The sequence below is a fragment of the Nostoc sp. JL33 genome, assembly GCF_017114985.1.
In the GTDB taxonomy this organism is placed as follows: Bacteria; Cyanobacteriota; Cyanobacteriia; order Cyanobacteriales; family Nostocaceae; genus Nostoc.
The window spans coordinates 57,672-115,342 of the sequence record NZ_JABXKP010000026.1; the positions used below are offsets into that span (position 1 = coordinate 57,672).

A 57,671-nucleotide genomic window follows, 5' to 3' on the forward strand; every position below is an offset into this window, starting at 1 on the left:
CCCTGCCATATTGAGATATTAGAACAGTTTGAAGTCAAAGCTTATGTAGTTGTTCCTGTATTTGCTGGGGAACAATTGTGGGGTTTGCTGGCAGCTTATCAAAATTCGGGAACTCGTGATTGGGACGAATCGCAAGTCAGTTTGTTAGCACGCATTGGCAGTCAGTTAGGGCTGACATTACAACAGACGGAATATTTGCAACAAGTACAAGCGCAGTCAGCAAAATTAGCAGACGCAGCAGCACGGGAAAAGGCAGCCAAGGAATTATTACAACAACGGTCTATTCAACTCCTAATAGCCCTTAGACCCGCTCTCAATGGCGACTTAACGGTACGCGCACCAATTACAGAAGACGAGCTAGGCACGATCGCCGATGCTTACAATAATACCCTGCAAGCACTGCGGCAAATCGTTATTCAGGTACAGGGGGCTGCTCAACAAGTTGCCCAAACTTCTAGCAATAGTGACGCTTCACTAGCGGGATTGACTAATCTGGCGCAACAACAGTCTGAGGAAATTACCGCAGCTTTAGGCGAAATTCAACAGATGGTGGACTCTACTCAAGCTGTAGTGGCAAATGCAGAGTTAGTGCAACTAGCAGTGCAACAAGCCAATCAAACTGTAGAGTCTGGCGATACCGCCATGAACCTGACTGTCAAAGCAATCCAAGGAATTCGTGAAACTGTTGCTCAAACTAGCAAAAAGATTAAACGTCTCAGCGAATCCTCACAAAAAATCTCCAAAGTGGTGAATTTGATTGGTAATTTTGCCACACAGACAAACGTACTGGCTTTGAATGCAGCGATTGAAGCCACTCGTGCAGGTGAATATGGCAAAGGCTTTGCAGTTGTAGCTGATGAAGTCCGTTCTTTATCTCGCCAGTCAGCAGCAGCCAGCATCGAAATTGAAAAATTAGTCCAGGAGATTCAAGCAGAAACCGGAGAAGTTGCAGTAGCGATGGAAACTGGCATTCAACAGGTGGTAGAAGGCACAAATCTTGTCAATGACACTCGCCAAAACTTAAATGCGATCGTTTCTGCAACTGCCGAAATTAGTCAGCTAATCGAGCGAATTACCGCAGCAACTCAAAAACAAATGACGCAATCTGTGACAGTAACTAAATCAATGCAAGATGTAGCAGAAATTGCCAATAAAACTTTTGCTGAATCTCAAGAAATTGCTACTGTGTTCCAAGATTTATCAGGGATGGCGCAAGAGTTATTAACAACTGCTGGTAAGTTTAAAGTGAACTAAGTAGGGAATAGGGAGTGGGGAGTGGGGAGTGGGAAATGACAGCTTCTGAAATTCGATCTTATCAAGATTTAAAAGTTTGGCAAGAAGGCATGAATTTAGCTGAAGCTTGCTATCAGCTAACGATTGCATTTCCGAAAGAGGAACTTTACGGAATGACTTCACAGATTCGTCGGGCAGCTGCATCAGTTCCAGCAAATATAGCTGAAGGCTATGCACGAGAGTATCGCCCGGAATACATAAGATTTCTCCGAATAGCGCAAGGCTCTCTTAAAGAGCTAGAAACTCACTTGTTACTATCAGCTAGAGCCAAAGTTGGACTTACAGATACTCAACTAGTCACTCCAATTTTGAGGCAATGTGAATCTGTAGGAAGACTACTGCGTGCTTTGATTCGTTCTTTAGAGAATAAGGGGAGTAGGGAGTAGGGAGTAGGGAGTAGGGAATTACGCCTGATGTGACATTAAAAAATCCTATTTTTCCATAAGGGTTTCCAGGCTTGGACAAAACCATCATTTTGGAATCATCAAGGAAACTGAAAGGTTTTCAACTCTCAATTTACATCTAATGTGAATTTCAATCTTCCCCACTCCCCATTCCCCATTCCCCACTCCCCACTCCCCGCTCCCCACTCCCCACTCCCCACTCCCCATTCCCCACTCCTAACTTATGATCACCGATAACGAAATTCGCGAACAAGGATACATCTACTTTCTGGCGGAAGCTCCAGAATTACTCCAAATTATTGAACAAGAACTATTTAGCTTATCGGAAGGTTATAGCATTGCCAAAGTTCACAACTTAATGCGGGCTACTCATACACTTAAAGGTGGAGCCGCTAATGTTGGGCTAGAAGTAATTAAGATGATAGCCCATTTTTTAGAAGATGTATTTAAGGCTCTATATAATCCAAAAGTGGTAATTGATGTCGAGTTACAAACACTTTTATTACAAGGTTATGAATGTCTGAGCATAGCATTAAATACTGAGCTAATAGGCAGTACTATTAATGATGACGAACTGCTCCATCGAGCAACTTCAGTGTTTGCACAGTTGCAAGAAAAACTGGGTGATGCCTTTGGTGCTGAGTCTCATATTCCTAGTTCTGAAGAATTGGGATTTGATATTGTGCAGTCTGTTTTTGAAGTGGGAGTAGAACAACGTCTAAACAGTATTGCTGACGCTGTTAACAATCCACCAAATAGTGACGACTTTATCGAGTTCTTACAGTCCCAAGCTGAAGTGTTTTTCGGCTTGGCAGAATCTCTAAATTTACCTGGATTGGGAGAAATTGCCCAAACAATTCTGTCAGCACTACAAGCAAATCCTACCCAGGTGCAGCAAATTGCAGAAATTGCCCTTGCAGATTTGCAACAAGCACAACAATTAGTATTAGCAGGCGATCGCACATCTGGTGGAAAAACTTCTCCCGCTTTGCGAAAACTCACGATAGTGGCAAATAACCAGTTATCTGGAGAATCGGAAAATGATTCATCTACTGACCAATTTCTCATCAATGAAAAACAATTTTACCAGTTTATCACTACATCGGATAACAATAAAAACCAAGCCGTCAACGCAACAACTGCCAAGTTTTATTTAAAAGTAATTCGCTACATTTTTGGCTGGTTTAATCATCAGATGGAAGTACCAGAGCCAGAACTCAGCTTGACTTTACTAGTTCCCACATTAGAAAGAATAAGTCTACTTAATTATATCGAAAACTGGCTGAAAAAGTTTATTGATTTTGTTCAAGATGAAGACGATAGTCAAAGTCTTTGTATTTATCGACGTGGGATCATCTTAATTATTCTATTTGCAGTTGCAAAATTTGAATATTCTATTAACGCATCTGACAGCTACCTCTTAGTAATTAAAATATTAGAAAAGCAAATTCATACATTAGCACAAAAATATAAAAATTATCCTCCTGTTACTGGCAAAGAGAAAAATTGGCTTGATAGTCCTAAGTTACAAACATTATTAGTTTTTAAAGAAATATCTAAATCCGTATCTCCTGAAGCAACTGATAACTTCCTAGAAGCAATATGGGGAGAAGAAGCTAGCCAAAACCTTACTGCTGAAGTCGTGACGATCCAGAGTGATGATTCTCCAGAAAACCTTGATTCATTAACTGTCAGTGAGCCGGTAGTTTCTGAAACAGCTATTGAAGTCATGCCTGATTTAGCTACACAAATAAACCAAGAAATAGAAGATAAATCACAGTATGTTCAAACTAAAAATTTGCGCCAACCTTCATTTATTCGGGTAGATACAGAGAGACTGCAACACCTCAATTATCTAGCAGGAGAATTACTGATTTACCAAAAACGGCGTAGTTTGCAAGATGAACAAGTCAAAGAAATAATTGAGCAATTAGTACAGCAACTCACTAGACACCAAACAAGTTTAAATGAATTACGTGATTTACCATTACAAATACAAAACATTACTTCACAACAAACGCAAGATTTTGCAGTTAATTTTGACTCTTTAGAAATGGATGTATATACAGAATTCCATATGACATTGCATGAAGCAATAGAAGAGACACTGCAACTACAAGAAACCACAGAGTCTCTTGACTTACTCGTGATGCAAGCTGCTCAAATTAGTGACAAACAAGAGAATTTAACTCTTAATATTATAGATAGCTTAGTAGAAGCACGGATGTCGCCTTTGGGCAATATCTTGAATCGCTTCCCTCACATGGTAAATAAGTTAGGGAATGTTTATGCCAAACTTGTAGAATTGAAACTTACTGGTACTGCGGTGCTAGTGGATAAAGCGATCGCAGAAAAGCTCTACGATCCCTTATTACACTTAGTGCGTAATGCTTTTGACCACGGGATTGAAACTCCGCAAGTTCGCCGAGAGCTTGGTAAACCAGAACAAGGTTTAATCGAAATCTGCGCCTATCATCAGGGTAGCCAAACTGTTATCGAAGTTCGGGATGATGGCCAGGGATTGAATTTAGACAGAATTCGCAGAAAAGCTGTTGAATTCCATCCCATACAAACTGAAGAAAAAACTACAAGCAGAGCTTCTAATCTGGCTGAACCTGAACTCTTAGATTTGATATTTTCGCCTGGATTTTCCACCGCTAATAAAGTAAGCGAAATTTCTGGACGCGGTATGGGTTTAGATATTGTGCGTACTCAGATGCAGGCGCTCAATGGCTCAATTTCAGTTGAATCCTTACCCAACCAAGGAACAATATTCATACTCAAAATCCCTTTTTCTATGACTACAGAAAAATTAATGCTAGTTCAAGCCAAAGGTGTTGTTTATGCCCTTCTTTTGGATAGTATCGAAAAAATATTGATTCCCTCTGAACAACAGATTAAAGAAATTGAAGGCAAAAAAGTCTTGCATTGGAACACAGACGATAATGATACTATGGTCAGCCTACGTCAACTTTCAAAGTTGATTGGTTATAATGGTTCATTCTTTAATAGTGCTACTGCATACAACACATCAAATACTCACGAGCCAAGCATAACGAAAAATCCGGTGCTTTTGCTCCGACGAAATCAGGGAATGGTTGCTTTAGAAGTTGACCAAATAATTGGTGAACAAGAACTAGTAATTAGACCTTTAGGAAATGCGATCGCATCACCTAAATATATTTATGGTTGTAGTAGTTTAGCCAATGGTAATCTCATCTTAGTCATTGATGCTTCATTGCTGGTAAAATCTGGCGAGATCCAACAAACAACACTTGATATCAGGGCGCTACCAATAGCTTCTTCGTCAAATAAAAAAGCCTTGCCGATATCAGGACATACTTTTTTATCTACACCATTACTTGCTGCATCTACTTCCACAACAACTATAGAAACCCAACCTATTTATTTGGAAGAACCAGATAATAAATCAACAAAAACTGCTTCTACTTCCATAGCAAATATAGAAACCCAACCCAGTTATTCTCAAGAGCCAGATAATAAATCAACAAATGCTTCTACTTCCACAGCAAATATAGAAACCCAACCCAGTTATTCTCAAGAGCCAGATAATAAATTACCAAAAGTTATTTTAGTAGTAGATGACGCAATTAGTCTGAGGCAAACTCTCTCTCTGACTCTCCAAAAATCTGGCTATCAAGTAATACAAGCTCAAAATGGTATTGAAGCTCTAGAAAAGTTGCACTTACATCCAGAAATACAAGTTGTCGTCTCCGATTTAGAGATGCCACGAATGAATGGTTTTGAGTTGTTGAGCAATTTTCGTCAATACCCCAATTTAGCAAAAATACCTGTAGTAATTCTCACTTCTCGCAGCGCTGAAAAACATCGTCAGCTTGCCCACGAATTGGGTGCAAAGGCTTACTTGACCAAGCCTTATTTAGAGCATGAGTTTCTCTCTACAATTAAGGGTTTAATGAACAGTAATACAGATGATGTAAACCATTTACTCCTGGTGGCAAATCATTAATAATTTGGGAAATCCCATCGCCTTAATTACCAGGTAGATTATTTGGATCTACACCTAGAGAACGTAAATACTGCGCTAATTGTTCAGCCCTTTGACGTTCTTGTTCAGCCCTTTGACGTTCTTGTTCAGCCCTTTGACGCTCCTGTTGTGCCTGTTCTCCATCTGTTAAATAGCGGTTTCCTTGCTGATCATACCAACATAAAAACTCCTGTTGTATCCCAGCAATTACAGCTTGGTGTCGCCCAATACCTAACCCCACCTCTGGCATCAAATAGGGTTCACCAATTTGTAGTTGGTAGTTTCCATCTATCAACTTATACACTTCAAAGGGTTGATGTTGGTCGCGTCGCCAAAACTCAGGGTTATAAATTACGTAGTACAATACACCGAGTTTTCTGTATATATCTAGCTTCTCGTCGTATTCACCTCCTGGGGTGTGGGATACCATTTCTAATGTGAATATTGGAACTATCCCATTTTCTTCCCAAACTGCGTAACTTTTGCGTGATTTGCCACCCTTTTTCCGTTCTACTCCCACACTTAAAAAAGCATCTGGCACTACAGGTACTCTGGGATTTACTCCTGTGGTGTGATAGACTCCCATATCTACTCCGAAGTACCAGTCCAGGCGATTTGCCCAAATGGAGTTGAGTAAGAAAAGTAAAATGTTGGGCAAAAAGTTTTGGTCTTCGTTATCCACTGGCGTATCGTCTGAACAGGGAAGTTCATCAGTAGTTGGTAACGCATTTTTGAGATCAGGTGAGAGCATAACCGTTGTCTCGCTGGCGTTTGATGCTTTTATTATAAATGAGTGACGAAAAGTTTAGCGTTTGGGTGGAGCTTCACCAAACTTAATCAAAAGCGCGATCGCAATACTAACAAGCAAAATTAACGTCATACTCAAAGCTGAACCAAATCCCCAATTTTGGGTTGCTCCCAGAAACTGGTTATAAACTAACCGCGCCGCCGTCATACTAGAAGCACCACCAAGTAATTCTGGATCGACAAAATCCCCCAAGCCTGTGATGAATACAAGCATAGAAGCAGCCGCAATTCCAGGAAAAATTTGCGGTACAGTTACTTGGAAAAAAGTTTCCACCGGATTTGCACCTAAATCAGCAGCTGCTTCTAACAAGCGCTTATCTAGCTTTTCGAGAGAAGCATATAAAATCAAAACCATATAGGGTAACAAGCTGTAACTCATGCCAATAAATACAGCTTGACTCTGGTTAAGTAATTCCAAAGCAGGCAAGCCTAAATTGCTGAGTAAACTGTTCAATAAACCAGTAGGACGAAGAATTGTAATCCAAGCATAGGAGCGAAGTAACGAGGAAGTCCACAAAGGTAATATAAAGGCTAATAGCAGCAAATTCCGCCAACGTTGCGGCGCTATCTGAGCAATCCAATAGGCGACGGGGAAGCCCAAAATTAAACAAATTATTGTAGTGCCAAACGCAAAAAATAGCGATCGCACGATTACTTGCAAGTAAAGGGGGTCAAATATGCGGATGTAGTTTTTGAATCCGTTGGGATTAACCAAATCTCCAGGTCGGATGTCTGCAACTAAACTTAACTCGAAAATTATCAAACTTGGTAGCACCAACAAAAGTAATAACCAAATCCCAGATGGTGCAAGTAATACCAAAGGTTGAAGCCAATTGACTCGCAGGCGATGGGATTCTTCTATTTTAGAAATATCATTTTTTTCCAAATTCATCATTTATCACTCTGCCAATTTTATATTTTTAATTTTGCGGAAAGTCTGATCGGAGGAAACCTCCGCTCAGAACTTTCCAAGACGGATTTTGGATTGAATTAAGACTCTAAAATCCAAAATCCAAAATTTATTTAGCTGCTAGTTAATTGAGTCCAATAGCGATCGTAAACCTCTTCAAATTCTCCTACAGGACTAACACGTTCACAATTTGCTAAAACCGACTCTGAGGGAAACAAATTAGCGTTGTTCTGTATTGTTTTTGACAATTGCTCGAATCCAGCCCTATTAGGTGTAGAAATACTCAGGCGTTGACTGATTTGGGCTGCTAATTCTGGTTGCAGAATCATGTTAATCCAAGCATAGGCTCCAGCCTGGTTGGGGGCTGTTTTGGGAATAACAATAGTGTCTGTCCATAATGAAGAACCACTGCGAGGAATCACATATTTTAGATTAGGGTTTTCTTGAGAGATTTTCACCGCATCTGCTGAATAGCACATTGCTAATAGTAAATCTCCTGCCAGAATTTGATTTTGCCAAGCATCGGTGTCAAAACGTGCGATCGCAGGTTTTAGCACCTTCAACTTTTCATAAGCTTGTTTGATTTGTTGTTCATTTTTTGAGTTGTAAGAATAACCTAGCATCCGTAACGTCGCACCCATCACTTCTCGAACATCATTGAGCAATGTCATCTGCTGACTAAGTTGCTTTTGGTTTTGCCAAAGGTAATCCCAGTCTTGTGGTGCATTTTTGATTTTTTCAGAATTGTAAAGTAAACCAGTTGTCCCCCAGTTAAAAGGGATACTATATCGATTATTCAGGTCATAACTAGGATTCTGAAACCGGGGGAATAAATTCTCTAACCCGATTAAGCGATCGTGATCTATTTCTGTTAACAAACCTTTGTTTACCATCTTTTGCACCATGTAATCCGATGGGTAGATGATGCTGTAAGTGCCACCGCCTCCAGCTTGCAACTTAGCCAGCATGACATCATTGGAATCATACACATCCGCTAGCACTTTCATGCCGGTCTGGGTGCTAAAAGTTTTCAGTAATTGGTTGTCAGTATATTGCGTCCAGGTAAAAATATAAAGTTGGTCACGTTGACCATTCGTATTAGAATTAGCACGTACTTCACCCAGCCTCCAGCCACAACCAGCTAAAGATAAGCTAGAAAGTGCTGCCACCCCTTTTAAAATTTGGCGTCTGCTAATCATTAAGTTAGAAGTTGTTCATCGACAACTTCTAGATTACGGCATACCTCCTAGCCCCTGGTGTGATTTTTTAGGTTAAATGTATCATTCTTCACACTTACCATCAAAATGTTACATCATACACAACATTTTTCCTGGCACAAAGTTGCTGAAAACGATCACCTACGGTGGGCGGAACGCCATCGCCTGCTTGGACACTATCCCTTATTTGATCAAACTCTCTCAACGAGAACCCTGCATAGAAGGGGTTTGTGATCATCTGGGTATCAGTGGGACAATAAACCAAAAGTTTTTGCAGATGAAATTATGTAGATTTTGACTATATGGCTTAAACTAGTATGTTTGTGATCATATTTGATATAGCATCAATCAATAGGCTGTTATGCTCTTCCCACGAACGCCAAACAAGTTTGTAGAGAATTGCGGTACAAAGTAGTTAAATATGTTGTTAAACATTTGTAAACTGTTAGCAGCCGAGTAGCCGCGTGTCACATCTTGTTAAGGAATATATTATGAGACAACTTGTTATTGCTGAACGCGTATGCCTCATTGGTCATATCGTGTCAAAAGCCTTTGGACTGGTAGGGATGCTATTGGTCATACCTAATGCCGAAATACTTTTCAACTTATCGCAGGTTGGAGAAACTGCCATGCAGTTAAGTATGGCAGGTGGCGGTGTAGTTGATATCATCTTGGGGACAATAGCTGTCTCTATTTATGCCTACCGGACGTTGGGATTAGGATCTTGGTTAGCATTTATGCTGCCGGCTGTGTTTATCTCTTTGGGGAGTGAACTACTGGGAACCAGCACAGGTTTTCCATTTGGTGATTATAGTTACTTGAGTGGCTTGGGTTATAAGATTGCGGGGCTAGTTCCTTTCACAATTCCTTTATCTTGGTTTTATGTTGGGCTGTCGTCTTACTTAATTGCAAGAACTGGTTTGAAAGTGGCTCAAAAACCCAGTTGGGGACGCCATATTGCGGCTATAGCCGTTGGTGCTTTGCTCTTCACTTGCTGGGATTTTGCCCTTGAACCAGCTATGAGTCAATCTGCTCTGCCTTTCTGGTATTGGGAACAACCAGGAGCTTTCTTTGGGACACCTTACCAGAACTATGCAGGTTGGTTTGGCACTAGCGCCCTGTTTATGAGTGTGGCAGGATTATTGTGGAGAAATTCCTCAATTAAATTAGAGCGATCGCAACTCAATTTACCCTTAGTCGTTTATTTAACTAACTTTGCCTTCGCCGCCGGACTAAGCTTGGCCTCTGGGTTCTCCATCCCTGTATTGCTCGGCTTATTGCTTGGTGTAACTCCTGCTGTAGCCCTGTGGTTAAGCAGTTCAACGACACCCACTCAAGTTACTGTTGAACCAGCAAGCAAGGAAGTCTCGGTGGCAAGAAGCGTTAAAGTTGCCTTGAAATAAGCTTATTGGGGGAGTGGGGACAAGGGAGATAAGCCAGACAAGGAGAATAACCCATACTCAATGCCCAATGCCCCATGCCCAATGCCCAATGCCCAACGCCCATTTGTTTTGTATAGGGGCGATTTTAATTGTTAAGTATTTTGACAGTAGACAATGCTTTGATAGTAGAAAGTGCCAGCTCCCTCTTATTGCTACTTATCCAAGTACCAGCAACGGCGATTCTGTTTTCGCGCCTGCTAAAGGGCCCTAGACGCCTTCCCCCAGTAGAACCGCAACAACCGACGCCGGAGCTTTTGGGTAGGGTTAGTGTCGTCGTTCCCACATTGAACGAGGCGCTTCGCATTAGCCCTCTGTTAGCTGGTTTAAGTCAGCAAAGCTACGAAGTTCGGGAAATAATTGTTGTAGACAGCAAGTCTGGTGATGGCACCCCCGACTTGGTAAAAGGGACACAGCAGAAAGATCCGCGCTTTCGCCTGATGACAGATGACCCCTTACCCTCTGGTTGGGTGGGGCGTCCTTGGGCGTTGCATAACGGTTTTCTATATAGCTCTGAAGCGAGTCAGTGGTTTCTGGGGCTGGATGCTGATATCCAACCGCATCCTGGTTTGGTTGCTGGTTTGGTGAAGACGGCCGAAGCACAAGGTTATGATCTCGTTTCCCTTTCACCCCAGTTCATCCTCAAATATCCTGGGGAGTGCTGGCTACAACCAGCTTTGTTGATGACTCTGCTTTACCGATTTGACCCCGCCGGGATCAATACAGAGCAGCCAGAACGGGTGATGGCAAATGGGCAGTGTTTTTTGTGTCGTCGCTCCGTTTTAGCTGCTGTGGGTGGCTATAGGAGTGCGAGTAGTTCTTTTTGTGATGATGTCACTTTGGCGCGGAATATTGCTATTCAAGGGTATAAGGTGGGCTTTTTAGATGGCGCAAAGGTACTGAAGGTACGGATGTATGAAGGGGCGATGGAAACGTGGAAGGAATGGGGGCGGAGTCTCGACCTCAAAGATGCAACTTCTCGTTCTCAGTTGTGGGGAGATTTATGGCTACTCACATCTGTTCAGGGTCTACCCCTTTTAATTGTCCTGGCTTTTTTGTTGATTTCTCCCCCACTCTCGTACTCGCTACAGACGCGATTAATCGCGTCTCTACCCACTCCCGCACTTCTTCTGCTGGGACTGAATTTATTTCTCCTAGTGATTCGTTTTGCTATGCTGATAGCGATCGCACCTTCCTACGATCGCACAACCGCTAAAGGCGGCTGGTTGTTCTGGCTTTCCCCTTTGGCTGATCCCTTAGCTGTGCTACGAATCTTCTTATCTGCGTTCCACACGCCACGCGAGTGGCGCGGACGTAAGTATAGTGTAAAAGAGGGGGAGTAGGGAGTAGTGAGTGGTGAGTGGTGAGTGAGCGAAATTCCCTATTCTCTACTCCCTACTCCCTACTCCCTACTCCCTCACTCCCTCACTCCTCTTCACCTCCTATTTGATCCCCGCGTTCCAGTTCCCAAAGAATTTGATTTCCTTCACGGCGTACCCGTGACACTATCCAGTTTCGCCAGCGCCATTGATCTCCCCGACTGGTGACAGCGCTGGCGTGGACATCCATCAAGTCTGCTAACTCAGAACTGGTGATTAAGTAGCCTTTTTCAGAAATTTCGTCAGCGATACGCAGAGTTTCGACCAAGCTGCGAAGTTGCGAAACCCTCATTTCTGAGGGTTTTTCATCGGTTGCGGCCGCACTTGTCCCAGTTGATGGTTCCATAACAGTTATTTCTGGTGCAGAAGTACTGACTTCTGGTGTACTTTGGTTAATTATTCTAGGGTTTTTGTGATCATCAGCAACTTTTGCTACATTTAGTTCGCCAGAATCAGGTAAAGAGTTGTAAAAAGCTGTAGGAGATAATTGTTGTAGCGAAGGGATTTTGCCACTGGCATATGTGCGAGCGATCGCATCACAACGTTCGTTACCTATGTTACCAGAATGTCCCCTGACGTGTTGCCATTTTACCTGTTGGGTATTGAGTTCATCAAGAGTTTCCAAAAGTTCTTGATTTTGGACGGGTTTACCATCTGACTTTTTCCAGCCTTTCTTTTTCCAGCCTTTCACCCACTTGGTAACGCAGTTAATCAGGTATTCGCTATCGGTATGAAGCGTGATTGGTTGGGGTTGTTGAGATGTTTGCAGGAATTGTAAGGCGGCGATCGCAGCTTGCATTTCCATTTTATTATTAGTGGTATGAGGAGATGCATCGCCCATTTCGTGGATTGAGCCATCGCTGAAGTAGACGACAACACCCCAACCGCCAGGGCCAGGGTTCCCGGTGCAAGCACCATCGGTGTATATGCTTTCAATTGTGGGTTGGGTGGACATGGTTAGGGTATGGAACCGCAAAGGACGCTAAGGAGAGGCAGCGCGGTGCGGGGGTTCCCCCCCGTTGTAGCGACTGCCGTCGCAAAGGGAAGAGTTATTAGCGGCGAATTTTTTTAAACAATATCCAGGCTATTATACTGGTAAGCACTCCAGCAACAACGCTCCAAATGAAGGCTGTTGTGAGGAAAAATGGTATTTTGCTATTCGGCGGATATTGAGCAACCAACACTGAAGATGCGATTTGGCTGGTTGCTAATCCGATACCTGCGCTACCGATGAAGTTTTCTAAGTTGCGATCGCTTTTGGCTTGGTAGATGTCAATAGTACCTTGAATTGTACTAATTAAATTTTGCAGCAGAGTCAAGCCTGGGCTGAGATTGATGTAATCTGTCTCTACTTGCAGGAGATATTTATCAGCACTAAATTCGCTAAATTGTCGCATAAATTCTAGCTGGCTGTTGCTATTTTCTCGTGAAATCTTCTCTAGCCGCTTTTTATAATTATTCAGATTAACTTTGATTGTGCGTCCTTGGTCATCTAGGTAGCTTAAATTAATCGCATATTCCGATAAGATTGTCAGCGTATCAGTTAGGGTTTTTTGTAATTCCTCAAGATTAGGTCTACCGTTGTTTAGTTGTTGTCCTAAATCTCTAATTTTTTTGACAGTTTCTTGCACTTCGTTAAAATCTTTCTTGATTCGGCTTTTCAATTTGCGACTTTGGTGATAAGCCCAAAGGATTTTATGACGATAGCAAAACAGACGGATTAAATCAAAATATATATTAGCGATACTTTCTGTAATATTTTTGAGGGATTGTTGTGGCGGAAACAAACATATTAATATATGCAAGCTATCTTTAAAGTTCTGTTCATTTGCCCAATCGCTGGGCTGTTCCCAGACTTCAAATGCAGATGCACCTAAAAAAAGGCTCTGGCTTTGCAAAGCAATTTTACCCTGAAAGTTGGGATTTATTTGTGTGTAGCATTGTTCAGCGATCGCTTTAATTTCTTCAGCGTTATAAATCTTTTCCAACTGTCCCCAAACAAACCAAGTTTGACCAATTTTACCTTGTTGGTGATGGGTACGAGATTCTATATTTTGTTTAATATCTTGAAATTTACTCATAGGTTTGCCCAGATAATCAGTAACACCGCTATCTACTTGCAGGGCATAGGTATCACCTAGTTGCAATGCGTAATAATAACCTGCTATATCTGGCTGAAAATTTTCTTGTTTTTCGGGTACGAGCAACTCGACGTAATCTGCTTCTGTTTTTTCTAAGGTAGCGAGTTGTTTAAGCAAATCATCATCTTTAACTTTATCGTAATCTTTATTTAAATCTGGTTGAATTTTACGCCAAAAATAATGACGATTTTGGTTAACTTGCTCGTCTGTTTGTCCTAAACCTTGTTGTAGGTCATAGACAAATAAATCAATAGTTGGATAGATGAGATTATACTGTTGATTCATAGCATAGGCTTTTGTAGAGAGAGAATAATTCTTGCCCATGTGTCTTTAGCGACAGTTACAGAATCAGAAGCATTGAGAATAGGTTGAGCAATTTCAGTTAAATTTTGATCATCTAGTTCATCAATGGCAACAAGAATATTATTGATTTCTGTGCTTTGCTGTTCGGCAGCCTGATTAATTTTAGCGGGTAAAGGCCCTTTGCTGCGGATTTCAGCTTCCTGTTTTAAATTTTGGCGAGCAATTTGATAATGTTCCGCTAACGGCGGATAATTGCGGGCGATCGCATCCAGTTTACCAATGTCATCAGGAATTTTTAGTTGATTAACCTGGGTTTGCACATCATCTGCTAATGGTGCATCAAGGTAAGATAATGCAAAGACAAAAGCTTTGAGATTAAAGGCTTCTAAAGGTTGCATGATCAAAAAGCTCCAATAATTGTAAAAGCTGCCCAGTGGTAATGATCATTATAAGGTTGATCAGTTGTTTGTCTGATAGTAATATCATTTAACTGATCTTGTAAAAAAGGACGAATAATACCTTCATTTTGGGGTAATTTAGCGATTTGCACTGCATACCATTCTGCAAGTTCTGCATTTGTGACATTTCGTAGCCATTGGGTAGCTTTAGCCAAAGCCACTGCTTCTGATTGTTTTTGTTGCAGCAATTGGTAAAACTGAATCATTATCAAAGCGCTAGCGGCTGATTCTACAGTCCATAGCGTACTAACAACATGAGCCACACCGCAACCCATAAAGCCACTGACAAGCCCGACATATTCTGTGGTGATGGTGTGATTACCTGTAATCGCGGTTTCGCAAGCTGCGAGAGTGACAAGTTGGTAGCTTTGCAAATTAAAATTGCGGATATCCGCGAGAGTTAGCTTATCTTCACCCGCTAACGCCAAGTGAGATAACGCAGGATTTTGGAAATTATATTCGCCATGCCCTGTAAAGTGCAAAATACTGTAGTCTTGGGGCAAAGCGTTGATTATTGCTGCTTTTGTCGCTTTCTCAGAACGCTTGCGGCTGTGGTTGGGGAACATCCGGCTGATGGCTTCCGATTCAATTTGGGCAAACTCCAGATGGGGATAACCTTTGCTGTTGGGATGTTCGATGCTGAGTAAATTGTGCTGTTCATCGCCTCTCTTTTGCAGGTAAGTTTGGGGAATCAAGCCTATTTTGGCGCTGGGTAGATAGGTGATGGTGAATTCAGGTGGAAATAGTGCATGAAGAGGGAAGCGGTGCAAATCGCGGTGAGGAATGAGGATTAGCTGAGTAATTTCTGGTATTTCTGAAACAACAGCGTTGATATTAAGGATATTACTCAAGTTGCGAAGCATTTCGGGCAGGTTGTCGCGCCAAGTGATTGCTTTTTTCCCTTGCTTATTTTTACCTTTGCGATAATCGGCGTATTGTTGATTCCAACTTTTCACCCAGTCTTCAAAATCTTGTAAACGTTGCGCCTGAGTCACAAACTCGGTTTCTTCCAAGACAATCGGTGATGGCGCGTTGTGTTTGAGGATGAAGGTGTGTAGGGCGTAAGAACTGAGATGCCAATAAACAACAGCAGTTGAGGGATTAAGCAGTTGTTGCATTTCTGAATAACTGGGAGAGGAAATTTCATCATTCCATCCATCCAAAAGCCAACGCAAACAGGTATTTTTGCCTTCTTCTGCTAATTCAATCGCTTGTGGCAAATCTCCAGACTGCACAGCTAAATCAACAGTTAACTGTTGAATCCAGGCAAATTTTAGAGCTAGTTGTTTTTTACTTTTATCAGAGCGATTTGGTTCATTTAATAAGCGCCGCAATAAATCAGTACCCTGTCGCTGGAGTTCTGTGGCTTCGGCTGTTTCCTTCAAATCTAACTGCACGCGAATTAAATCTCGCAAAACCTCTAGATGTAACTCAGGAAAATCTGTTGCTGTGAGAGTTTGCAGTGCCGTTTTGTAACTGTTGACAGCTTTGTTCCAAAAATAGCGAGCGTTGTAATTACCTCGCCCTCGGAAGTAATGAGCATCACCTATCCTTTGATGCAATTGCCCCCAACCTTCTGGGTGCGTGTCTTGGGGGCAATGCTTCAACCCTTCCTCGTAGCTTGCCAATGTACCATCATACCCACGCTTATTTAAATCAGGATTGTTAAATTTTAAAGCGAGGTTGGGTGATGCTGCATTAAGTAAAGTAGATGTTAAAGAGAAATCTGTCCTCTCTCCAGTTACGTTTCCCGCCGCAATTCCCCGGTTAATCCAAGCTAAGTGTAAGTCGGGTTTGAATTTGATGGCACTGTCGTAGGATGCGATCGCTTGTTCATGTTTCCCTAAAAAATCCAGCGCATTACCCCGGTCATACCACGATAAGTGGTGGTTGGGTTTGGTTTTGAGGGCACTGTCAAAAGATGCGATCGCTTCTTCAAATTGCCCTAATTTACCCAGCGCATTACCCCGGTTGTACCAAGCTTGGTACAAGTCGAGTTTGATTTTTAGTGCGTTATCGTAGAATGCAATCGCTTGTTCAAATTGCCCTAATTTACTTAGTGGCACGCCCCTGTTGTACCAGGCTTCGTGGTCGTCGGGTTTGATTTTGAGGGCAGTGTCAAAAGATGCGATCGCTTCTTCAAATCGCCCTAAATTATCCAGTGCTACACCCCGGCCAATCCAAGCTATGTGGAAGTCGGGTTTGATTTTGATGGCATTGTCGTAAGATGCGATCGCTTCTTCAAATCGCCCTAAATTATCCAGCGTCGCACCCCGGTAGTTCCAAGCGTCGTGTAAGTCGGGTTTGATTTGTATGGCTCTGTCATAAGAAGCGATCGCTTGTTCAAATCGCCCTAAATTAGTCAGCGCTACACCCCGGTTGTACCAAGCTGAGTCGTAGTCGGGTTTGATTTCTATGGCTCTGTCGTAAGATGCGATCGCACTAGCAAAATTACCACTATTGTATTGATCAACGCCTTGGTTAAACCAAAATTTTGCTTCATTAGTCGTTGAATCATCAGCAGCATTAAATTGATTAATCAGTGCTTTAATAATTACTTGTGGATCAGTTGCCTCAATTCCTAGTTGCTGGCCAACTTGCTGAACTAAATCTGCATCCTGTTCCAACATTACCAACAACTCATCAAGTGTAATTGTTTCTGCTTCCGTTTCTTCCTCCGCTTCCTCTGCGCCTCTGCGGTTCGTTTCTCCTCCCTCCAACCGCCGCCCAATATCATAAGCAACAACACTAACTTCCCCAATACTCAACTCACCCAGCCGCACCATTCGCGTTGCTAACTCATCATTCGGTGTAGGTAAAGCTAACAATCTTTCGCCAAAACCCCGCAACCACTCCACCAAATGAGCCTCATTGATGCGGTTTGCAGCCAAAAAACCTTTTGCTCCTCCTCTACTCAAGCCATCATTGACTTCTGCCAACAACTCAAGAAACAACGATTCATACTCCGCATCTGTTAGCTGTTTTGGTGATTCTACTTTCCTCGGTTTTTCTAGCGGAGGAGTTTGCCTGTTGCCAAATAAGCACTGAAAAGACCTTTTGAGCCACCGCCAAAGCCGCTTGAGCATTTGCTGCAACCATGTATTGCTTTTGTAGTGTATTTTAGCAATTTTATGGTAAGCAAAGTGGTGCGCGAAAATATAGTTTTTTTTAATTGGGGGCTAGTACTTTGTCAAGTTGGTTTTGAGGGTTTGTAGTAAGCACTTTAGTGCTTAGAAAATAAGGACTAAAGTCCTTACTACGAACTTGCTTACCCATCAATTTAAACTTGACAGACTACTAGAGACTGGAAAGATAAGTTAAAACTAGGATGAGTTAATTTTTGCAAGTCGATGCAATGGCAATACAAGTCGATGCAATGGCAATGCAAGTCGATGCAATGGCAATGCAAGTCGATGCAATGGCAATGCAAGTCAATGCAATGGCAATGCAAGTGGATGCAATAACAATGCAAGTGGATGCAATAACAATGCAGAAGGTTGCGTTTAAATAGCACCAGGCGACTGGAAGTCGCGGCTACACAGACAAAACCCGCCTTTCCTGCGGAACGCTACGCGAACGCGGGTTGGAAAGCATTAATTGTCCATTAGTGCAAGCAGTCCGACTACCTTTGTATCGCCGCGATTTCTAATCACCAAGGCTACATCCGTTTCAAATCTTGTAAAACTGCGGTGGCTGATTGATAGCGATCGCTAAAATGATAGCAAACCATCTTATCTAAAATTGCCGCTAATTCTTGGCTGACTGGCGCTACTTGCCGCCACATCACATTCCCCGTTTCTGGATCTGGATGAAGTTCTTGCGGTGGTATCCCAGTTATAGCTTGAATGCCAATCATTCCTAAAGCATAAATATCACTGCACAAGCGGGGATGACCGGCAAATTGTTCTGGAGGTGCATAACCCCGCGTCCCGATGGCTACTGTAGCTAATTCTGTTTGCTCACTACTCGGCGGTTGCATCAATTTGACAGCACCAAAGTCAATCAATACCAGCCGATTATCTTGAGTGCATCTAATAATATTAGTCGGTTTGATATCACGATGAATCACTCGATGCTGGTGAACAAATTCTAGAACTTCTAAAACTTGTTTGAGCATTTCCATCACAAATGATTCATTTTGCACCTTCTGCACAGGTGGTAATTCTTCACTTAGGGTATGTCCCTCGATATATTGTTGAATTAAATAGAATTCTTGGTCATCTTCAAAATAAGCAAGTAGTTCGGGAATCTGATGATGTTTCCCCAAAGATTCTAATATTTCAGCTTCACTATTAAACAACCTGCGAGCAACTTGCAAAAATCGTGTATCTTGACGGGCTGGCATTAACTTTTTCACTACACAAATAGGATTACCCGGTCGTTGAGTATCCTCTGCTAAATAAGTGCGACCAAATCCACCTGCACCGAGAGTTCTGTAAATTTTGTAGCGTCCGCTCAAAAGCAAATCACCAGATTTTATTTCTGGTGAATCAACTGGGGGAGGAAAGTCAACAGACAAATCGGGAGCTACTGTTTTATCTTCTAAGAGTACATTTAATTGGGCGATCGCTTCTTGTTGTTTTTCAACTTGCAGAATAATCACCTGAGTTTGCCACTGATTTTGGTAGCTAGTATAAGCAATCACACAGACACTACTAATCACTAAAGCAAGAGCAGAAGGAACTAACGGCACCCACCCGGCTTGAAAAAACAAAGCAACGCAGATTAATACTAAGCCAAGTAGAGTTGTCGCTCCCACCACTAACAAAATCAACGGATTTTGCCACCGCCATGCTAAAATACTACCTAAGAGCGACCAGCCCCCCACCCAAATAAGTTCCGCCCAGTCTGGCCAATACCAAATTAGCGATCGCCCATCCAACACTGTACTGATGATTTGACTTGCTATCTGTGCATGAATAAACAGAGCAGGCATTTTGGCTGGTTGATCTGGCAAAGTGCTGTAGGGTGTATAAAAGCCACCTGGAGGGAGATTAGCTGCTGTGGTGCCAATAATTACAAGACGGTCTTTGACTAAATTGGGGTTGACTTGACCACTGAGGACTTGTGAGAGGGTTACTTGATCGGCGAGGCTGTTGGGGTGACGGTAATTTAATAATATTTGATAGCCGTTTGCATCCAGATGTTGATAACTACCAGAATTAGCTTGTAAACGCGGGAAGATGATTTTACCTAACTGAAACTCTCCTTTCTTAGTGAACTGGTATTCAATGCCTTGTTTTTCCAGATAATCAATTGCAATTAGGGCACCAAATGCAAATGATGTTGTACATTTCTTGTCTGTAGAGTTAGCAAATAACAAACTGCGGCGGAGAATTTGGTCGTTTTCATTGTCAGCAGCCACATCGCTAAAGCCAACATTATCTATAGGAAAATTAGGTGGCGGTGGAATTTCATCTCTACCCAAGCTGCTGAACAAACAGGTGCTGATAATGTTATCTTGATTTTGGAGATTAGCTGCCAAATTGTTGTCTTCTGGTTGGAAAAGATATAAACCAACAATTCGCGGTTGATAAGACTCTATTTTCTTTAACAGCTGATTGATTCTACGAGCTGATAAAGTCCATTTCTCTCGTTTGAGATCGTCCTCAGTGATTTTTACCAGCAAAATCCGCCGATCAGGTGCTTGTGCTGGACGCGATCGCAACATCTGGTCATAAACTCTTAACTCCCAAGGCTGCAACCACTTCAGTTCCCGAACTCCCCAAATGAAGGCGGTGACTCCTACACTAGTAACCAAAATAATTTGTAGCCAGCTTTTGCTCTTGGAAGTTTTACCGGAATCCTGAAGTTTTACAAAGGGGACACGAAGTTTTTCTAATAGTCCACTAATCACGGCGTTGCGACGGTAGCCTGAATTGGGTAGATGTTGCAGGCGCAGAAGTTAATTTTCTAACTCTAGGTTAAAAGCTAATTAGCCTGAGCTTCTATTAATGTAGCAATTTACTTGCTCCCTTAGATTTTGGTGTATTCCTACCCTGAAAGCAAGCTGAGGCGCAGCATCAACCAGAGAATAAGACAAGCGATGTCTACGACGGGCTATACGCCGGGAGCATCTGTTTGAGATGTTTGAGCATCTTCAACAGTACTGGCAATTGGGAAAGAAATAGGATTAGTAGATGGGGTTAGTGAATCTAACTGAGGTTGTTCGACTGATGCTTCGATGCTTGAATCAGCAAAATAGGAGTCAAATATTTTATCATAGTTAGAAGCAACAGCTAAGAAAGCCCCACCCAAAATATAGATAGGTAATGGCAGATTAAATTCTTGCAACCAGTCAAACAGTTCCGCCAAGGCAAACAGCACGAAAAAGCAGGCAAGCCAAACCTTCATATTTTTATTCCCTGGATTGAAACAACTCTATTACTAGCTTAAATAGCTTGCATAATAGTTGATGTAGTATATAATCACCAACTTACAACTTTTATAACCCTAAATAGATGTAGTCAGAGTTATAGCATCTGGTATATTCCAATATCTAGTAAAAAAATAAAAATATATTTATCTTATATCAAGTTCGGGCGATCGCACTTACCCGCCTATGCTGAAGAAATTAAGTGCAAGCAAGTACTAAGAGCCGGATTTCACTCTTCATCTTGCCAGTAGAAGCGATCGCCAACTTAATAGCTGATTAAAGCCAACGACTCCCTCACGAGAGCCGTTGCTCGATCATGATAAACCTACATCTACCTGTTTACGGTTACTTGATATTAGCAGGTGTGATGGCTTGATATTGTAGAGTAGGAAGAATTGCTTGTTTGATATCTATCTTACGCGGGATGACTTTTTGTGCAAAATAAAAATCAGCAACGCTCTGCTGTTGGGCAATGATCGCAGGTGTCAGTCTTCTCAATCTATAAGCACTACGGCGTACCACCTTTTCTACAATTGATACATCTAATTTCAGTTCAGGAGCTAAATCGTTGGCAATTATGGTTGGGTTTTTTTCAGCAAATTCTCCTGCCTTCTGTGCTTCCTCTAAAAACACTTGCACCAATGCCGGATTTTGGGTGACAAATGAACGCCTGCCAAGATAAAATCCGCCTAGAGTGTTAATTCCGGCTGCATTTCTCAAAATCCGAATCGGAGTAGTATTAGTACTTTGCACAACAGCTAACAACGGATCGCCACCCACCCAAGCGTCAGCCTTGCCTTGAAGAAAGGCGTCGCGGGCTTGAGGTGGAGTCAAAGCAACGATTTGAATATCGCTAATTTTTAACCCTACCTCTTGCAAAGCTTTTGCTAGTAAATACTGTGCATTCGACCCTACCTGAAAAGCAATTTTCTTACCTTTAAGATCCGCTACTGTCTTAATGGGAGAATTAGCTTTCACCACAATACCTTGGTTTGTACCATTGGTGGGTGTGCGTCCAGCAATATAGACAAATTGAGGGATGCCTGCGGTTGTGGCTTGGGAAAATATTGGAGGTGTCTCTCCGACATTACCGATATCCACCTTACCTGCATTCAGGGCTTCTATCAATTGCGGCCCTGCTGCAAATGGCCCAACCCAATTCACAGTTACACCCAAGGCTTTGAAACGTGGCTCAACAACTTTTCTGACTTTGACAATATCACCAGAACTTTGATAGGCCAAGTTAATTACTTTGGCGTTTGTTTGCGCTTGGGTACTTTGCACAAGGCTACCCACAAACGGAGATAATAAAGCAAATAGTCCCAGTGCTGAATATTGGACAATACGCTTTAAAACTGTGCGGCGTTGTGGTTGAAATGGCTTATTCATCAGTTATGATTTTCCTCGTAAGTTTTAGCTTTTAAGTTGTAACCCATATTCTGTAATTCAAAATGTATTACATAAATTCAAAAATCATTACCAATAATGGTCATGTTATTAAATATTAATACTGGCGATTATTGGTAGTTTAGTTAGATTGACTAGGCGCAGCCCAACCTAGACATCGCTAGATTTCGTAATCTTTGTTTATTACAAAATGAATTGTAGAATGTGGATTGTAAGTCTTACTTTCAAAAGCAAGTAAGATAATTGGAAGTTGTTCTGTCAACCTCCTAGAATACCAATTTAGTATTAAAGCCTGAGATTGCACTAAGTCAACAAATCTCTTTTTGGTTTTAGTAAATTGGGATTCTAGTTAGTTTGAAAAAACTTAGCGATGCTTTTAGCTATTTCTAAAATGATTCGCATTGATTTAAAAATCAAGTCTGGAGATTTGCAAAAACTGGCTTTTCCTCAATTAGGCTTGTTTAGCATGAAGCATTTAAAGGGATTCGAGATTGGGTATTGGAAAACTCTTTCCTAGTACAGCACGGCGTAAATAAACCACCCATTCCAAATCAACGAAACTCTTACGCTGTATACCTGTTTGACTTTTGACTTCCTCCTTGGGGTATCAGTCCCTAGCCTTCTATATGTAATTAGTTTCTACTTTTCACTTATAAGTGTTGGTGGAGTAATAGCTGCATATTCTTTGGGTGTAAGCAAAGCTTCTTGAACATCAATCTTTTTGGGTAATATTTTTTCCTTATAAAATAAATCTGCCACACTTTGTTGAGCTTTCATCAATTCTGGAGTAATTCCTTTAATTCGATAATTAGCGCGTCCAGAAATTATTTCTTGAATAGGGAGATCAATTTTAAGTACCGGTGCTATTAGTTTGGCGACCTCTTGACGATTTGCTTCTGCCCATTGACCGTTTTTATCAATCTCTTCCAAGATAATCCGAAGTAATTCGGGATTGTCCTTAGCAAACTCGCGTGTTCCTACATAATATCCGCCTGGAGTACCAATATTTGTAGCATCTCTCAGCACACGCGCACCGTAGAGTTTTTCCACTAAAGCTAAGTGAGGATCACCAGTTACCCAAACTGGAATAGTCCCCTGAATAAATGCACCACGGGCTTCGACATTGGGCATACTCAAGACTTTAATATCGCTGTATTTCAAGCCGACTTCTTCTAAAGCTTTGATGATAAAATAGTGAGAAGCAGAACCTTTTTGAAAGACGACTTTTTGTCCTTTGATATCAGCTAAGGTCTTAATTGGAGAACCTTTAGGAACTGCGATCGCACTACCTTTACCTGAAGTAGCGGTAATCCGTCTACCAGCAAGATAGACGATTCTCGCACCAGCAGCTTGAGCAAAAATGGGAGGAGTTTCTCCAACTGATCCAACATCAATTTTGCCGACATTCATCGCTTCCATTAGTTGCGGCCCTTGGGCAAATTGCGCCCACTCAACTTTTACACCCAAGGGTGACAAACGTTTTTCTAAAACTCTCCTCACCCTAACTAAATCACCAGAACTTTGATACCCCATTCGCAGCAGTTTTGTTTTAAAAGTAATGGTTTTTGTCGCTGCTGGGTCTGCTGTTGGTTTGATTGCATTATTTGTATTATTGCTAGGTGACGTACAACTGATTAAAGTGGTAGATAAAGTCAAAAAACCCGGCATTACAAATAATGCTATTTTACTGATTATTGTTGACCTTTCTTTTATGGTATTGCTAAACATTTTACACCTGTAGGTTCAATGCAAATATTTAAAGAAGGATATACTAATCTTGCCTCATTACATGGGGAAGATTTGGTTTTAGTATTTTTAGTGAACAGAATTAACTGTTAACTACAGTTAATATTTTATGGGATTTTGTATTTAAATAAAGTATTCATCAACACTAGTTTTAAAAAAAATAATACTTGGAGTTGCTTATATTTTTATAAGCATATAAGGTGAAAAATAGACAAGTTTTATTAGGTTTTTATTTGTTTATATAAAGATAACTATAGCAATCCTATTTGATTTGTGAGAATTGCAGATCCCATATCCCCGACTTCTCAAAGAAGTCGGGGATATTGTTTTTCACGAATGATTAACTATTGCTATATAGATTTCTCTTGATGAATCAAGTCTAAAAGGGACGACTACCTGCAAGGCTAACCCGCTTCAATACTCGTCGCTCATTTGGATCGAATGCTTGACGGTAATGCAAGGTAGCTTGATTATCCCAGTAGACAATATCACCTACAGACCATTTATGTTGGTAGTAGAATCGGGGCTGATTCAAATGTTGACGCAACTGTTCAATCAGTTTAGATCCTTCTTCCGGCTCTAGCCCGACAATTTCCACTTCCGTAGCAATATCTAAATAAAGATGCTTTTTACCACTCTCTGGATGTGTCCTAACTAAAGGATGGGGAAAGATTGGACTTATTAAAGGAATACTCTTGTCTAAACGATACAAAGAGCGGGGTGCATTCCGGTCTTGCAAAAATGGGTTATAGGTAATTAACTGTAAATCTGCAATTCGTTCTTTGGTGGTTTCATCTAATGCCTCATAGGCCAAATTGGTATTTAACCAATAAGTATTTCCACCTTGAGACGGTATTTCCAATGCATAAAGAAGCGAACCACTAGATGGAGTAGGAGTCCATTTGTGGTCAGAATGAAAAGTGAGTTCTCCAGTACCAGTATAGCCACCATTGACGTTGGAAATTGAAATCACCACCGGAGTTTCTCCTGGTTTAGAAGCCAATACTGGAGTTTCATCAGATGGTACAAAGAGTGCGCCAAAGTATAGAGCAAAGTTCAAAAGTTCTTGATCAGAAAGCTTTTGGTCTTTGAAGATTAAGATATGGCGATCGCGCAGAGCTTCTTTAAGTTGTAAGATAACTTCAGGTGCAATCGGTTGACTGGCATCAAGATCGGTAACTATGGCTCCTAAAGGGGCATCAATAGACCTAATTTTAACTTCTGTCAAAGTCGATGTAGGCATAATATTCTCCTGTGTTTTAGTTTCTTCATGGGCATAACTACTTATTCGCCAACACATCTGAAGGAGTAATTTTGGCGTACTCTTCAGGTGTCAAAAACCCGTCTCTAACATTCACCTTTTTGGGGATAAGTCCTAAGCTGTACCACTTGTCTGCAACTTCCTGTTGCTTGATGATGACTTTTTCGGTAATTGGTACTAGCCCATAGTCATATTTATCATGCATTATTTCTAGAGTCGGTGGATCTAGCTGAGTTACAGGAGCAAGCAGTTGTGCTACTTCTTTGGGATGATCCTTAGTCCAGATTTCTGCCTTTTCTAGCTCCTCTAGAAACACTTTGATAACGTCAGGATGAGCCTGATAAAACTGGCGTGAGGTTGAGTAAAAGTTGCCAGTATCCCGCAACTTACCACCATCTGCTAAAACACGAGCTACTTTCTTTTGTACATTCCTAGTAGCGAATGGCTCCCAAATATACCAAGCATCCACCTTGTTCTGGCTGAAGGCCGCATTTGCGTCTGCCGGTGCTAAAAAAACTGATTGGACATCACTCAGTTTCAGCCCCGCGTCTTCTAATGCCTTAACTAATAAGTAGTGACCGATGGAGGCTTTTTGGAAAGCCACTTTTTTGCCCTTCAAATTGGCAACACTTTTAATCGGAGAGTTTACAGGAACTAAAAGTGAAATTGCTTTACCACTGGGGTGTGTAGTAGCTAAATAAACAAGGGGCGCTCCTGCTGCTTGTGAAAATACAGGAGGTGATTCGGCTGTAGATGCGATATCCAGTCCATTTGCATTCAAGGCTTCTAGCTGTTGTGGCCCAGCCGCAAACTCAGCCCACTGCACTTTAAAACCCAGAGGCTCTAATCGCTTTTCCAAGGAACCCTGCTTTTCTAAAACTGCTAGAGCAGTAAGTTGTTTTGAACGTACAATCCGCACTACTTGCTTTTCAGTTGACTTCTCTGTAGTGCTAGATGCAGCTACAGACTCAGGGGAAGCTGATGGCTGCTGAGTGTTATTTTTGGCTTCACTACAACTCGATAAGACCGTTGATAGCATTAAGCAGTAGCCCAGAGCAAACAATAAAGAACGGCGTGTTGTTCTCTGGCTTTTCCTGAATTCAAACTTTCCTTTTAAAGCTGGCATGGGTTGTTTTATTAATTTCCCTCTAGGTGGTTAGAACAATGATGATTAATTGCAATGTAAAAAACAAAAAATCTTATCTATTAATTTATTTGAAACCGAGAATAATTAAATATTTTTTGTAAATTTAGAGATTTTATGTATTCAATTAGGAAATAGAGTGGGTATAACCCACTCTGCAACGACTCGAGGAACTGAGAATTTAACGGTGAGGAGGGAAAAATTTAGGAAGTGGAGTGAGAAAAGCTCACTCCAATGTCGTGCTAGTGGAAGATTGAATATTTGTGAGTGAAACTGTGTCTGGTTCGTGTTCAATTTTGCTAGTACAGCGCGGCGTAAATCAAGCTACCATTTGAAAGCTTGCAAAAGCCTTGGTATACAAAACTTTTGACTTTTGACTTTTGACTTTTGACTTCCGCCTTGCGGTACTAGTGCTTCCAAGCGACTAGGATTGTAGCTTTGAGTTCTTCTGTAAAATGTCCAGACGGCTCAACTGCTAGTAGCGCTTCTTTGAGATCAGTTTCAAATGCTGGGGCGTTATCGCCATAGAAAATTTTGAGAGAGAAGGCTGTAGTGTATAAGTAGCCGAGATAGCTATCGACAGTCCAAGATTTTTTAAATGGCACTTCATAGACTTGTTGACGAGCAAAAGCCGAATTGCCAATTACGACATCATGGGGAGGATCGACTGGCTTACGAGTGCCTTGTCCTCGTTGTCCAGTCCGCCGCTCTTCACCTAACCATTTCTTCACTACTCCAAGAGCAGCTTGTTTCCAAGGTAGATTGCTTTCCCAAGGGTTGTCACCAGTCTGAAGCAGTGCTAATCCACCATCATCAGTAAGCAATTCATAAAGGCGTTCAAGGACTAATTCGCGTTCCATCCAGTGAAAGGCTCTACCAATAGTGGCTAACTTAAATGTCCCTAAACTAGAGTCAATTAGTTCTGCTCCTTGTTCTAACCAAGTAATATTATTTGCTCCGACTGCTGCTGCTTGCCGTTTAGCTTCGGCAATCATTTCTGGATCGGGATCGATCGCCACAACTTCCTCAAATTTGGTTCGTAGACCAATTGAAATTAATCCTGGGCCAGTACCCAAATCAAGGAGTCGTCCTTGACCATCGAGATTAAATATTTCGGCTAGTTTGTCGAATACAACAGGTGGGTATTTGGTTCTATATTGAGCGTAGCCTTCAGCAGCTCCCTCAAATAAACTTGGGTCGTAGGTAGGAAGTGTTTTTAGTTGAGTCATATCAATTTTGGATTTTAGATTTTAGATTTTGGATTTAGGTAAGTAAGGTGGAGATTAAAGAACACCCACCCTACAAGACAGCGAGTAGACAGCTTAAATGTTGGGCATTGGGCATGGGGTATTGGGCATTGTTTATCCCCCTCATCTCCCTCATCTCCTTGTCGCTAAGAATATTGCGTGATAACGGGTGGCTGATCGTTGAGTACCCAATCACCGATCGCACGCAATTTGTAATCCACAGGATCGTGCAGGGTAAAGGTTCGTAAATCTCGCCAGTAACGATCAAATCCATATTTAGTTGCTGTGGCGCGAGTTCCTGTAACTTCAAAGATGCGGTTGGTAATATCTATACCTACACGGGTCGCTAATGCCTTGGCTGCGGAAACTGCGATCGCAACTTCTCCCCTTTCTTGATGAGTCAGCGATACATCCTTTTCCCATGCTGCTTGTACCTTCTCGGCTGCTTTGTCGGCTAGAGCGATCGCAGCTTGAATTTCAATCCAAAAATCACCGTAATGATGCAGAATATATGGGTCTTCAGTCGCACTATCTACCCCTGATGTAATCCACGGTTGAGTAGTAGTTTTAGTGTACTCACGAGCGGCGGCGAAGGCTCCTTTAGTAATTCCTAGATAAACGTTGGTTTTTGTTAGCTGGGCAATAATGCCAAGAAAAGTTGAGAAGGCGCTATCAGGAGGATTTGGTGGCCCTAAAATCTCATCTTTCTCTACTAAGACATTGTTAAATGTATAACTACCGCTATCAGTGCGACGTTGCCCAATATTGTCCCAATCTTGATTGGAAACTAACCCTTCCCTCTCTTTGGGAATTATGAAGATGAAAGGCAATTCTACACCATCTTCCAAAGCGGAGAATACCCGGAAATCGGCAACGGAAATACCTGTACCAAAGCTTTTAACACCATTAACCCGAAAATTCTCGCCTTCTGGATTAATTTTTAGCCTAGTATCCCGCGTATTAATCGCATTTGCCCAAAATAAGTTTTTCTTAGCAGTTTCTCTATAATATTTTTCCTTTTGGGCTGGCGTGCCGGAAACGTGACCCAAAGCCGTCAAATTGAGATGATTACCATACAACTGACCAATTGAACCATCTGCTTTTGACAGTTTTCTAACAATTTTTAAAGCATCAATCCAAGTTGCACCAATGCCACCATATTGCTTAGGTATAACCAGTGGTAGCAGTCCACTTTCACGCAGTTTATTAATTTCCTCTTCTGGAACTCCAGCTTTAGCATCCCGTTCAACTGCGGATTGAGCCAGTTCCTTGGATAGAGAAACTGCTACATCAATGTAGTCCTTTGGTTTTGTAATTTCTAGCACCATAATCAAATCATCCTTTTAGGGATTTCCAAGAAATAAATTATCCAACGAACCGCAGAGACGCAGAGAACACAGAGGGAAGAGAAATAGAGAGAATTTTTGCGTCAGTTTTAGGATATTTTTTCAACTCTTATTTCTCTGTGTCCTCTGCGTCTGGAGCGGTTCGTTATTTAAGAGAAATGTAGAGTGGGTAAGACCCACGCTACAAGTGAACAGAGGAAATGGAACATGGAACGTTGTAATTGTCATTAGTCTTTTGTCCTTTGAAAATGACTAATGACAGTTATTTTTTAGCCGCCAAATATTCGTTTGCGGCTTTCTCAACACCTGTACCCTTGAAGAAGTCTTGATTGAGACTGGTGTACAACTCCAAAGGATGGATTGAGAGGAAGTAGCGGAGGTCTTCTTCGGTAATGATTTCGTGTTCTGCCATTGAGTAGGCGTTGGCAGTAACGGCGGTGATATCTGGCACATCCCAGTGACCGGAATCGGAACCTAAGAAGGCTTTAACGCGATCGCCAAAGGGATTAGCTGCACGATTAAAAGCTTGGCTCACACGGGTATCGTCTGATTCTGTACCGAAGTAGAAATGATTCAAGAAGCGATCGCGCACATCTTCTGGTTTCTCTATTCCTGCTAGCTCAAATTCGTCGAGTTCGCCTGGATCTTCTGGAGCCAATAGTTGATGGTGGAATCCTAAACCATCACCAATCTTATCTAAGCGTCCATCGACAAGTTCGCCACCGTAGCGGGTGTACAACTCTACTAGCGCTTCCTTATCGATAATCGCAGGATTGTTATTTGTCAACAAATGTTGTTTGTTGCGGGTTTCCCAGTGCCAAATAATATCAGCGTAGAGACTAGCACCCCAAGCTGAACCACCTTCTAAGAAGGCAAACTTTAATTGTGGGAAGCGGCGAGTCACTCCACCGAAGAACAGCGATTTGCATAATGCTTCGGCTGCAAAGGCAAAGTGATTAATGTGATTATATTGGGCGTTGGTGACAGATCGCTGAGTTGTCCAACCTTGGCTAGAAGCGTGAGTTGTGGGTACAACTTTCAGTTCTACGCACTTAGCCCAGAATGGATCGTAATCATACTCGCTATCTAAGCCAAAGTTATCAATCCAAACCACTTCGTTAGCGACTTCTTTGCCATACTTCTCAAAGGCAGGAATTGGACGACGGACGTAACCGGGGATTTGAATCGCTTTGAGTCCGAGAACATTCACCGCATATTCCAACTCTTCAATCCCTTCTTCGGGAGTGTGGAGGGGAATGGCGGCGATGGGTGTTAAGCGATCGCTATAAGGGCGGAAAATGTCAGCATGGTAGGTGTTAACTGCTCGACATACAGCCCGCCGCATTTCTTCATTACCGATATTCGGAGCCATCGTTGCCAAGTTGGGGTACACAACGGCAAAGTCTGTACCTGCTTCTTGCAAGCGCTCATGCAGCAACTTCGGCAAGCTAATGGTAGCCAAATTCAAAGTATTTTTTGTCGGACGACCCCACCAGTTAGGGCGATTGGTGCGATAAGCAAAACGTTCTTCCCAACTTTGCTTGTACCACTTAAAACGGGAAGATCCTGGTAAATTCTCTTTGAAACGTTCGACAAGTGCAGTTCCACCAACTTGCTCTAAATAATCCAAGACTGCTGGTTCAAATTCCTGGGTATGTACATCAGTGTCAATGATCGGATAACCAAGCTTTTCCCGAATTTGAGCAGACCTAGTTTTTTGTGGGCGGTCTAAAGCGATCGTCATAATAGTTTACCCTCATCAAATGTTTATAGGCATTGGCAAAGACCCGATAATCCTTTGTAGAGACGGCGATTTATCGCGTCTCTTACCTTGATTTATCGCGTCTCTTACCTTAATTTCCCAGCCAAAAATTCATCTGCGGTTTTCTCCACAGCCGTACCCTTAAAAAAGTCACGATTCAGGCTGGTATACAACTCCAAGGGATGAATTGACAGGAAATATTGCAAATCTTCTTCGGTAATAATCTTGCGTTCAACCATTGAATAGGTATTAGCAGCGATCGCAGTTATATCAGGTACATCCCAGTGCCCAGAATCGGAACCCAAAAATGCTTTAACACGCTCCCCATAAGGATTAGCTTTACGGTTAAAGGCTTGAGCTACACGGGTATCATCTGATTCTGTCCCAAAATAGAAGTGATTCAAGAAGCGATCGCGGATATCCTCTGGCTTCGTTACTCCTGCTAGGGCGAATTCATCTAAATCACCTGGCTCTAGGGGAGATAATAACTCAGCGTGGAAACCTAAACCGCTACCTAGTTGATCCAAACGACCATGTACTAATTCGCCACCATAACGGGTATAAAGTTCTAGCAGTTCTTCGCGATCGATATTGGCGGGATTGTTGTTTTCCACCATATGGTCTTTGTTGCGGGTATCCCAGTGCCAAATCAAATCGGTGTACAAACTAGCACCCCAAGCTGCACCTCCTTCTAAAAAGGCAAACTTGAGTGTGGGGAAGCGGTGAGTTACACCACCAAAGAATAGAGATTTACACAGTGCTTCCGCAGCCGATGCAAAGTGACCAATATGGTTGTATTGGTAATTGCTAATGGAACGCCGATTGATCCAGCCCATACCGGAAGAGTGGGTGGTGGGTACAACTTTCAGTTCTACGCACTTCGCCCAGAAGGGATCGTAATCATACTTACTATCCAAGCCAAAGGTGTCAATCCAGATGGCTTCATTGGCTACTTCTTCGCCATATTTCTCGAAGGCGGGAATCGGGCGGCGGATATGTCCAGGGATTTGAATTGCTTTGAGTCCCAGTACTTTCACCGCGTATTCCAACTCTTCGATCGCCTCTTCGGGCGTATTCATGGGAATAGCAGCAATCGGTGTTAAGCGATCGCTATAAGGACGGAAAATATCAGCGTGGTAAGTGTTAGCTGTACGGCAAACAGCCCGCCGCATTTCTTCATTACCGATGTGTGGCGCCATCGTTGCCAAGTTGGGGTACACAACGGCAAAGTCTGTACCGGCTTCTTGTAAGCGTTCGTGCAACAACTTTGGCAAACTAACGGTAGCTAAATTTAAAGCATCATTAGTAGGACGAGTCCAGAAGGGAGGGCGGGCGGTGCGGTTAGCGCGACGTTCATCCCAAGATTGCTTAAACCATTTAGAGCGAGATGCACCGGGTAAGTGTTCTTGGAAACGCTCTGCGATCGCAGTTCCAGCAACTTGCTCTAAATAGTCCAAGAATGCTGGGGGAAACTCTTGGGTATGTACATCGGTGTCAATGATCGGATAACCCAGTTTTTCCCGAATTTGAGCAGACTTAGTTTTTTGTGGACGGTCTAGTGCAATAGTCATAGCATTTTACCTGGAGTTTTCAAATGGATTGGGGAGTGGGGAGTGGGGAGACTAAGCCGCTTAACACTGGGCGGGAGGACAGATAAATCTACTTGCTCTGTACATCAAGGAATTATTGATCAGGAGGGAAGTTGGAAGCCTTTGAGCCTGGGAGTTGAGCCTTTGAGCTTGGGAGTTGAGCCTTTGAGCTTGGGAGTTGAGCCTCTGAGCTTGGAAGTTGAGCCTTTGAGCTTGGAAGTTGAGCCTTTGAGCTTGGAAGTTGAGCCTTTTAGTTTGGAAGTTGCACCTTTGAGCCTGGGAGTTGCACCTTTGAGCCTGGGAGTTGCACCTTTGAGCCTGGGAGTTGCACCTTTTAGCTTGGAAGTTGCACCTTTTAGCCTGGGAGTTGCACCTTTTACCCTGGGAGTTGCACTTTTGAAAGACTTGATTACAAAAATCTGTTTTTCTTGCTCAGAAAAGTTACTGATTCCCGCCTTTTCTGCTCCCTCATCCCCCCACTCCCCACTCCCCACTCCCCACTCCCTATTTCTCAACCCAATCAGTTAATTTAAAGTCCGACTTTGCCAAACCCTGCGAGACTAAAAATTTCTTTGTCCCCTCTAAAAGTTTCACGCCCTCATCTGGTAATGGTTCTTCTGATATCTGTTTGAGTGGTAACGATACTTTGATAATATCGAGGGGATATTTAGTAATTTGGGCGTGATACTGATAATATTCTTCAGAATTAGCTTTTAAATCCTTGGCTGCTTCTGTGAGAATTCCATTAAATTTCTTTGGAAAATCAGGTTGTTTCGCCAGAAAGCTTTCGGTCGCTACAACTAATGATGTCCCTGACAAACCTTTATGATTCGCCGAAGAATCAATCACTGGAAACCCTTGTGATTTCAGAAAAGGCCCCAGATCACTTGAAGTTGCATAAGCAGCTACATCACCACGTTCTAAAGCCGCTTTTGCCTCAGTAGTCATCAAGTGGACAACTTTTACATCTTTGGCAATTTTAGCTTCAGCTAACAGACCCAACAGGTATCGATGCATATAAGAGCCTTTTTGGGTAGCTATTTTCTGACCTTTAAGTTCAGCCAGCGATCGCGGGCCATTCTTTTTCGCCACTAACCAGGCGGTTGTATTAAACTGAGTAATCCGCAGCAGTCGGGTTTCAACACCCCTAGCTCTCAAAACTATGGCTGGTGTATCGCCTAAAGAACCAACATCTAATTGACCTGCGACAAGTGCCTCATTTAGATCCGGCCCGTTAGGAAACCGTGCAAAAGTAACGTCTTTAAACCCAGATTTTTGCAACTCACGATCTAAAATTCCCTTTTTCTTTGCCCAACCAAGTGGCCCTGTAGGTTCTGAAGTACCTACATAACCTATTCGTAGGGTAGAAATGTTGTTAGATGCAGCTACAGCAGTAGCACTCTTGGCATTAATCGATTCAGCAGATTTAGTTTCCCCTTGGCTACATGCTGTAGTCAGTAGGAGCAGGACACAAGCCGCTGAGGTTGATAATCTCGTACTAGACATAAGGTATCTAGGGCGTGTTTTCAAACCTCTCATTAAGCAACCTAGCCTTTGAAGATCCCCCCAACCCCCCTTAAAAAGGCTTGCTCTAAGAATTTCTTTTCCCCCCTTTTTAAGGGGGGTTAGGGGGGATCTTCGAGTTTTAAAACAGTCACTAGACTCAAAATCCCTAACTTTTCTAGGACTACGTTCTGCTTCCTGCTTCTTGCCTCCTGCCTTCTTTAATGCCAGCATGACTATTTTCTCCGCCGTACTATTTCATCTGCTTCAGAATTTGGAATGTTTGATCGGCTTTTGCTGTTGAGGTGCGTTTATGTCCCCAACCAACGTTTTCACGGTAACTACCCAGTAGCCCAACTTCTATTAATTCTGCCTCGTTGACTGAAGTCTTCATATCGCTTTCTGGTGCAACATAGAGAGCATCAACTGGACAATACAATTCGCACATATAACAGGTTTGGCAGTCACTCTGTCGGGCAATGGTTGGCGGCGCATCTGGCACACGGTCAAACACGTTGGTTGGACAAATATTCACGCAGATATTACATTCTATGCACCGCGACTCGCTGACCAACTCAATCACACTGCCACCCCTATTTTAGATTTTGGATTTTGGATTTTCGATTGGGAAATATCTTCTGCATTCAGTAGCGGCTGACTTTTCACCCAGACTTGATCTAATCCGCCACTAATCAGGTGATGTTGCTGTTTTGCATCAAGTTCTGGATAATCTAGGTGTCTGTGCATACCACGAGTTTCTTTACGTTCAATCGCGCTGCTGTACATCCACCGCGCTGTGGCTACCATTGCCGCAGCTTCTCGCGCCCGGATTAGCTCTTTTTCTGATGTTACCTGGCTACTGCGGAGTTCTTGCCAAAGATGATTTAACCTACCCAAAGACTCAGTTAAGCCTTGTTCTGTACGGAAATAATTCTTTTCGTAGGGGAATACTTCAGCTTGGACTGCCTGAATCACTTCATCAGTTGCCAAGGTTTGAGAGCGATCGCTCCCACTCTGTAATACTACCTCTCCAACACCCTTAACTTGTCGTTGAGTTTTGTGTTCTCCCAAACTGCGAGTATATTCAGCAGCCGATTTCCCCGACCAATAGCCAGAAGATATTGCCCAAGCCGCATTGTGACTACCACCACCAGTAAATCCGCCACAAATCAGTTCGCGTGTGGCGGCATCTCCAGCCGCGTAGAGTCCCCGTACAGAACTGGCACAACTTTCATCGACAATCCGAATTCCTCCCGTACCGCGCACAGTTCCCTCTAGGCGCAGAGTTACAGGAAAACGTTGGGTAAATGGATCAATACCTGCACGGTCAAAGGGTAAAAAGAAGTTGGGCTGTGCTAAACGCATAGATGCCCGCATCGATTCCGCCGCTTTGTCTATGATGGCGTAAACTGGCTGTTGCAGTAATGTCTGGGCAATTACTGAACGTCTATGAGAACTTGCCCCTGGAATTACAGTACCGTCTTCGTAGGTGAAAGTTGCCCAATTATAGAACAGGGTTTTGGTAACTGAAGAAAAAGCGGGGGAGATGCCATAGGCATTGGAAAATTCCATACCCGACATCTCGGCACCAGCTTCAGCAGCCATTAAATAACCATCCCCTGTTAGGACGTTGCATCCTAACGCTTTACTTAGAAACGCACAGCCACCGGTTGCGATAATTGTGGACTGCGATCGCACTAGCCATTTCTCCCCAGTTTGACGATTCACACCTGATGCACCAGCAACAGCACCATCGTCATCAACTAGTAATTCTAAGGCGGGGCTGTTGTCTAAAATCTTCACTCCTGCCCGTTGAATTTGCCGCCGCATCAGCCGCATATATTCCGGCCCTTGCAGCGATCGCCGATAGGGTTTTCCTTCATCGTCGGTAGGGAAGGGATAACCCCATTCTGCTAACTGATTAACGTTGACATAAGTCTGATTCAGTACCCGATCCATCCAGTTGCGATCGGATAAAAACCCACCCAACGATTCCCGACTTGCCTTTGCTGTTTCTCGTGCTTCTGGGTCAGGTGGCACATACCACACACCATTACCAGATGCAGCAGCGCATCCAGTTGTGCCACAATATCCTTTGTCTACAAGAATCACCCTAGATCCACTTGATGCAGCACTCCATGCCGCCCAAGTTCCTGCTGGCCCACCTCCAATCACAAGCACATCTGCTTGGAGGTCTTCAAAATCGGTTGTTAACGTCTTCAGCATCTACAATTTCCCTCCATCGATAAAGTCTTAAGCATCAAGTCTTCACCCCATCGATGCTGCAAAATATTTAGAAACCTGTTTGCCTATCTACTTGACGGCTTACTAGTTGCCTTAAATTGTGGCTCCTTAAGACAGGTTGCCACCAGATTGGCATCCAATAACTACTTTATCTTGACCGATAAACCGTAGTTTATACCATAACAAAGCTTTTCACAATTTTCCAGAAAAAGCAAGCATTTTAGCAAACAAATTCAAACGTAAATTTATGTAAAATAATTTGTCTTGTCTTTCCAAATAGGCTTGCTCTTTACAGCCTTTTATGCAGCCTATCCAATGTGAGTACAAAAAATACTTTATTTCGATAGACTTTAGTACTAACCCTTTCAATGTGGCGAAATTTTTGGACAATAATTCCTCTTTTCTCTGTGTTCTCTGCGCCTAATAAGGTTAGATAAAACTATTTTTTGTGGGGCGGGCATCTTGCCCGCCCCACAAGTAGTAGTAATTTATTTGTTGGAAGTCCCTTACCGTAATTTCTTAAAACCTAAAGAGAGTACGAACCCAAGCAAATAAACTATCAGGATTGCTGGCATTAGAGTCCGGTGCAGTAATCCAGATCAAACCCGGCGTAATCTCAATATTATCTCCGATTTTATATTGGTAGAATGCCTCAATGTGCAGGGAAGTATCTTTGTCCGCTTGTCCGGCACCTGCTCCCAAATCTACACTCTTACTGAGACTGATCATTTTCGGCTCCATACCAACTAAAACCGCCCCTAGAGCACCTTCCTGAAAAAGATCCGGGAATGCCAGCCCTACCGCCCAATCCATCGCTTCCCCATCTCCGCGTCCCAAATAGCGGTGTGCTGCATAACTTACCCACCCATTGATTGCCAACTTGGGATTAATTTGATAGAACGCCTGTAGACCATAAAGGTTGCCCACAGTTCCCGCTCCAGCCACGGTACTGTTTACCAGGTTGCTCCCGACTGCTGGGCCGAAATTTGTTCCACTAAAACCTATAGTATTTGCTGGGCTATAGGTATTAACGTAAGTTGCCGCCACCCGAAAATTTCTATTAGAAGAGTAGTATATTAACTGTGCTAAAGCTAAATACCTGCCTGTAAATAAGCCATTATTGAGTGTGGGATTGTTACCGTTTGGTGCGCTGTATGCTAGCCCTAATTGAACCTGTTTGCCTAGTCCCTGGAGTATGGCAATTCCGGGGCCGCTATCTCCATAGTTATAGACCAAAGACCGCCGTGAAAATCGTGAAATCCCATTAGCGCCAGTTGCGGAAGAGGATTCAAAATATGGGTTAATCGGGCCAGAAAGACCTATCTCACTAGCTCCATCAGACAGGGCATAAATGTTGACTTGGGTATTTGGATAAGGTAGAAACCGATAGCGGACACCACCGAGAATAATCTGATTGCGTGCAAAAGTAATACTGGCGTTATCAGCAGTTCTCCCCTCATAAGTTCCCAATAATCCAGCTCTTGTTTGTCCCAATGATTCAATATTTCCACCTGAGAGTGTTATACCTAGTGAATCTTTACCGTTAAAACTGGTGTTTAGCCGTAAAGAAGTTAAACCTTGAAGTGTGGGATTGTGAGGTGCGGGTGTCTTGGTGACGACGTTATTGCCCGCCAGAACTGAGCCAAGAACAATCTGCGCTCGACCAATAAGTTTGGTTGTGGTCGAAAACTGAGTTGCTTCTAACTTCGCACTTCGCGTTTCTAAGGTATCTAAGCGTCCCCGAAGTTGAGCAAGTTCTGGAGAAAATTGTTCTTGTAACTTTTTGATGGTATCCAAGTCTTCCCGTTTGACTAAATCTGTCGTTGAAGTTGCTATTAGTTCATTGAGGCGATTTAAAGCTGCATTCAACCCAGCTGCAAATTCATAGCGTGTTAGAGGACGATTCCCTTTAAATGTGCCATCTGTATATCCTGTAATTACACCGTAGCGCTCAACTAGAGACTGTAATGCTTGAAATGCCCAATCTGTCGGCTTAATATCTGACAGTTGTGAGACGGATGTCACTTGCCCTGCTACATTATTTGGAGCTTTTTTACTAGTTGGCGGTGCAACTTCCAACAATTGCGATACAGGTGTCACTTGCCCTGTGACATTATTTGTAGCTTTTTTACTACTTAACGGTGCAATTGAAGTTTCTACTGTTTGATTGACAACTGCTTCTGGAGCTTTTTTCACTTCTATTTGGGCAGGAGATGCATCAGATTTAGGCAGTTCAGCCTGACTTTTTGCCGGATAAAAAACCAGGATAATTAGAATATCTAGCAACGAAAGCAGGAACATTAGGCATCTATAATTCCAGCGAAAATTCGACATGACTCCTCAACTCCTCAACCTTAATGATGAATAAATTAGCTCTAAGCTGTACAGATAAACCAGGGGAAATACTTGATGCAATGTCGCTGCTAAACCATTAGGTAATAGACTTTGCAAAGGTTTCAGTAGTGGGAAAAGTACAAATCTCCGATAAATATCGAAACCAGTACTAAGCAGCGCACGCTATGTGAACTGACACTTCTGAGACATTCTTTGAAATCCTGTTTTTATTGGTTATAACAAAGTTAATCAATGGTTACTGACATTGACTAAAGCTTGATTTGGATTCAATTTATTATCTGCAAATGAACATTAGCTGAACGCAATAAATTGTAATCAGCTATATTTGACAGCATCAATTGTTAGTCAAATACGATAACTCGATAGAAATACCGTACTTTGGGTAGAATTATCTTTGCATAGAGCTTGGTACAATGCAAGACCCCTGTTTGTTCATGAGGTAAAAATATGTCAAAATCATTGGGTAAGTCAACTCAGCCAACCGCGATCGCTTAGTGTGGCGTAGGCGATCGCCACAGATAGTCAGTCGGTGGACGAAGAGAAGTCTGGGCGGATCGCAGGGTTTCCTCCGATCTGGATTTTTCAGCTTCCTTAAATCCAAACTTTTCCAGACAAAGCGTCCTTATTTCAATCCCCTAGATTTATCTATGGAGTTACTCAGCGCTCCTGAAATGTGGTTTACTGGGTGAAAACTTGTATTTTCCAACACAGTCATTCCGTTACAATAGTGTCAAAATTGATGACTAAGGGGTTAGTTGTTCAGGCAGTCATTTTTTACTAATGGTTAAATTAGGCTTGATTTTTATGTAATATCAAGTAGAATTTTGACTATCAACTACGGTAATTGGGTCGGAGAATCGTAGATTTTAACCTCATACCCTGGTAAACATGCAAATTCTCTGGTTTATTCCTACTGGATCTCATGACGGACGCTATTTAGGTACAGATATTGGCTCTCGTGTTGCCACACCTGATTATTTGCAGCAAATTGCCCAAGCTGTAGATAATTTGGGCTACACGGGCGCATTGTTACCCACAGGGAGTTCTTGTGAAGATGCTTGGATTACCGCCGCCGCTTTTATATCTGTCACCAAACAGATGAAATTTCTCGTGGCAATTCGCCCAGGAATTACTTCCCCAGGTGCGGCTGCACGGATGGCAGCAACATTTGACCGAATTTCTAAAGGAAGATTGTTGATTAATGTGGTGACAGGTGGCGATCCGGTACAACTTGCTGGGGATGGTTTGCATCTTAGCCATGACGATCGCTATGATTTAACCGATGAATTTCTCAGTGTTTGGCGGGGTATTGTCAGTGGGGAAACAGTCGATTTTAAAGGAAACTACCTCGATATCAAAGGCGGTAAACTCTTATTTCCACCAGTTCAAAAACCCTATCCACCCTTGTGGTTTGGTGGCTCATCTGCTGCTGCCAAGCGGGTTGCAGCCAAACACATTGATGTTTACTTGACGTGGGGCGAACCACCACAGCAAGTAGCCCAAAAGATTGCTGAAGTTCGGCAACTAGCGGCCCAACAAGGTAGAACAATACGTTTTGGGATTCGCTTGCATGTAATTGTGCGAGAAACCGAATCTGCTGCTTGGGATGCTGCCAATGAGCTAATTAAGTATGTGGATGAGGATGCGATGCCTTCTCTACGAGACGCTACGCGAACGGCGAGCTTCTCTACGAGACGCTCCGCGAACGCTAACGCCAAAGCTCAGAAAGATTTGGCTAGTTCTGATTCTGAAGGGCAACGGCACATGAGTCAACTACATAGTGGTAGTCGAAAAACCTTAGAAATTAGCCCCAATCTGTGGACAGGAATTGGATTGGTGCGGGGTGGTGCTGGTACAGCCCTAGTTGGAGATCCCGACACCGTTGCCGCTAGGATGCTGGAATATCGCAATTTGGGCATAGAAACTTTCGTTTTATCAGGATATCCCCATTTAGAAGAAGCCTATCGCACTGCTGAATTATTATTTCCACGCTTACCTTTGCAGAGCGAACCTGCACCTTTAACGCCACCAGTCTTGAGTCCGGTTGGCGAAATCGTCACTAATGAAAAATTTGCTAAACAACTAACGAGTGCCTCATGACTAATTCGTAATTTCTAATTCGTAATTGAAAAGCAAATTACTAATTAAGAACTAAGAATTACGAATTATGTTAACGAAGCTTCTAGATTCATCCTTTGAAACAATCTAAAATCCAGAATTCGATGACTATTACCCTTAAACACACCAAAAGCAACAATAATATATCCCTGAGCCAGGTGTTAGAAAACCCGCAACTCCAGAAAATAGTTCCTTGGATTGTGCCTATTACGGTATTAGTTCTTTGGGAACTTGCTTCCCGAACTGGTCTACTTTCAATTAGGATTTTACCAGCCCCTAGTGGCGTAGTTGCTACAGCGATTAAGCTTGGGTCAACTGGAGAACTGTTTCAAAATATAGGAATTAGTGCTGGGCGGGCGATATCTGGTTTTATAGTTGGTGGCAGCATTGGGTTCGGCTTGGGATTGCTCAATGGTTTTTCCCGTGTAGCCGAAAAATTGTTGGATAGTTCTTTGCAAATGCTCCGCACTATCCCTAATTTGGCATTAATTCCGCTAGTGATTCTCTGGTTTGGTATTGGCGATCAAGCGAGATTATTTTTAGTATCTATGGGGGTATTTTTCCCGTTATATCTCAATACATTTCATGGCATCCGCAGTGTTGACCCTGGCCTGATTGAGATGGGAAAAGTATATGGATTAAAAGCACCACAACTTCTCTGGCAAATCATTTTTCCAGGAGCCTTGTCTTCGATTCTCGTTGGTGTCCGTTTTTCCTTGGGGATTATGTGGCTGACGTTAATTGTGGCAGAAACGATCGCAGCAGATTCCGGTCTTGGTTATATGGCAATGAATGCCCGTGAGTTTATGCAAACCGATGTTGTGGTCTTGAGTATTGTGATTTATGCATTGCTGGGTAAATTAGCAGATGCTGTAGCCAGAGGATTAGAAACAAAATTCTTGGCTTGGAACCCCAATTATCAAAAGTGATAAATGCCAAAATTAGCAAAGTCAAAAAGTTAAAATTATGATTTTAACTTTTGACTTATATTTATTTTGAGTGCGATTTGTTTTCTTCAACGTCTGAGCAAATAATTAAATTCCGCTTGTCCTAAAAAAGGAGATTTTGCAAGTGAGTCCTAATGTACAGGGTACACAACTAAGTATTTTGGATTTGACGAAGGCTTTTGACAAAAAAACTGTTTTAAAATCAGTAAATTTAGAAGTCGCAGCAGGTGAGTTTGTGGCTATTGTCGGACGCAGTGGTTGCGGGAAGAGTACCTTATTGCGTCTTGTGTCAGGATTGGATAAAGCAACTTCAGGCGGAATACTACTGAATGGAGAACCACTGCGTAGACTTAGCCGCTCTGTGACAGTAATGTTTCAAGACTCCCGCTTGCTGCCTTGGAAGCGCGTTGTTCAGAACGTGGGATTGGGCTTAGAAGGCGATTGGCGTGAAAAAGCTTTGTGGGCACTCAATAAAGTCGGACTCAAAGATAGGGCTGATGAGTGGCCATATGTTTTATCTGGTGGACAACGGCAACGGGTATCATTGGCAAGAGCGTTAGTTAGTCAGCCCCGTTTGTTGTTGCTAGATGAACCTTTGGGAGCATTGGATGCTCTAACTCGCCTAGAGATGCAGCACTTGATTGAGAATTTATGGCAAGAGCGAAAATTTACTGCGTTTTTGGTTACTCACGACGTGGAAGAGGCTGTGGCATTGGCAGACCGAGTGATATTGATTGAAGAAGGACAGATTACTCTAGACCTACCTGTGAGACTTTCACGCCCGCGAGATAGAAGCAGCGAAGTGTTTGTTAATATCAGAGAAGCAGTCTTAAAGCGAGTCATGAGCAATGAAGCTACTCAGGCAAATAACCAATTGTTGCAGTTGAGTAGTTGAGATTTAGCTTTTGTTAGTTGATTAACATAATGCTTGAGGTAGCTGCGGTAAATAGGCTACTTCGAGATTAAAACTTCCTCTGAAAAAGCAGCTATAGCAATCGTAAATTTTTTATGAACACTCAAAATACTTCTTAACTCTCCCCTCTGCGGATCTGGGCGATTTTTTCTATATTCATGACCTAGATAAACTAGAACATAATAATTATTAATTTATATCGCTTTATTGAAAATAAACAGTAAATATCTATTAAGTAGAGCGGTGTGAATAATTCAAGGTTTGTAGTGAGGGCTTCAGCCATCATTTGAGGACTTTAGTCCTCACTACGAACTAATCTCAAGATTTTTTACATTACTTAATCTAGTTTGATTTATTCTCACCGACTTACTTATTTATATTTAATCTAATGATAATTAGAAAATTAACAAAGTATGATGCAGAAGATTATAGACAGATCAGATTAGAAGCTTTATATAAAAATCCAGATTCATTTGGCACAACGTATCATGAAGAAGAAATTAAGACGATAGAACAATTTCGGGATAGAATACCAGTAGATAACAATAACTTTATTTTAGCCTGCTCTGAGGATAAAGAGTTAATTGGAATAGTCGGACTTCAGCAAGAATCAAGAATAAAACTCAGGCATAAAGCATATATCAGTAGTATGTATGTTCAACAAGAATATCGAGGAAAAGGTATAGGTAAATTATTACTAAATCAATTAATTGAAAGAGCAAAAGCTATTAACGAGGTAGAAATATTATTACTTGATATTGTTAAAAGTAATTTCTTAGCAAAACAGCTTTATTTATCATTGGGCTTTCAAATATATGGAATAGAGAAAATGGCGTATAAATTTAATAATCAATATTTTGATCTGGAGTTTATGTGTTTACAGATTAAATAAAAATATCTGACTTCTTATTAAATATATTAATTTATGCCAAGAAAAAATGGCACTTAATTTTTTGTTCAAACAGAGACACTTTCCAAAAATAGCCCTGTAAAGAAAGAAGAGGTAATCTACAATGAAGCTGATTTTGCCGCTTGATCTCGTTGCTGATATTGAGCCTCATCTACCGCCTGATACAGAAGTTGTCAGGGTAGATGTTGAAGGGAATTTAGACGGGGATGCTAGCGATGCTGAAGTTTATTTCAGTTGGTTTTTATCTAGAAGTCCGACGCTGCATAAAATAATAGAAGCAGCACCTGCACTGCGTTGGCATCATGCACCAAATGCAGGGGTAAATCACATCCTGACATCAACTTATTTGCAAAGAGATATTATTCTCACAAATGGGGCTGGAGTGCATGGAATTCCGATCGCAGAATTTGTGATCACTTATATACTGGCTCATGCCAAACACCTACAGGAATTGTATGCTTTACAAGCAGAACGTCACTGGAAAAGAGGCTTTGCCATCCAAGAGTTGACAGATGCAACCTTGCTAATTATTGGCGCTGGTGGTATTGGTCAAGAAATTGCTGCCCGTGCTAAACCCTTCGGCTTAAAAATTATTGGCAGTCGGCGTCATCCCCAAGAGCTACCAAATTTTGATAAAGTAGTGGGTGCTGATGAATGGCGATCGCTCCTACCAGGGGTTGATTATGTAGTTATTGCGACACCACTAACTCCAGAAACCAAAGAATTTATTGATGAATCTGTATTGCGATCGCTCCCAAAACATGCTTACCTAATTAATATTGCTCGCGGTGGCGTAGTCGATGAATCAGCATTAATAAAAGCTCTTACAGAAGGTTGGATTGCAGGTGCAGCATTAGACACAGTTAACTCAGAACCACTACCATCAGAAAGTCCTTTGTGGTCACTTCCTAACATCTTTATCACACCTCATACTTCCGGGCATTCACCAAAAAGTAAACAGCGTTCAATAGCTCTATTTATCGACAATCTGAAGCGTTACCAAGCTGGTCAGCCGTTACGAAATGTAGTAGACAAAAACGCAGGATACTAAACTATTCAAAATTCAAAATCCAAAATGAAGAGGTGTTGTGGCTTGGGTTGCAAAATCCAAAATCCAAAATTGAATTAGGGAGTAGAAAATGGTGAAACTAATTTTACCCGATCATCTGATTGCTGATATTGAGCCACACCTACCATCTGATATAGATGTTGTGGAGGTGGATAGTGAAGGAAATCTTGATGGTGATGCCAGTGATGCAGAAGTTTATGTCAACGGATTTTACCTGAAAACTTCTACCCTTGACAAAGTACTGACAGCAGCACCCAGGCTGCGTTGGCAACACACGCCGAGTGCTGGCGTGAATCATATCCTGACGCCAACTTTTTTGCAAAAGGATATTATCCTCACTAATGGCGCAGGGGTTCACGCAATTCCAATTTCGGAATTTGTACTGGCATTCATGCTCTATCACGCCAAGAATCTGCGGAAATTACAAACTTTGCAGGATGAACACACTTGGGTAAGAGGAGTGTTTCTCGAAGAGTTGGCAGACGCGACTTTATTAATTCTCGGCACTGGGAATATAGGTAAAGCGATCGCATCTCGCGCCAAAGCCTTTGGAGTTACAGTTTGGGGTAGTCGCCGCCATCCCGAACCCCTAGCGAATTTTGACAAAGTTGTGGGTGCTGATGAATGGCGCTCGCTTCTCCCCGCAGCCGACTATGTAGTTATTGCTACACCATTAACTCCAGAAACTAAAGGCTTGATCGATGAAACTGCATTGCGCTCTATGCGTGAATCTGCTTACCTAATTAACATCGCTCGTGGTGCGATCGTGGATGAAGCTGCATTGCTCACCGCACTACGTGAGGGATGGATTGCGGGTGCTGGATTAGATACAGTGGCTACAGAACCTCTGCCACCAGAAAGCCCCTTGTGGTCGTTGCCAAACGCCTTTATCACACCCCATTGTTCAGCCCTTTCACCACGGCTCAAAGAGCGCATAGCACAACTGTTTATCGACAATTTCAAACGCTACCAAACCGATCAGCCCTTGCGGAATGTTGTAGACAAGCAAGCAGGATACTAAGCAATTTCAAATATGGGGCATTGGACATTGGAAACAGACAAGGAAGAAACTTATTCAATAGACCTCTTGCAAAAGTCCCTAACACCCCACCCCCAACCCATAAGAGCAAGCGGGGAGGGGAGCGTTTGCGTAAGCAAATGCGGGGTGGGGTTCTTTATTTTTGATTTATGCAACAGGTCAAATAATTCTCCCTCATCTTTCCTCATCTCCCTCATCTCCCCCTGCCCTTACCGCCAGTCTCTAATCACTTGACTTTCAGCACCGACTTGCCTAACGACTCGCAAATAACATCATTTTGCGGTGTATGGATACGGCTACATAGAACGTCACGGTAGTGTCGCTCTAAAGGATTCCTTTTTAATAGACCAGGATTACCAGTTAATTCTAAGGCAATCTCCACAGCACGAATCGAGTTAGTTGTGGTGAGATATTTAACAGCTTGTACCTGTAATCCTACGTTATGTTCATAGTCGCCCTTGTGAATATCTTCAGCCAAGCTATAAATCAATCTATTGTTAGCAAACAGCAGTGCTTCTATCTCACCCACGGCAGTTTGGAAGCGTGGCAGAGTTGCCAGTGGCGCTTTGAGATTAGAAGGCGATCGCTCCCAAAGATATTTTACAAGCCAGTCTCGCGCACTAGTAGCAACACCGAGATATAAAGCACTCACTGTCAAACTGCCCCAAGTGGAAATCAGAGGATCAAAGGATGGCGCAGCAGATATAGGGCTGATATTCAGGGCATACTCTCTTGGGATTAATACATTCTCCAAAATCAGATCGTGGCTGCCTGTAGCTCTCATCCCCAAGTGATCCCAGGTTTCGACAATTTGCAAACCGGGCAGATCGCGCGGAACTAGAAAACTCCCAACTTGTGGTTCATCCTCAGTTGTCCGTGCCCAAACAACAAAGTAGCTGAGGATGGGACTACCCGTGGTGTATTGCTTATGTCCTGTTAAACGCCAACCCTCTGTTGTCCGCTCGGCAATTGTGGCAGGCAATCCGCCTCTAGCTGGCGTTCCTAACTCAGGTTCGACACGGGCAGCATTGAGCAGGGCAATACCTTGAATCGATTCACGACACAGCCGTTTATATACTTCTGGATGCCAGCGACGGCTACGGGCTGCATGGGCATGTTGGAGATAGTGCATTGTCAGTACTAGTGCGGTTGAAGCATCGCCACGCGCTATCCCTTCAATCACCCGACAGATAGTTGGCAGCCCCAAATCTTGACCACCGAATTCGCGGGGAATGGTGAGGCTGAGTAATCCTGCCTTATGCAAAGCTGTAAAATTCTCGAAGGGAAAGGAAGCATCTTTGTCGTGTGCCCCTGCACGGGTGGCAAAGTCTTTGGACAGAGCCTCAACCCGATCGAAAATATTGGGGATTTCTAAGCCTTTGGCTACAAAGGTGTCTGGCACTGCTTGCTCCAACTGTGACATAAATACTCCTGCAAAACTCACTTTACTACGACTCAATTCCATCCTGCGAAAAGTTGAGGTTTGTGCAAACTTGAGATGCTTCCATCGGAGTTAAGCGATCGCAACTACTTGTAGCCTAAACCCTACTTTCTTTTCTTCCTCAGCATCTGACCTCAAACTCAAGTCTTCTGGTGATCGTTTAAAATACTACTTTAAGTCGCTCGGAATTTAGTAATTATGACACAAACAGCTTTCTAAGAGCAAGCCAACCATCCGAATTTACCTTTGATTTTGACTGGGATTGATTGGATCTATGCGTTGTTTATTGTTTGACAATCGTTCAGACATTTGTATTAAGGCTAACTGCATTTCTGGCGTAAATTCCAACGTGCCAGAACGCAGATGTAAATCTAACTGAGGGAAGGGGATTTCAATTTGTCTTTGCTGTAATGCTTCATAGATATTGTAGTATAAATCACTTTTGAGCAAGAATTGTTTATTAGGTTCCGCAGTCCATACTAATAACTCAAAATTTAAAGTGTTATTGCCAAACTCTTTAAACAGTACAAGAGGAGAAGGAGTCTGCAATACATTCGGATGCTTAGAGGCTGCATCTAACAGAGCAGCTTGCACGGCTTGGGGATCTGAACTATAAGCAACGCCAACGGGGAGATGAAGGCGAGAAATCGGGTTGCGGTGGCTCCAGTTGATTACTTCTTTTTCTAAGAAGCGAGAGTTGGGTACAATGATTGAAACGTGGTCAAGAGTCCGAATTTCGGTACTTCTGCCACCTATTCGCTCGACAGTACCTGTATATTCCCCAACTTCTACAAAATCTCCAACCTGAATTGGACGCTCAAATACTAGTACTAAACCACTGCCAAAATTCTTAGCAATATCCTGTAAACCAAAGCCAATTCCAACGCTTAAAGCACTTGCTAAGATTGTCAAAGAGCTAATGTCAAGCCCCCAGATTTGTAGCAGTACCAGTGTGCCAATAAAAATCAGACCATATTTGAAAAGTATTATAATCGCTTCTTGAGCGCCACGATTGATTCCAGTAAAAGATAGAATGCGAGAACGTAAAAAATTGGTTAAAGTTCCAGCAAAGATAACTAAGCCGAATAACAAACCAATCAAAATTATTAATTCACTAAGAGAGTAAGGATTCTTTCCTAATGTCAGAATAGGTGAGGTGAAACTGGTGATCAAGATATTTGAAATTTGGTAGCTCCATTGACGAGTGAAAGGAAAGAGATTAGTGATATAAAGAATCGCACTTATCCAAAGTCCGATACGCATACTCGCCAACACTAATTTGAAAAATAATTCCAATACTTTAAGTGGTTCCGAATTAGATATCGCATTGCTAGTAGGAGTTAAGCGTTGTGATGCTACTCGGAAAGAGTGATGCTTAATCCATCCCAATAACCAAGTGAATCCAGCAGTTATGAGTAAAATTGCGACTGCTACAAAAGTTGTTTTTTGGAGATAGGTTCTAGTTCGCTCTAAGCGAGCTTCCTGTAACGCTTCTTCAATTTGCTGCATCCAAATGCTTGCCTGCTCATCAATTGTGCTACCTGGAACAGTATCTTGTTCTGTAACTGTTAACAGATAGCGGCCATTTAGCAAAATAATAGGTAGCTGGTTGCGTTTTTCAATTTTAACTTGAATAAATTCAGAAGTTTGAATCGCATTTTTTAGTTGTGAGTTGATTGATTTTGTCCGTTCTTGAGCGCTATACTGACCAGAATCGCTGATCTTAAAAAGCTCTTGCCCATCCAAAATAACCGGAGCTTTAGTTAATGCTTGAGCAACGACAGGAGTTAACCAGAGACACAAAACAAAAGTTAGTACTGCAATCAGAATATTGAAATATTTTGACGGCAGTCGCAAACGGTGAGAAGAACGCATTAGGATTCTAACAAGATAATTTTAATCAAGCTAATTAATATTAACTAGATTTTGTCACAACCAATTTTTTACCATAAAATAAAACCAATAGAAAGAATTTAATTTAGAGTTACATAACTGTTAACTAGCGACAAACCAAGGAAGCATTTATGCATTGTTGCAGTGCCACAGGCAAGCGTAGGCATAGCCCGCCGCAGGCTATATTTTGCACCTGCACACTTTCCCGCCAGAGAATAAATTCTCTGGCTAATAGCGTAAGTCCACGCTTAGTGGACTCCAATCCTTCCTTATTCAGTCTTCAATAGACAGACTTTAGCTATAAGCCTGGTGAATGAATTCACCAGGCGGTTGTTGGGACTGGTGCAAATTTGTAATTGTTGCGATCGCTCCAGAGGCAAATCATCCAGATTCCGATTCCTTGGCGATGTCTGCGCCCTTCCCCGGTAGCAGGATTTGAGAGAAAATATCAAAAGTATAATTACTCATGCATCTTCCGAGGGAAGCCAGTTAGCTGAAATATTTGGGGAATTGTAATTAATCCAGGCGAGGCGGTGGCGAGAAATGTTGGTTCTCAAAAACGCACTGAATATACAGTTATTGGCAGTCATGTTAATTTGGTTGCCCGAATTGAGTCTTATACAATGCGAGGACAGATTTTAATTTCCAAAAATACCTCGAAAGATACCAATCTTGACATTCAAATTGCTGGGTAATTACAAATAGAATCTAAGAGAGTGAAACACCCTGTAACAATTTGTCAAAATCGTGCTTTTCGCAGTCAATATAATTTATTCTTGACTAAAGATGATGAAAAAATAGCTATTCTCAATCAATAAGTCCCTGTAAAATACACCATTTTGCAGGGTAAATATGTAGTGGTAAGACTATTTCACGGGGCATTAGTTAGCCTCTTGGAAAAAAGGAGCGCAATTGCAAGCGCCACGTTCTTTATAACTCTTGAGTAATCTCAAACTCAAGTTGTTGATTGAACCAAAACTGCTACAGAACAAGAACACATCTAAGTAGAGCGGTGTGAATAATTCAAGGTTTGTAGTGAGGGCTTCAGCCATCATTTGAGGACTAAAGTCCTCACTACGAACTAATCTCAAGATTTTTTACATTACTTAATCTAGTTTGATTTATTCTCACCGACTTACTTATGCCAAAGTGATCCAACAATCTAATGTTGACGAGCATCGTTTTCTGCTGTTCCCCCAAAAGCGATCGCAGTTCTTAATGCACTCCGTCAGCCTAGATAAGGTTAGGACGTCAATTTTGAAATCGTAACAAAGAAAGGTGTATGTAAATACCGTCAACCGAAAAAGTAGGTAGTCTAGATTTTTTTAAAAAAGTAACAATTGTTGCTGATACAACCAGGCGATCGCGGTAAGATTTTGGACTTAAGCCTGATCTATCTCCAATAACTCCTAACTCTGACCGAATAATTAATAATTCGTAATTTCTGGTATAGAGCAACTAACTTGAGTTATGGAGATAAAAATATGATTTCTTCTAAAAATGAGATTCAATTACATCCAAAAGACAAATGACGAATCTAAACAACTTTCAAAGATTAGTAGAACTTGCAAATGATTATGGAATTATTTGCCAGCCAACACCAGAAGAATGCTTGATTGCATCCTTGCCTGGAGAGGATGATTTCTTATTAGCTTTTACTTGGTCTGGTACACTTGAAGGAGAGCCGCCAGAGCATGAGTTAATCGCAATTAGTGTACAGGATATAGTCAAAGAAGTTACCGTTGCAGCTTGGCAGATTCCTTTTTATTTATTCGGAAACGTTTTAAGGCAAGCTCAGATGCTTGTCGCTGCCCACAAAGATTTTGTTAGCAGTTAGCAGACAAGCCCTAGCTAAAAATTCCTATCCCTGTCCACTGTGGCAGGGATTTTTATTTGAACTACTACGCCCAAAACTAGAGAAGCTGAGACTGGGTGCTAGCTTTAAAGATTTAGGAAATATTATCTGTTGAAAGTAAAAGCGTAAAAAATTAAAGCTGTAGTTAATAATGTTCCTCCTTTGATAAGTAACGCTTAAGTTGTTGTGCTTACAGCTTAAGCGTTACTTATTAATGCTCAAGGTGTTGTTACTAATGTTGAAGCCGTAGTCGCTACAGCTCAAGGTGTTGTTACTAATGTTGAAGCCGTAGTCGCTACAGCTCAAGGTGTTGTTACTAATGTTGAAGCCGTAGTCGCTACAGCTCAAGGTGTTGTTACTAATGTTGAAGCCGTAGTCGCTACAGCTCAAAGTGTTGTTACTAATGTTGAATCGGAACGAGCCTGATTGCGAATTGCGAATTGTTCATCTGCCGCTACTCATTTGCTACTCAAAACGGTAGCCTGGAAGAACTCAGCAATTCACACATAACATCATGTTACCTAAACCCAAAAAGCACTGGACACCTTCAAATTGGGCAAGTTGGAAGCCTTTCGGGATTGGCGAACAGTACCCGAACAACTATTGGGAAGTCTTTCGGGCAATCTGGCTGTCTCGTGACAAACTACCCTATGCGTGGAATATTCTCGATAAAGGTGTCTGTGATGGTTGCGCTCTCGGAACAACCGGGATGAAAGATTGGACTTTAGATGGCATTCATCTGTGCAATGTTCGGTTGCGGCTGTTGCGGATGAATACGATGCCAGCTTTTGACCCTGTGATATTGGCGGATGTATCGCAGTTACAAAAGCAAAAAAGTGCCCAATTACGAGACTTGGGAAGGCTTCCGTACCCGATGATTCGTCAACGAGGGGAAAAAGGCTTTCGCCGTGTTAGCTGGGATGAAGCTTTAGAGGTAATTAGCGATCGCATCCGCACGACTACACCAGACCGCCTCAGTTTCTATGTTACCAGTCGCGGTACTGTCAACGAAACTTATTATGCTACCCAAAAAGCTGTGCGGGCAATCGGAAGCAATAATATTGATAACGCTGCCCGCATCTGCCATTCTCCGAGTACGGCGGGACTGAAAGCTGCTCTCGGTGCAGGGGCTACTACCTGTTCTTATAAAGACTGGATTGGAACTGATTTATTAGTCTTTATTGGCTCCAATGTTGCCAATAATCAGCCTGTTACCGTTAAATATCTTCATTACGCCAAGAAAGCTGGCACTAAGATTGTAGTTATTAATACTTATCGTGAGCCAGGAATGGAGCGCTACTGGGTGCCCTCAATTGTGGAAAGTGCCGTTTTCGGTACAAAGTTTGCCGAAGACTTCTTCTTAATCAACATGGGCGGGGATATAGCATTTTTGAACGGCACAATTAAACATATAATTGCTAACAACTGGGTAGACGAGTCATTTATTAACTTACACACAGTTGGCTTTGCCGAACTTAAAGCATCGTTAGAAAGTCAGTCTTGGGAAGAATTAGAGCGGCTTTCTGGGACATCCCGTGAAGAAATGTACGCCTTTGCCAAAATGGTCAAAGAAGCGAATAAAGCTGTATTTGTTTGGAGTATGGGCATTACCCAGCATGAATGCGGCGAAGATAATGTGCGAAGTATCATCAACTTAGCTCTCACCAAAGGTTTTGTCGGTCGAGAAGGCTGCGGTTTAATGCCAATTCGCGGTCACTCTGGGGTGCAGGGTGGTGCAGAGATGGGATGTTACGCGACAGTATTTCCTGGTGGTAAACCCATTACTCCAGAAAATGCTGCCCAATTGAGTCAGCATTGGGACTTTGAAGTGCCAGCAAGTAAAGGTTTAATTGCTCCAGAAATGATTAACGCTGCACATCAAGGGGAATTAGATGTGTTGTTTTCCGTGGGAGGAAATTTTTTAGAAGTGCTGCCAGAACCGGATTATGTCGAAGCGGCGTTGAAGCAAATACCGTTGCGGGTACATATGGATATTGTTCTCTCCAGCCAGATGTTAGTGGAACCTGCTGATACTGTGGTGCTTTTACCTGCGACGACTCGCTACGAAATACCAGGGGGAGTCACAGAAACTAACACCGAACGCCGGGTAATTTTCAGTCCAGAAATTCCGGGGCCGCGAATTGGAGAAACGCGTCCAGAGTGGGAAGTATTTTTAGAATTGGCAAGGCGGGTAAAACCAGATTTGGCAGATAAGCTGGCTTTTGCTGACACAGCTGCTATCCGTCAAGAAATTGCTCAAGTCGTTCCCGAATATGCAGGTATTCAACACTTACAGCAAGCTGGTGATCAGTTTCAATATGGCGGCTCACATTTATGCTTTGGCTGGAATTTCCCTACAGCCGATAGGAAAGCACACTTTGGCGTATTATTGCCAGCAAAGAGAGAATTACCAGAGGGTAATTTCTTATTAGCAACGCGGCGAGGCAAACAATTTAATAGTATGGTGCAGGAACGTAAGGATGCAATTACTGGGGCAGTGCGAGAGGCGGTGTTAATGAATGCTGCTGATGCGGCACAGTTGGGTTTAAAAGATAGCGATCGCGTCATTCTCAAGAATGATTTAGGCGAGTTGTTCTGTCAAGTCTATATTGCGCCAATTCAGTCAGGTAACTTGCAAGTACATTGGCCAGAAGGGAATGTGCTACTAGATAAAAGTAAGCGATCGCTCGAAGGTGTTCCTGATTATAATGCGATCGTGCGGTTGGAAAAAATCTAAATCAAGTCTCATTTTCCCAATTTATTTCAACCACATCTATTCTAGGGGCACAGCATTGCACATTGGTGTCAACTTAAGCGATTTTTCGCTTAAGTTGGCTTCCACGCCCGCCCAGAAATAAATTTCTTTGGCTTTTAGCTAAAATCTACTCAAGTAGACTAAAGATTTTTCGGATTATCCAGTCATATGAAGATGACTTGAGCTAAAAGCCAAGGAACTTCAGTTCCTTGTGGGACATGGGTTTTACGTTAAGTTGACACGTATGAGCTTTTTCTGTGCCCCTACAGGCTGATCTATTTACTTTCAGTTATCCCCAATTCTAGATATTGAGAGTTTTTGGACTTAACTAACCGAACGCCTGCACCACACTCAACATAAAATTAACCCGTTGCTCAAACTCTAGCTTTTTGATCAATGCGACAAATTCATCCGTTTCACCAGGTAGTTGATAATCGGACGGCACTTGAATGACGCTTCCATTGTCCATTCCTTGTGCTAGCAGTAGCCAAACGTCTAATTTGGCATTGGGGCTTAGACTATTATAGGTTTGGTTTGCACCATTAATAATGTCCCGTTGTGCTTGCAGTTGATCTTCTTTAGACAACTCTTGGATTTGGTCGAACACTGCTTTACCTATAGCTTCTACGCTTTCAGGAGGTGCCGGGTTTAGCTGTTCTTTAAGATCGAGGTAACCGAACCAGAGTAGGGCTAGCTGAGTATCTACATCAAAGCCTTGAAAAGTTTCTAAAGCTGGTTTTGTTGCTTCATCAGCTGTGTAAGTCATAAAAAACTCCAACTAAGTAGGGTATTCTGATTTGTTCAGTTACTGGGAAAATTTGCTTTCAGTAGCTTCATATAACTTAACGAACAAATGAAGATGGATAACCCTACTTAGGGTATGAATAGCACTTACTACATAAGACAGATATAGATAACTGAGGTTGCTAGTTACAAAAATGCCTGCTTTGATGTATATGAAAGCTAAGTAACGTCTTTGACTCTAAGCGATCGCTCCAAGGAGTTCCTGATTATAATGCGATCGTGCGTCTGGAAAAACAAACCTGATATTAACGATTTCCCACTGCTACGCTCAACTTAATATCACCTCAAAACTAGCAGCCATGTCCATCGCCTGGGCAGTTGCTCTGGACGCACACGGAGAAGCGATCGCAACGCTGACAAAAATTACTCAGATTCTTCACCTAGATAAGATTGGCGACTATTGCGAACATGAAGAATTGCTACAACATTTTCTTCAACGATAAACAAAACTCGATATTTTCTTCGTTTTCCAACCCAGAGTTGCCGAATTTCACGACCAATCACTGATGCTTCTGGTGCTATGCTACAGCGATTAGGAAATTCTTGAAGTGAAGCGATCGCGTCTTGAAGTTCGTAATACCAGTTGTTGGCTACTTCAGCACTCAGGTTGTCGCACATCCAACGATAGGATGTTTCGATTTCTTGAAAGGCAGTGGGTTGAATGAGAACCTGGTAACTCATGGGCGAGGCGGAATGCCAAGTTTGTGTTGTAGGGTTGCCAAGCCTTGCTTTGCAGGAATTCCTTCACCCTGCTCAAACTCATCTAGTCCTTTACGAATACCTACTATTGTTTCTAGGTAATCAATGCGTTCTAAGAGTTCTCTGTATGTGGCTAGTGGCTGTTTTGGGGCTGTTTTGAGTGATTTCAAAAACCCAAGTAGATCCTCTAGCACTTCGTTTGGAGTGTTGTCAATTTCTTGTAATAGCAATTCTTTAATCGTCATTACAGTTAATAGATGAAATTTATGTTTCTAGTATAGCGATACCTGCGGCAGTAAACTACGCACCCCCGAAATTTTCCCAGAAATAAGAAATAGAATATGTAGATTTAATTTAGAAAATATAACATCTCTTGTTGTTTATTTTCTATCATGAGAAACGTGTAGTTACTATTTTATTAGAAACACCAATTATTAAGAACTGAATATTGACCCAGAAATTTTATCAGACCAGTAGGGTGAACATTATAATGCCAGCCCTACAAGCATAATTACAAATTAGTATCAATGATTCTCGACAACCTCTAGACCTGTCCTAGCTACTGATTTAATATCAACATCCTGATTGTTTAGCAGCACTATTATGGTGGTATTTTGATTGGGGAGATATGCAAGCAATGTTACGAAGCCATAAGCTGTACCACTATGCCCAATTGCTTTTGCTAAAGGAGATGAAAACCGTTCTACACCCAACCCATAGCTATAGCCTTCGCCATGATCTTTAAATTTCAACATTTCTTTGATCATCTTCGAGGAAAGTAAGGTTTTTTTGACAAATAAGGCTTTGGCAAACTTGGCTAAATCCTCTGCTGTTGAAACTAATCCACCATCTCCTAAACCATTTCCATCATTGACTTTGGCGTAGCTATCTAGCTTACCATGCTTATGGCGATCGCCATAACCTGTAGCTACTTCTCCAATTGCCGGTTCGCGCAATTCCGTGAAGGTATGTTTTAATCCCAATGGTTTTAAAATCTGACTGCGGATGGCTTGTGCGAGAGTTCCCCTAGTGATATTTTCAACAATCAGTTCCAAAAGAATGTAGTTGCAATCAGTATAAATAAATTTTTCTCCAGGATTTGCCTGTGGTTGCTCCCCGTACATATACTGAATAGCTTCTCTGGCTGTCCAAGGCTGTGAGCGACTTCTTTTCGCTGTAGCTTGAATAAACTTTTTTGTATCTAGGTATTCAGCAACACCACTGGTGTGGTTGAGCAGTTGACGAACAGTAATTTTGTCGCTGTTGATAATATGAGGACTGATGTCTCTTGGTAAATAGGTTGCGATCGCCTGATCTAATTGTATCTTCCCTTGCTCGACTAATTTCAGCACAACCACCGCCATAAAAGTTTTACTCATACTGGCAATAGAAAAGCCATCTGTGGGTTTCATCCGGGTTTTAGTTGACAAGTTATTCACACCAGATGCTCCCAGCCAAGAACCTTTAGGTGTAGAAATATACATTACTGCACCAGGGATTTTCTCTTCTACAACTATCTGATTTAAAAGTCTTTGTAGTTGAGAACTTTTTCCTACGGTGGAGGTAGACATGACTTGTTTAGCAAGAGATTTTTCAATTACTCTCTGACTAATGTTATTAGCCACTAAGTATCCTGTAAAACCAAGGGAAATCACAAAGACTATTGCAAATAAAATTTTTCTGAAAGCCAAAAATCTTAGGTTCATTTTACTTACTAAACAGAAACCGAGCCAATCTAGCTCAACTGCACAAAGTAGTTGGTGAGCATCAACCTGACATCTGATATACAAATAGCATTACTTTGTTCCCAGATTAGTATCAAAATTTAAATTCACCAACTCTCATAAAAATGAAAATGGCAACTAAAAGCAAGACAAAAGCCACTGTCTGGGTTGTGGAAAATGGTAAAATGCGATCGCGTTTAGACCAACTCACCACTGAAGAACCTTTAGAAATTCGCCTCGTCCCTCTCCAGAAGACGGTAGCTGTAACAATGCGGACACCAGGGGCAGATTTTGAACTAGCTGCTGGTTTCCTCTACAGTGAAGGAGTCGTTAGCCGCAGGGAAGATATCCGACGTATCAGTTACTGTGTGGATGAATTGGTGGATGGTGAACAGCGCCATAACATCGTAAATGTAGAATTGCGGGATGGCTTGATTCCAGACTTACAGCCTTTGGAACGTCATTTCTACACTAGTAGCGCCTGTGGGGTGTGTGGTAAAGCTAGCCTTGAGGCTTTGCGTATGCGGGGATGTCCAGTGATTCCTTCTGGCCCAACGGTAACACCTGAGATTATTTATAGCCTACCTGATAAGCTCCGGGCTGCTCAAGGTATCTTTACTGCTACAGGGGGTTTGCACGCTGCGGCTATTTTCGATACTCAAGGACAACTGTTAAACCTGTGGGAGGATGTTGGGCGACACAATGCTTTGGATAAATTGATTGGTACAGCTTTGCTCAGTGACGAGTTACCTTTAAATAATTGTATTGTCCTAGTCAGTGGACGCTCTAGTTTTGAGATTTTGCAAAAGTCTACAACTGCTGGAGTTCCTATTGTTTGTTCTGTTTCCGCTCCTAGTAGTTTAGCGGTATCTGTCGCCAAGGAATTCGGAATTACCTTAATTGGATTCCTGCGCGGGGAACGGTTCAATATTTACACTGGTTTGCAAAGAATAAACGCTGCTTAAGAACACGGATTTAATAAAGATAGGACTTACGCATTAACAAGAAATACCAAATATGAATCAAGGTTAAAAACCATATCTTTCGTAAGGGCACAGCATTGCTGTGCCCCTACAGCATGATCTATTTACGTAGTTTACCGCCGTAGGCATCGCAGGATAATTAATAAAAACCTGAAAATGTCTGTTTAAAAAAGGCGATCGC

Annotated in this window: 47 protein-coding genes (1 of these 47 only partly in view); 20 read left to right on the top strand and 27 right to left on the bottom strand. The window is 42.3% G+C overall.

Features of this window, described 5'->3' with window-relative positions; all coding sequences use genetic code 11:
* The 3 genes from HWQ23_RS06190 to HWQ23_RS06200 form a co-directional block, all read left to right on the top strand.
* Window positions 1–1,254 carry the end of a GAF domain-containing protein gene (locus HWQ23_RS06190; protein ID WP_292825051.1) on the top strand. The gene continues 2,604 nt to the left of window position 1, outside the view, so only the last 1,254 of its 3,858 coding nucleotides appear in the window; the start codon falls outside the window, past its left edge; it ends in the stop codon at window positions 1,252–1,254.
* A 35-nt stretch (window positions 1,255–1,289) separates the two neighbouring features.
* A complete protein-coding gene (locus HWQ23_RS06195) occupies window positions 1,290–1,679 on the top strand; it encodes a four helix bundle protein (protein ID WP_292825054.1) in 390 nt (129 codons plus the stop codon).
* A gap of 241 nt (window positions 1,680–1,920) precedes the next feature.
* Complete coding sequence (locus HWQ23_RS06200; protein WP_292825057.1) at window positions 1,921–5,688, top strand: hybrid sensor histidine kinase/response regulator; 3,768 nt, start codon at window positions 1,921–1,923, stop codon at window positions 5,686–5,688.
* A gap of 22 nt (window positions 5,689–5,710) precedes the next feature.
* Here HWQ23_RS06200 and HWQ23_RS06205 read toward each other — a convergent pair whose 3' ends face one another.
* From HWQ23_RS06205 to HWQ23_RS06215, 3 genes are all read right to left on the bottom strand, one after another.
* Complete coding sequence (locus HWQ23_RS06205; RefSeq protein WP_292825060.1) at window positions 5,711–6,457, bottom strand: Uma2 family endonuclease; 747 nt, start codon at window positions 6,455–6,457, stop codon at window positions 5,711–5,713.
* A 54-nt stretch (window positions 6,458–6,511) separates the two neighbouring features.
* Window positions 6,512–7,405 carry an ABC transporter permease gene (locus tag HWQ23_RS06210; RefSeq protein WP_292825293.1) on the bottom strand — a complete coding sequence of 298 codons (894 nt, stop codon included), beginning with the start codon at window positions 7,403–7,405 and terminating at the stop codon, window positions 6,512–6,514.
* Between the two features lie 131 nt (window positions 7,406–7,536).
* The gene (locus HWQ23_RS06215) at window positions 7,537–8,622 is read right to left on the bottom strand and encodes a polyamine ABC transporter substrate-binding protein (RefSeq protein WP_292825063.1); all 1,086 of its coding nucleotides are present in this window, start codon (window positions 8,620–8,622) and stop codon (window positions 7,537–7,539) included.
* 509 nt (window positions 8,623–9,131) lie between these two features.
* On the opposite strand from HWQ23_RS06215, the gene cruF reads away from it, so the two are divergent.
* Both cruF and cruG read left to right on the top strand, forming a co-directional pair.
* Complete coding sequence (cruF, locus tag HWQ23_RS06220) at window positions 9,132–10,043, top strand: gamma-carotene 1'-hydroxylase CruF (RefSeq protein WP_292825066.1); 912 nt, start codon at window positions 9,132–9,134, stop codon at window positions 10,041–10,043.
* A 140-nt stretch (window positions 10,044–10,183) separates the two neighbouring features.
* On the top strand, window positions 10,184–11,422 hold the full coding sequence (gene cruG, locus HWQ23_RS06225; protein ID WP_472850385.1) for a 2'-O-glycosyltransferase CruG: 1,239 nt from the start codon (window positions 10,184–10,186) through the stop codon (window positions 11,420–11,422).
* Window positions 11,423–11,504: 82 nt separating this feature from the next.
* Here the strand turns inward: cruG and rnhA are convergent, their stop codons facing one another.
* From rnhA to HWQ23_RS06245, 4 genes are all read right to left on the bottom strand, one after another.
* The gene (rnhA, locus tag HWQ23_RS06230; RefSeq protein WP_292825072.1) at window positions 11,505–12,413 is read right to left on the bottom strand and encodes a ribonuclease HI; all 909 of its coding nucleotides are present in this window, start codon (window positions 12,411–12,413) and stop codon (window positions 11,505–11,507) included.
* A gap of 97 nt (window positions 12,414–12,510) precedes the next feature.
* Entirely contained in the window at window positions 12,511–13,884 is a 1,374-nt protein-coding gene (locus HWQ23_RS06235; protein WP_292825075.1) for a hypothetical protein, read from the bottom strand.
* On the bottom strand, window positions 13,881–14,300 hold the full coding sequence (locus HWQ23_RS06240) for a hypothetical protein (RefSeq protein WP_292825078.1): 420 nt from the start codon (window positions 14,298–14,300) through the stop codon (window positions 13,881–13,883). Before HWQ23_RS06240 ends, HWQ23_RS06235 begins: the two co-directional genes overlap by 4 nt.
* A 2-nt stretch (window positions 14,301–14,302) precedes the next feature.
* Window positions 14,303–17,446 carry a CHAT domain-containing protein gene (locus HWQ23_RS06245; RefSeq protein ID WP_292825081.1) on the bottom strand — a complete coding sequence of 1,048 codons (3,144 nt, stop codon included), beginning with the start codon at window positions 17,444–17,446 and terminating at the stop codon, window positions 14,303–14,305.
* 254 nt (window positions 17,447–17,700) lie between these two features.
* On the opposite strand from HWQ23_RS06245, the gene HWQ23_RS06250 reads away from it, so the two are divergent.
* Window positions 17,701–17,871, top strand: coding sequence for a hypothetical protein (locus tag HWQ23_RS06250; RefSeq protein WP_292825084.1), 171 nt, complete (start codon window positions 17,701–17,703; stop codon window positions 17,869–17,871).
* Between the two features lie 147 nt (window positions 17,872–18,018).
* On the opposite strand, the gene HWQ23_RS06255 is transcribed toward HWQ23_RS06250, so the two are convergent.
* The 3 genes from HWQ23_RS06255 to HWQ23_RS06265 all read right to left on the bottom strand — a co-directional run bounded on the left by HWQ23_RS06255 (window position 18,019) and on the right by HWQ23_RS06265 (window position 22,125).
* The gene (locus tag HWQ23_RS06255; protein WP_375466526.1) at window positions 18,019–20,217 is read right to left on the bottom strand and encodes a CHASE2 domain-containing protein; all 2,199 of its coding nucleotides are present in this window, start codon (window positions 20,215–20,217) and stop codon (window positions 18,019–18,021) included.
* A gap of 203 nt (window positions 20,218–20,420) precedes the next feature.
* The gene (locus HWQ23_RS06260) at window positions 20,421–20,714 is read right to left on the bottom strand and encodes a hypothetical protein (RefSeq protein ID WP_292825087.1); all 294 of its coding nucleotides are present in this window, start codon (window positions 20,712–20,714) and stop codon (window positions 20,421–20,423) included.
* Between the two features lie 367 nt (window positions 20,715–21,081).
* Window positions 21,082–22,125, bottom strand: a complete 1,044-nt coding sequence (locus tag HWQ23_RS06265; protein WP_292825090.1) for an aliphatic sulfonate ABC transporter substrate-binding protein — start codon at window positions 22,123–22,125, stop codon at window positions 21,082–21,084.
* A gap of 388 nt (window positions 22,126–22,513) precedes the next feature.
* Here HWQ23_RS06265 and HWQ23_RS06270 point away from each other — a divergent pair, with 388 nt between their 5' ends.
* Window positions 22,514–22,660 carry a hypothetical protein gene (locus HWQ23_RS06270; protein ID WP_292825093.1) on the top strand — a complete coding sequence of 49 codons (147 nt, stop codon included), beginning with the start codon at window positions 22,514–22,516 and terminating at the stop codon, window positions 22,658–22,660.
* 122 nt (window positions 22,661–22,782) lie between these two features.
* Here the strand turns inward: HWQ23_RS06270 and HWQ23_RS06275 are convergent, their stop codons facing one another.
* The gene (locus tag HWQ23_RS06275) at window positions 22,783–23,676 is read right to left on the bottom strand and encodes a sulfonate ABC transporter substrate-binding protein (RefSeq protein ID WP_292825096.1); all 894 of its coding nucleotides are present in this window, start codon (window positions 23,674–23,676) and stop codon (window positions 22,783–22,785) included.
* Between the two features lie 25 nt (window positions 23,677–23,701).
* On the opposite strand from HWQ23_RS06275, the gene HWQ23_RS06280 reads away from it, so the two are divergent.
* Complete coding sequence (locus HWQ23_RS06280; protein WP_292825099.1) at window positions 23,702–23,884, top strand: hypothetical protein; 183 nt, start codon at window positions 23,702–23,704, stop codon at window positions 23,882–23,884.
* A gap of 384 nt (window positions 23,885–24,268) precedes the next feature.
* On the opposite strand, the gene HWQ23_RS06285 is transcribed toward HWQ23_RS06280, so the two are convergent.
* From HWQ23_RS06285 to HWQ23_RS06310, 6 genes are all read right to left on the bottom strand, one after another.
* The gene (locus HWQ23_RS06285) at window positions 24,269–25,132 is read right to left on the bottom strand and encodes a TauD/TfdA dioxygenase family protein (RefSeq protein ID WP_292825102.1); all 864 of its coding nucleotides are present in this window, start codon (window positions 25,130–25,132) and stop codon (window positions 24,269–24,271) included.
* Between the two features lie 37 nt (window positions 25,133–25,169).
* Window positions 25,170–26,276 (bottom strand): aliphatic sulfonate ABC transporter substrate-binding protein, encoded by a 1,107-nt coding sequence (locus HWQ23_RS06290; protein ID WP_292825104.1) that lies wholly within the window; start codon window positions 26,274–26,276, stop codon window positions 25,170–25,172.
* 425 nt (window positions 26,277–26,701) lie between these two features.
* The gene (locus tag HWQ23_RS06295; RefSeq protein ID WP_292825107.1) at window positions 26,702–27,523 is read right to left on the bottom strand and encodes a class I SAM-dependent methyltransferase; all 822 of its coding nucleotides are present in this window, start codon (window positions 27,521–27,523) and stop codon (window positions 26,702–26,704) included.
* A 164-nt stretch (window positions 27,524–27,687) separates the two neighbouring features.
* Complete coding sequence (locus HWQ23_RS06300) at window positions 27,688–28,869, bottom strand: acyl-CoA dehydrogenase family protein (RefSeq protein WP_292825110.1); 1,182 nt, start codon at window positions 28,867–28,869, stop codon at window positions 27,688–27,690.
* Window positions 28,870–29,149: 280 nt separating this feature from the next.
* On the bottom strand, window positions 29,150–30,631 hold the full coding sequence (locus HWQ23_RS06305) for an amidohydrolase family protein (RefSeq protein ID WP_292825113.1): 1,482 nt from the start codon (window positions 30,629–30,631) through the stop codon (window positions 29,150–29,152).
* A 104-nt stretch (window positions 30,632–30,735) separates the two neighbouring features.
* Window positions 30,736–32,220, bottom strand: a complete 1,485-nt coding sequence (locus tag HWQ23_RS06310) for an amidohydrolase family protein (RefSeq protein ID WP_292825116.1) — start codon at window positions 32,218–32,220, stop codon at window positions 30,736–30,738.
* A gap of 42 nt (window positions 32,221–32,262) precedes the next feature.
* Here HWQ23_RS06310 and HWQ23_RS06315 point away from each other — a divergent pair, with 42 nt between their 5' ends.
* A complete protein-coding gene (locus HWQ23_RS06315) occupies window positions 32,263–32,766 on the top strand; it encodes a hypothetical protein (RefSeq protein WP_292825119.1) in 504 nt (167 codons plus the stop codon).
* Here the strand turns inward: HWQ23_RS06315 and HWQ23_RS06320 are convergent.
* The 4 genes from HWQ23_RS06320 to HWQ23_RS06335 all read right to left on the bottom strand — a co-directional run bounded on the left by HWQ23_RS06320 (window position 32,743) and on the right by HWQ23_RS06335 (window position 38,319).
* Window positions 32,743–33,744, bottom strand: a complete 1,002-nt coding sequence (locus HWQ23_RS06320; protein WP_292825122.1) for an ABC transporter substrate-binding protein — start codon at window positions 33,742–33,744, stop codon at window positions 32,743–32,745. The genes HWQ23_RS06315 and HWQ23_RS06320 overlap by 24 nt on opposite strands.
* A 250-nt stretch (window positions 33,745–33,994) precedes the next feature.
* Complete coding sequence (locus tag HWQ23_RS06325) at window positions 33,995–34,324, bottom strand: 4Fe-4S binding protein (RefSeq protein WP_292825125.1); 330 nt, start codon at window positions 34,322–34,324, stop codon at window positions 33,995–33,997.
* Window positions 34,321–35,967, bottom strand: a complete 1,647-nt coding sequence (locus HWQ23_RS06330) for an FAD-dependent oxidoreductase (RefSeq protein WP_292825128.1) — start codon at window positions 35,965–35,967, stop codon at window positions 34,321–34,323. The genes HWQ23_RS06325 and HWQ23_RS06330 overlap by 4 nt, the downstream gene beginning before the upstream one ends.
* Window positions 35,968–36,504: 537 nt before the next feature.
* The gene (locus HWQ23_RS06335) at window positions 36,505–38,319 is read right to left on the bottom strand and encodes an iron uptake porin (RefSeq protein ID WP_292825131.1); all 1,815 of its coding nucleotides are present in this window, start codon (window positions 38,317–38,319) and stop codon (window positions 36,505–36,507) included.
* A gap of 909 nt (window positions 38,320–39,228) precedes the next feature.
* Between HWQ23_RS06335 and ssuD the strand changes: the two genes are divergently transcribed.
* From ssuD to HWQ23_RS06365, 6 genes are all read left to right on the top strand, one after another.
* A complete protein-coding gene (gene ssuD, locus HWQ23_RS06340; RefSeq protein ID WP_292825134.1) occupies window positions 39,229–40,440 on the top strand; it encodes an alkanesulfonate monooxygenase in 1,212 nt (403 codons plus the stop codon).
* A 122-nt stretch (window positions 40,441–40,562) separates the two neighbouring features.
* Window positions 40,563–41,387, top strand: a complete 825-nt coding sequence (locus tag HWQ23_RS06345) for an ABC transporter permease subunit (protein WP_292825137.1) — start codon at window positions 40,563–40,565, stop codon at window positions 41,385–41,387.
* 142 nt (window positions 41,388–41,529) lie between these two features.
* Window positions 41,530–42,300: an ATP-binding cassette domain-containing protein gene (locus HWQ23_RS06350; protein WP_292825140.1), complete on the top strand. Its 771-nt coding sequence runs from the start codon at window positions 41,530–41,532 to the stop codon at window positions 42,298–42,300.
* A gap of 406 nt (window positions 42,301–42,706) precedes the next feature.
* Window positions 42,707–43,210, top strand: a complete 504-nt coding sequence (locus HWQ23_RS06355) for a GNAT family N-acetyltransferase (RefSeq protein WP_292825143.1) — start codon at window positions 42,707–42,709, stop codon at window positions 43,208–43,210.
* A gap of 121 nt (window positions 43,211–43,331) precedes the next feature.
* Window positions 43,332–44,279, top strand: coding sequence for a D-2-hydroxyacid dehydrogenase (locus tag HWQ23_RS06360; RefSeq protein WP_292825145.1), 948 nt, complete (start codon window positions 43,332–43,334; stop codon window positions 44,277–44,279).
* 88 nt (window positions 44,280–44,367) lie between these two features.
* Complete coding sequence (locus HWQ23_RS06365) at window positions 44,368–45,318, top strand: D-2-hydroxyacid dehydrogenase (RefSeq protein WP_292825148.1); 951 nt, start codon at window positions 44,368–44,370, stop codon at window positions 45,316–45,318.
* Between the two features lie 244 nt (window positions 45,319–45,562).
* Here HWQ23_RS06365 and HWQ23_RS06370 read toward each other — a convergent pair whose 3' ends face one another.
* Both HWQ23_RS06370 and HWQ23_RS06375 read right to left on the bottom strand, forming a co-directional pair.
* Window positions 45,563–46,759 carry an acyl-CoA dehydrogenase family protein gene (locus HWQ23_RS06370; protein WP_292825151.1) on the bottom strand — a complete coding sequence of 399 codons (1,197 nt, stop codon included), beginning with the start codon at window positions 46,757–46,759 and terminating at the stop codon, window positions 45,563–45,565.
* 258 nt (window positions 46,760–47,017) lie between these two features.
* A complete protein-coding gene (locus tag HWQ23_RS06375) occupies window positions 47,018–48,652 on the bottom strand; it encodes a mechanosensitive ion channel family protein (RefSeq protein WP_292825154.1) in 1,635 nt (544 codons plus the stop codon).
* A gap of 331 nt (window positions 48,653–48,983) precedes the next feature.
* Here HWQ23_RS06375 and HWQ23_RS06380 point away from each other — a divergent pair, with 331 nt between their 5' ends.
* From HWQ23_RS06380 to HWQ23_RS06395, 4 genes are all read left to right on the top strand, one after another.
* The gene (locus HWQ23_RS06380; RefSeq protein ID WP_292825157.1) at window positions 48,984–49,109 is read left to right on the top strand and encodes a hypothetical protein; all 126 of its coding nucleotides are present in this window, start codon (window positions 48,984–48,986) and stop codon (window positions 49,107–49,109) included.
* Between the two features lie 76 nt (window positions 49,110–49,185).
* A complete protein-coding gene (locus HWQ23_RS06385) occupies window positions 49,186–49,365 on the top strand; it encodes an adenylate/guanylate cyclase domain-containing protein (protein WP_472850386.1) in 180 nt (59 codons plus the stop codon).
* Window positions 49,366–50,198: 833 nt separating this feature from the next.
* A complete protein-coding gene (locus HWQ23_RS06390; protein WP_292825163.1) occupies window positions 50,199–50,507 on the top strand; it encodes a hypothetical protein in 309 nt (102 codons plus the stop codon).
* Window positions 50,508–51,039: 532 nt separating this feature from the next.
* Complete coding sequence (locus HWQ23_RS06395) at window positions 51,040–53,262, top strand: FdhF/YdeP family oxidoreductase (RefSeq protein ID WP_292825166.1); 2,223 nt, start codon at window positions 51,040–51,042, stop codon at window positions 53,260–53,262.
* 346 nt (window positions 53,263–53,608) lie between these two features.
* Here the strand turns inward: HWQ23_RS06395 and HWQ23_RS06400 are convergent, their stop codons facing one another.
* The 4 genes from HWQ23_RS06400 to HWQ23_RS06415 form a co-directional block, all read right to left on the bottom strand.
* Window positions 53,609–54,046 carry an orange carotenoid protein N-terminal domain-containing protein gene (locus HWQ23_RS06400; RefSeq protein ID WP_292825169.1) on the bottom strand — a complete coding sequence of 146 codons (438 nt, stop codon included), beginning with the start codon at window positions 54,044–54,046 and terminating at the stop codon, window positions 53,609–53,611.
* Between the two features lie 401 nt (window positions 54,047–54,447).
* Window positions 54,448–54,765 carry a type II toxin-antitoxin system RelE/ParE family toxin gene (locus HWQ23_RS06405; protein ID WP_292825172.1) on the bottom strand — a complete coding sequence of 106 codons (318 nt, stop codon included), beginning with the start codon at window positions 54,763–54,765 and terminating at the stop codon, window positions 54,448–54,450.
* Window positions 54,762–55,028 (bottom strand): prevent-host-death family protein, encoded by a 267-nt coding sequence (locus tag HWQ23_RS06410; RefSeq protein ID WP_292825175.1) that lies wholly within the window; start codon window positions 55,026–55,028, stop codon window positions 54,762–54,764. The genes HWQ23_RS06405 and HWQ23_RS06410 overlap by 4 nt, the downstream gene beginning before the upstream one ends.
* A gap of 279 nt (window positions 55,029–55,307) precedes the next feature.
* Window positions 55,308–56,489, bottom strand: coding sequence for a serine hydrolase domain-containing protein (locus HWQ23_RS06415; RefSeq protein ID WP_292825178.1), 1,182 nt, complete (start codon window positions 56,487–56,489; stop codon window positions 55,308–55,310).
* A 143-nt stretch (window positions 56,490–56,632) separates the two neighbouring features.
* On the opposite strand from HWQ23_RS06415, the gene fdhD reads away from it, so the two are divergent.
* Window positions 56,633–57,472, top strand: a complete 840-nt coding sequence (gene fdhD, locus HWQ23_RS06420; protein ID WP_292825181.1) for a formate dehydrogenase accessory sulfurtransferase FdhD — start codon at window positions 56,633–56,635, stop codon at window positions 57,470–57,472.
* Window positions 57,473–57,671 lie beyond the last annotated feature (199 nt).

Excerpts from the sequence above, each read along its gene's own strand:
- HWQ23_RS06235 (WP_292825075.1), bottom strand. The coding sequence starts at position 13,884 with ATGAATCAACAGTATAATCTCATCTATCCAACTATTGATTTATTTGTC.
- HWQ23_RS06380 (WP_292825157.1), top strand. The coding sequence starts at position 48,984 with ATGAATTCACCAGGCGGTTGTTGGGACTGGTGCAAATTTGTAATTGTT.
- HWQ23_RS06275 (WP_292825096.1), bottom strand. The coding sequence starts at position 23,676 with ATGGGGTATCAAAGTTCTGGTGATTTAGTTAGGGTGAGGAGAGTTTTA.
- HWQ23_RS06200 (WP_292825057.1), top strand. The coding sequence starts at position 1,921 with ATGATCACCGATAACGAAATTCGCGAACAAGGATACATCTACTTTCTG.
- fdhD (WP_292825181.1), top strand. The coding sequence starts at position 56,633 with ATGAAAATGGCAACTAAAAGCAAGACAAAAGCCACTGTCTGGGTTGTG.
- HWQ23_RS06405 (WP_292825172.1), bottom strand. The coding sequence starts at position 54,765 with ATGAGTTACCAGGTTCTCATTCAACCCACTGCCTTTCAAGAAATCGAA.
- HWQ23_RS06290 (WP_292825104.1), bottom strand. The coding sequence starts at position 26,276 with ATGCCAGCTTTAAAAGGAAAGTTTGAATTCAGGAAAAGCCAGAGAACA.
- ssuD (WP_292825134.1), top strand. The coding sequence starts at position 39,229 with ATGCAAATTCTCTGGTTTATTCCTACTGGATCTCATGACGGACGCTAT.
- HWQ23_RS06310 (WP_292825116.1), bottom strand. The coding sequence starts at position 32,220 with ATGACTATTGCACTAGACCGTCCACAAAAAACTAAGTCTGCTCAAATT.
- HWQ23_RS06215 (WP_292825063.1), bottom strand. The coding sequence starts at position 8,622 with ATGATTAGCAGACGCCAAATTTTAAAAGGGGTGGCAGCACTTTCTAGC.
- HWQ23_RS06355 (WP_292825143.1), top strand. The coding sequence starts at position 42,707 with ATGATAATTAGAAAATTAACAAAGTATGATGCAGAAGATTATAGACAG.
- HWQ23_RS06415 (WP_292825178.1), bottom strand. The coding sequence starts at position 56,489 with ATGAACCTAAGATTTTTGGCTTTCAGAAAAATTTTATTTGCAATAGTC.
- HWQ23_RS06320 (WP_292825122.1), bottom strand. The coding sequence starts at position 33,744 with ATGTCTAGTACGAGATTATCAACCTCAGCGGCTTGTGTCCTGCTCCTA.
- HWQ23_RS06280 (WP_292825099.1), top strand. The coding sequence starts at position 23,702 with ATGGTTTTTGTCGCTGCTGGGTCTGCTGTTGGTTTGATTGCATTATTT.
- HWQ23_RS06300 (WP_292825110.1), bottom strand. The coding sequence starts at position 28,869 with ATGGTGCTAGAAATTACAAAACCAAAGGACTACATTGATGTAGCAGTT.
- cruF (WP_292825066.1), top strand. The coding sequence starts at position 9,132 with ATGAGACAACTTGTTATTGCTGAACGCGTATGCCTCATTGGTCATATC.
- HWQ23_RS06345 (WP_292825137.1), top strand. The coding sequence starts at position 40,563 with ATGACTATTACCCTTAAACACACCAAAAGCAACAATAATATATCCCTG.
- HWQ23_RS06265 (WP_292825090.1), bottom strand. The coding sequence starts at position 22,125 with ATGAATAAGCCATTTCAACCACAACGCCGCACAGTTTTAAAGCGTATT.
- HWQ23_RS06245 (WP_292825081.1), bottom strand. The coding sequence starts at position 17,446 with ATGCTCAAGCGGCTTTGGCGGTGGCTCAAAAGGTCTTTTCAGTGCTTA.
- HWQ23_RS06305 (WP_292825113.1), bottom strand. The coding sequence starts at position 30,631 with ATGACGATCGCTTTAGACCGCCCACAAAAAACTAGGTCTGCTCAAATT.
- HWQ23_RS06295 (WP_292825107.1), bottom strand. The coding sequence starts at position 27,523 with ATGACTCAACTAAAAACACTTCCTACCTACGACCCAAGTTTATTTGAG.
- HWQ23_RS06370 (WP_292825151.1), bottom strand. The coding sequence starts at position 46,759 with ATGTCACAGTTGGAGCAAGCAGTGCCAGACACCTTTGTAGCCAAAGGC.
- HWQ23_RS06375 (WP_292825154.1), bottom strand. The coding sequence starts at position 48,652 with ATGCGTTCTTCTCACCGTTTGCGACTGCCGTCAAAATATTTCAATATT.
- HWQ23_RS06410 (WP_292825175.1), bottom strand. The coding sequence starts at position 55,028 with ATGACGATTAAAGAATTGCTATTACAAGAAATTGACAACACTCCAAAC.
- HWQ23_RS06395 (WP_292825166.1), top strand. The coding sequence starts at position 51,040 with ATGTTACCTAAACCCAAAAAGCACTGGACACCTTCAAATTGGGCAAGT.
- HWQ23_RS06240 (WP_292825078.1), bottom strand. The coding sequence starts at position 14,300 with ATGCAACCTTTAGAAGCCTTTAATCTCAAAGCTTTTGTCTTTGCATTA.
- HWQ23_RS06260 (WP_292825087.1), bottom strand. The coding sequence starts at position 20,714 with ATGAAGGTTTGGCTTGCCTGCTTTTTCGTGCTGTTTGCCTTGGCGGAA.
- HWQ23_RS06195 (WP_292825054.1), top strand. The coding sequence starts at position 1,290 with ATGACAGCTTCTGAAATTCGATCTTATCAAGATTTAAAAGTTTGGCAA.
- HWQ23_RS06360 (WP_292825145.1), top strand. The coding sequence starts at position 43,332 with ATGAAGCTGATTTTGCCGCTTGATCTCGTTGCTGATATTGAGCCTCAT.
- HWQ23_RS06400 (WP_292825169.1), bottom strand. The coding sequence starts at position 54,046 with ATGACTTACACAGCTGATGAAGCAACAAAACCAGCTTTAGAAACTTTT.
- HWQ23_RS06330 (WP_292825128.1), bottom strand. The coding sequence starts at position 35,967 with ATGCTGAAGACGTTAACAACCGATTTTGAAGACCTCCAAGCAGATGTG.
- rnhA (WP_292825072.1), bottom strand. The coding sequence starts at position 12,413 with ATGTCCACCCAACCCACAATTGAAAGCATATACACCGATGGTGCTTGC.
- HWQ23_RS06285 (WP_292825102.1), bottom strand. The coding sequence starts at position 25,132 with ATGCCTACATCGACTTTGACAGAAGTTAAAATTAGGTCTATTGATGCC.
- HWQ23_RS06210 (WP_292825293.1), bottom strand. The coding sequence starts at position 7,405 with ATGAATTTGGAAAAAAATGATATTTCTAAAATAGAAGAATCCCATCGC.
- HWQ23_RS06390 (WP_292825163.1), top strand. The coding sequence starts at position 50,199 with ATGACGAATCTAAACAACTTTCAAAGATTAGTAGAACTTGCAAATGAT.
- HWQ23_RS06270 (WP_292825093.1), top strand. The coding sequence starts at position 22,514 with ATGCTTTTAGCTATTTCTAAAATGATTCGCATTGATTTAAAAATCAAG.
- HWQ23_RS06335 (WP_292825131.1), bottom strand. The coding sequence starts at position 38,319 with ATGTCGAATTTTCGCTGGAATTATAGATGCCTAATGTTCCTGCTTTCG.
- HWQ23_RS06365 (WP_292825148.1), top strand. The coding sequence starts at position 44,368 with ATGGTGAAACTAATTTTACCCGATCATCTGATTGCTGATATTGAGCCA.
- HWQ23_RS06205 (WP_292825060.1), bottom strand. The coding sequence starts at position 6,457 with ATGCTCTCACCTGATCTCAAAAATGCGTTACCAACTACTGATGAACTT.